This is a genomic window from Paenibacillus koleovorans NBRC 103111 (genome assembly GCF_004000845.1).
GTDB lineage: Bacteria > Bacillota > Bacilli > Paenibacillales > NBRC-103111 > Paenibacillus_AA > Paenibacillus_AA koleovorans.
Map to the genome: position 1 here is coordinate 1 of NZ_BIMA01000038.1, position 53826 is coordinate 53826.

The window sequence follows — 53826 nt, forward strand, 5'->3', positions numbered from 1 at the left end:
TTTAACTTGGCTCTCAATGGCTGTCCTGGAAGGACAAGCTTGTTTTGCGGCGAACACTAATTTAACACATCGACTCCAAGGAGTCAAGCGCTTATTTGGCCCGATCGGTGCGGCCTCTCGCGTACTTGGACAACTCCTTGGGCGACGCCAATCTCGCATACATGCGGAAGATCACTTTGTACCGGGATTCGATCGCCGTCTTCACGTCCTGATCGATCCGTGTATCCTTGAGGTCGAACAGCATCTCGTCCAACTCTTTGCGAAGCACGTAGTCGAGCTCCTTGCACTCTCTTTGATTGAACAGAAAACCGAGCATCCGGCGTTCAAGCCCCCCTTGGCCGGCAGAAATTCTATGGTTCCGACTGCCGCCTTACTGTTATGCACAGAATTTGGCATTTTTATGAATCGGGGGCTTATCTTTTTTATTGCTGCATCAGCCACGGGGTAAACGTACTTTCAATGATAGCCGCCACCAGCAAACTGCCGACAAGCAGGACGCAGAGCGCCGGAGCGATTTTCCAGAACATGCGCATCTCTTCCCGGAACAAAGTCCGTCCTCGGCTGCTGAAAGCACTCAACAACCCTTTGAACATAATCGCTCCTAGACGGATGCCGAATGCGGAAGCGACGATAATGGCCGGAATTTCGATGACACCGTGCGGCAAAATGCCTTTCAATAATAGCCCCAGCTGATCGGCCTCCGCTTGATGGAACGCCAAATACCCGATAATCATCCCATTGATCACCAGGAAGAAAATCGGCACAAACGCGAGCAGCACGCCGGAGAACACAATCAGCAAGCTTTTGAACGCATTATTAAGGAAAATGAACCCGAACAAATACAGCTGCGAATGTGGCTTATTGCTGATCGACTGAGCCAACTCGCGCAGGCCCTCAATCTGCTCCCGCAAGAAGGCGTCGAACTGCTCCGAATACGCATAGCCTAGCACTACCCCTGCGAGGAACACAAGAGCAGCGGCAATCATGTATTTCGGCGTAGCGGCCATATATCGAAACAACAAGCGAAATTGAAACATGCCTGGCCCCCCTGTCCAAATAATGAAGCATGAAGCGAATAGTACGAGCATATACATGCACTAAATCCAGTAAAACAAGCTGTAGCGCAGCACCCCAAATCTGTGCCGCAAGCGGTGAAGGAGGAAATCAGCTACGTGAACTTCTTTTATGTTATGAACGGGCGCAAAATCAAACAGGTGTTTATCATGTGCATCGCCGTCCTATTCGCAGCCGGTATTCTGTATTCGGAGAAAGGCAACATTACCGTTTTCTCGCAGGGCGAGCCCTCCGCCGTCTATAGCGTGGAAACCGAGCAGAAGGTGCTGGCGCTTACGTTCGACATCAGCTGGGGCGACAAGCGCACCGAGCCGATCCTGCAAATTCTGCAACAAAAAGGCGTCAAGAACGCAACGTTCTTCCTCTCTTCGCCTTGGAGTCAGACTCATCCGGAAATCGTGAAAAAAATCGTCGACAGCGGCTATGAAATCGGCAGCCACGGCCACAAGCACGTCAACTACAGCGGCCTGAGCGAAGAGGAAATCCGCAAGCAAATCGAGACGGCCCACACAATCCTGACCGATCTGACGGGCAAATCGCCGACTCTGATCCGGATGCCGAACGGTGACTTCGACAAACGCGTGCTGCGGGTTGCGAACGACCTGAACTACAAGGTCATTCAATGGGACACCGATTCGCTCGACTGGATGAACAAAGGGGTGGACAACATCATCAACCGCGTCGTAACCAAAGCGCACCCCGGCGACATTGTCCTGCTGCATGCCAGCGATTCCGTGAAACAGACGCACGAAGCGTTGCCGACGATTATCGATCAGTTGCGCTCCAAGGGGTATGAGTTCGTCACCGTAGGCCAGTTGCTCCAGCAGACGAACGTAACGCAGAAGGAAGCCGAGAAATCGACGATCGCTCCTCCCACTACTACGACCAAGTAGAAGGGAAACCCGTTGAAAAAAGAGCTAATTCGTTAGCTCTTTTTGCGTTGCGGCCGGTTGAGTAATTTTATGCAGCTGCATAATTTGCCATGCATTGCAAACAATCAGCGGGACCACCATAAAGATGACGTATGAGCGACCGCCTGTATCATCAAGATTAAACGCCGGTACCGCTTCGATAATCGTCACCACGGTCATGAAAAATAAGGTCGGAATGAAGGCGGAGCTATTGGTTTGCTTCATTTTCCAATAAGAAATGGCCAGCCCCACGAGAAGAAGCATAATGGGCAAAATAAGAAAGCCGAGCACCGACTTGTCTTCCCCTTCATACCCCGTATACCGCAAGTAGGCCACATCGAAGAAAGCGATGGCCACGATAAGCGCCTGCAGGATGGTCCAATAAACCATTTTGCGGCGGAAAAAGCTGATGGCGATAAAGCGCAGCGTCAAATAAGCGAAAAAGCCCATCTGGCTGAGCACGCTGATCATGCTGGCGCCGAATACCATGAACACCCACTCGTAAGCGCCCACTTCCACGCCTAGAAATACAAATGAATCGTCAAACGCCTTGATGATCGCGCCGGCAATCATGCCCGCCACCGTACCGATCAACAGCGTGGTCCAAAATAAATAACCCCATTTTCTTAACGTCAAGCCAATCCCCTCCGAACGCTCTTCCCATTGCTGGAACTTCTCCAACTCCTTCTCGATTGTACCAAGCTGTTCAGCAAAAAGCCAATCTTCTCCGAACATAATCCCCCCCTTAAGACGAATACTAAGAAAAATCGATTTTCCGAAGGGAGCCACTGGATTCATGAATGCAAAAAGCATGCGTTGGATAGCTGTTCTCCTCCTTCCTATACTCGCATCGTGCGGCGGCGGATCGTCCCAAGGCGGTTCGCAGAGCGGCGGCGGCAGCTACAAAGAAACGAAGTCGATGGTGCTCGATATCCTGAAGACGGAGGAAGGCAAAAAGGCGATTGCCGAAGCGAACCTCAGCGAACAAAACTCTTCCATGAAGCTGCTCTCGACCGATACCGGTCAACAGGTGCAGCTCGCGGTAAAGGAAATCTTGACGGCCGAGGATACGGATAAGATTGTCCGTCAGCTGATGGTTGAACCGAAGTTCGCGGGCGACTTTGCCAAAGCGATTCAGAAGCAGAATAAACAGCTCCAGAAAGATCTGATGAAGGACCCCGAGTATCAGAAGCAGATGGTGCAAATCATGAATAATCCGGAGTATGAGAAAATCGTGTTGGACGTGTTGAAAACAACGCCATATCGGCAGCAAACGGCTGCGATCATGCAGGAAACGATGCAGAGCCCGCTGTTCAAAGCGCAGATCATGGAGATGCTGCAGAAGGTCGTTAAGGAGCAGACGAATCCTCCGGAGCAGAAAAACGCCAAAGGCGGCGGTGGCAGTGGCGGTAGCGGCGAGCAAGGCGGGAAGGAAGATCAAGGCAAGGAGCAGGACAAGGGGTCGAATAAATAAAGTCGGACAAAATAAAGGACCGTCGCTTGCCTCGCCTCGAGGGTGGCAGCACGGTCCTTGTTCTTCTTCTGAGCGTGGCTTAGCTTAGCCGGTGGATCAGGTGGTCGGCCATCTCCAGATACAGCTTGCCGGTTGCGGAATCGGCTTTGTACACCGATGGCGAGAAGTCCGGCTCGGATGGATGGTTGTCCGGCGCTCCGAGCGGGATTTGACCCAGCAGTACGGTGTGCAGCTCCTCCGCCAGCTTGCCCCCGCCGCCGCGGCCGAACACATATTCCTTGTTTCCGCACTTGCCGCATTCATAGTACGCCATATTCTCGACTACGCCGAGAATTTCGTGATTCGTGTGCACGGCCATGGCCCCGGCTCTCGCCGCCACGAATGCCGCTGTCGCGTGCGGTGTAGTGACGATGATTTCCTTGCTCTGCGGGATCATCTGGTGCACGTCCAGCGCGACATCTCCAGTGCCTGGAGGGAGATCCAACAGCAAGTAATCAAGCCGGCCCCAGTTCACTTCGTTGAAAAAGTTGCGCAGCATCTTGCCTAGCATCGGTCCTCGCCAGATGATCGGGGCATTGTCCTCCACGAAGAAGCCCATGGAGATGACCTTCACGCCGAAGCGCTCGATCGGTACGATCTTCTCGTTCACGACCTCCGGCCGTTCCTCGATCCCCATCATGTCGGGGATGCTGAAGCCGTAGATGTCGGCGTCTACGATGCCGACCTTCTTGCCTTGCCGCGCCAAGGCGACGGCCAGGTTGGCGGTGACGGTGGACTTGCCCACGCCGCCCTTGCCGCTGGCAACGGCGATGAAGACGGTGCCGGATTCCGGGCTCAGGATGCCGACGGAAGGCGCAGCTTGCGGTTGCGCATGATGGGAATGCCCTGCATGCGAATGCGTGTGGCCGTGTCCTTCTCCGGCGGCGCCTTCGGTTCTTTTGGCGATTTCGCCGCGTTCGAAGTCCGAGATCGGACGCACGCGGATATGTACGTCCGCCGCTCCCGCGTTGCGAAGCGCCGCGTTCACTTGCTCTTTCAGCGCCTCGACGGCTGCTTCTTCCTGCTGGGTAGCAATCAGGCTAAGCGATACGCTGTTTTCCTTCACCATCACGTCGCGAATCAGTTGCAGCTGCACGAGCGATTGTTTATATTCCGGATCCTGCACGGCGCTAAGGATGTCTAATACTTGTTCTCTTGCTAACATGGCGACCCCCGTAGGAAAGTATAGAAATTTGGTTTCAATGTCCGTATTATACCATACGTTGGCCCCTCGCCAAATGGTGAGCCTTCACTCCCCGGTCGATGCAGCGAATTTCAGCACCCCGCGGTAGATCGACTCCGCTACTTTGCGCTGATACACATCGTCGGCCATCTGTCTCGCTTCTGCCGGGTTGGATAGAAATCCAACCTCCACCAGCGCCGTAGGGATGGTCAGTTCCTTCAGCAGATATACCGTATTCTCCGATTTCGGCTCGCGGTTCGTGTTGTTCAAGTTCCGCTTCAGCTCCTCCTGAATCGAGGTCGCCAGCTTTTTCCCCGCATCGTTACTCGGCGAATAGAATGTCTGGGCGCCCGACCACTTGGCGGACGGAATGCTGTTGAGATGGATGCTGATGAGCAGATCGGCTTTCTGGTTCTGGATCATTTCGACACGGTTCATCAAATCCTGCGTCTTCCGCTTGCTGTACCCGCGTGTGGACGAATCGGCCAAGTCCCGGTCCTCTTCCCGAGTCATGACGACGACGGCTCCGGACTGCTGCAAATAGTCCCTCAAGTATAGCGCGATCGACAAATTGACTTCTTTCTCAATGACGCCTTCCTTGCTCACCGCACCTCCATCGGGTCCGCCGTGTCCAGCATCAATCGCGATCACCTTGCCTGACAGCGGCATCGTCCAATACGTCCATGTCCGGGTGGCCGGAAGCTCGTATGTGAACAGGAACAGCATCAGCACCACCAGGGCGGCCGACATGACCAGCTTGAGCAGCCCTTGCCGGTTGATCCATACGACGATTCTTGTCCTTGGCCTTTTCATAACAAAAATCCACCCCAGTCCGCTAGATCGTTACTCCAATCTATATGGGACAGGGTGGACAAATATGCGTCCTATATGGGACATGACCGGCAAGCCGGTTCAGCTTGCTTGTGGCTTAGCCTTGCACGCCGCCTGCAACGCCTTCGGACATGCCTTCGATGAGGATTTTGGCTACTTCCGGACGAGTAAACTCAGCCGGCGGGCAGATGCCCTCGCGCAGCATGCCGCGTACTTTCGTGCCGGACAAATGCATGTGATGGTTTTTGTCATGCGGGCATGTTTTGGACGTCGCCATGTTGCCGCATTTCGTGCAGAAGAAGCTATGTTCGAAAAATAAAGGCGTGATCCCAAGCTCTTCCGGCTTGAAATTCTTGAAAATTTCTTGGGCTTCGTACGTGCCATAGTAGTCGCCTACGCCTGCATGGTCGCGGCCGACGATAAAGTGCGTGCAACCGTAGTTTTTGCGCACCATGGCGTGGAAAATCGCTTCGCGTGGTCCAGCATAGCGCATTGCCGCCGGGAACACGCCCAGGAATGTTCTCTGCTTCGGGTAATAGTTCTCGAGCAGCACCAGGTAGCTCTTCATGCGCACATCGGCGGAAATGTCATCCGACTTCGTCTCGCCCACCAGCGGGTTCAGGAACAAGGCGTCGACGATTTCCAGCGCGGTTTTCTGAATATACTCATGCGCCCGGTGCACCGGATTCCGCGTTTGGAAGCCAACTACCGTCTTCCAGCCATTCTGGACAAACCGTTTGCGTGTCTCAGCCGGATCGAAGTAGTACGCTTCGAATTTGGCCGGCTTAGGCCGGTTCAGCACTTGCACCGGTCCGCCCAAATAAAACGGGGACCGCGAGAACAGCTTTTGTACGCCCGGATGCTCTTGATCGTCGGTCTTGAACACTTGCACCGCTTCGCGGCGTTGATCGACCTTGTAGACGCTGCGGACGTCAAGGATGGCGTATACGACGCCGTCTTCGCCGGTTAGCGCTACTTGCTCACCGATCTTGAGCTGCTCGAATACAGCCTCTTCGATCGGGAGGGTAATCGGGATGCTCCAGACGGTGCCGTCGGCGAGACGCATCCGCTCCACGACCGAGTTATAGTCAGGCTCCTCCAGGAATCCTGTCAAAGGGGAGAACGCCCCGATGGCGATCAGGTCCAGGTCGGAGATGGTCCATGTATTGATTGTGATCTTACGCAGTGTCGGTGCGGCATCCAGAAGCTGCTGACGCTTCTCCCCTGCGACCAACCGATTGATCAATGCACCGCCATGCGGTTTAATCGTCTCACTCATCTTCTCTGCTGGCCTCCTTATTTGTGCAATCCGCATTCGGTCTTCTCATTGCCCGACCAACGACCGGCTCGTGGATCTTCGCCCGGCAGCACTTGGCGCGTACACTTCTCGCAGCCTATGCTCGGGTAATAGTTGTCGTGCAGCGCGTTGTACGGTACGTCGTGCTGGCGGATGTAGTTCCATACATCGTCGGTTGTCCAACTGGCCAGCGGATTGAACTTCACGAGGCCGAACTTCGTATCGTATTCGACTTTCTTAGCGTTGGCGCGTGTAGGTGCCTGATCGCGGCGAATGCCGGTAATCCATGCTTCGTATTGACCGAGAATCTCGGTGAGCGGCTCCACCTTGCGGATGTTGCAGCATCCGTTCGCATCGGACTTCCACATCTCTTCCCCATGCTTAGCCGCTTGCTCCTCCAGCGTTAGCTTGGGCAGCACTTGCGTGAAGGGTACGTTATATCGCTCCACCAGCTTGTCGCGGGTTTCATATGTCTCTTGGAAATGCAGGTTGGTGTCGAGATAGAACACAGCCGTTCCCGGGCGCGTCTTGTGCAGCATGTCGATCAGGACGACATCCTCCGCTCCGAAGCTGCAAGCGAATGTTATGTTAGGGAACGTATCGACCGCCCACGCTAGCAGCGCCTCTGGGGAATCGTGCTCGAAACGTTCTGCCGCTTCGCGGATAAGTGCTTCTTTCTCAAATAAATTCATTTGAAATAGTCCTCCTCACGTTTAATTCCGAGTATACAGGTATGCTTTATATGCTTAAGTATAAGTCATTTTGATAGAAAGTCAATCCTATCCTTATATTTATTTCGAACCCTTCCCTAGTGTATGGGCATTTGCGCGGTGCGGTGAATATGCCTTGGTGTGTATTTCATCTATGCCAAAATCCCCTTTTCATCTGTTCGATAAAAAGGGGATAAGAAAAGCCACCGATTGAAAACCGGTGGCTTCGAGCTTGCATATAACAATCCAATCTTAACGCTTGGAGAACTGAGGCGCACGACGGGCAGCCTTCAGGCCGTATTTCTTCCGTTCCTTCATCCGCGGGTCGCGTGTCAGGAAGCCGGCTCTCTTGAGCGGCGGACGGAATTCCGGGTCAACCTTCAGCAGCGCACGGGAGATCCCGTGGCGGATGGCGCCGGCTTGTCCAGTAGTGCCTCCACCGTTAGCAATGACGAGAACGTCGTACTTGCCCAGTGTTTCCGTCAGGTTCAACGGTTGTTTCACGATCAGCTTCAAGGTTTCCAGTCCGAAGTATTCGTCCAGGTTGCGGTCATTAATCACGATCCGGCCTTCGCCTGGTACAAGGCGAACACGTGCAACGGAGTGCTTACGACGGCCGGTTCCGTAGTATTGAACTTGTGCCATGAATCGGTCCTCCCTCTATTATCCGCGAAGTTCCCAAACCTGCGGTTGTTGTGCTGCATGTGGATGCTCAGAACCGGCATACACGTTCAGTTTCGTTCTCAATTGATCGCCGAGTCGATTCTTCGGCAGCATGCCGTAGATCGCCAGCTCAAGCATCCGATCCGGACGCTTGTCGAGCATTTCTTGAGCGGAAGTCACTTTCAGACCGCCTGGGTGCTGGGAGTGACGGTAGTACATTTTCTTCTGCAGCTTCTTGCCGGTCAGAACGATCTTCTCGGCGTTGATTACGACTACGAAATCTCCAGCATCAACATGCGGAGTGAATTCCGGCTTGTGCTTGCCGCGCAAAATCGATGCCACTTCGCTAGCCAGACGTCCGAGCGTTTGGCCGGCTGCATCGACAACATACCATTTGCGTTCTACTTGCTGTGGCTTCGCCATATATGTGGTACGCATTCGCATGATCCTCCTAAATTTAATCCTACCAAGCTATTCATAAAAAACGTCGTCATGTTCATCGTGTTGGTTGGCTTTTTGGAATCAAAACTCGGGGCAGTGGGTGTGCCAGTTTTGAAAAGCCAACTTATATATTACATGAAATCCAGATCGGAAGCAAGGATTATTTCTGCGCTTGGGCGTAGAACACTTCCCATAGCATCAGTCCGTGCGACATGGCCGTCGGGCCGGCTTGGCTCCGATCTCGAGCCTCCAAGATCCGACGCATGTCCTCGCTGCTGCGCTTCCCTTCGCCGATCTGAATCAACGTTCCAACCAGGATCCGTACCATGTGCTGCAGGAAGCCGTTGCCCGTAAAATACAGTTGCAGCCGAGCCTCCTGCTCGTTGTATTCTAAGTACGCCTCATAGAGGATGCGTACGTGAGAAGGCTTCGTCGATTTGGTCGAACAGAACGAGGTGAAGTCATGCTCCCCGATCAAACACTCCATCGCCTTCGCCATAGCCTCCCTATTCAGGGGAGTCGGATGATGGAACTGCAGGTGTCGGTTGAACACATCGTGGTATCGACCGCAGTCTATGGTGTATCGATAGGTTTTGCGTTTCGCGGAACGGCGTGCATGAAAGCTGAGCGGCACTTCTTCCGCTTCCTGAACGACGATGTCGTCCGGCAGCCTGGAGTTCAGAGCCAACGCCCAACGGTGAATCGGGATTTGCGATTCTGTCCGGAAATTGATGGCGTGACAGCGGGCATGAACGCCCGCATCGGTTCGGCCGGTCGATATGATCGACACTGCCTCCCCGGTCAACAACTTCACGGCCTTCTCCAGCTCATCCTGGATCGTGTTGCCCCCCGGCTGAGACTGGAAACCAAAGTAACGCGTACCTTCATAGCTGATCACCATGCGTATGTTTCTCATAGAACTATCGACTCCCACCAAACACTCGCCGGAAGCAGCTCTCCCGGTTTTGCCCTAACAAAAAAAGGGCTTCATCAGAATCAGCAGATTCTGTCCACCCTTTCCCATCCGATCGAATTAAGCGCGGTCCACCAGTTCCAGGTACACCATTGGAGCCGAATCTCCACGGCGAGGTCCCAGCTTCAGGATCCGCGTGTAACCGCCCGAACGCTCGGAGTACCGAGTCGCCAATTCCGAGAACAGCTTCTGGATAGCATCTTGCTCGGAGCCTTCCAGTTGCTCGCGACGAACGAAAGCAGCGGCTTGACGACGAGCATGCAGATCTCCACGCTTAGCGAGCGTAATCAGCTTCTCGGCGATGCCGCGGATTTCCTTTGCCTTCGCTTCTGTAGTCTGAATACGTTCATATAAGAAAAGATCAGTTACCAGGTCACGGAACAATGCTTTACGCGCGCTGGAGTCACGACCTAACTTTTGATAAATGGCCATGTCTTTCCCCTCCTTCTTGTGTTAATTATTCTTCTGTCCGCAGGCCCAGACCCAGTTCTTCGAGCTTTTCTTGCACTTCCTCCAAGGATTTGCGGCCCAAGTTCCGAACCTTCATCATATCCTCTTCGGTCTTCGTAATCAGCTCTTGAACGGTGTTAATGCCTGCACGCTTCAAGCAGTTGTAGGAACGTACGGAAAGATCCAGCTCCTCGATCGTCATCTCGAGTACTTTCTCTTTTTTGTCTTCCTCTTTCTCCACCATGATTTCGGCGTCCTTGGCTTCATCCGTCAATCCCACGAACAGCATCAGATGCTCCGTCAGGATTTTGGCGCCTAGGCTGACCGCCTCTTCAGGTCGGATACTTCCATCGGTCCACACTTCGAGGGTTAGTTTGTCGTAGTTCGTGACTTGACCGACACGGGTGTTCTCAACGCTGTAGTTCACGCGAGTGATTGGAGTGTAGATGGAATCTACCGGAATCACACCGATCGGCTGATCTTCCCTCTTATTCTTATCGGCCTGCACATAGCCTCTGCCGCGGTTTGCATGAATGCGCATATGCAATCTAGCATCCGCAGCCAAGGTGGCGATATGCAAATCCGGATTCAGAATCTCAACATCACTATCGGCGCGAATATCTCCCGCTACGACGTTGCCTCCGCCTTCGGCATCGATTTCAAGCACCTTTTCCTCGTCGGAATGAATCTTTAATGAGAGTCCCTTGAGATTGATGATGACTTCCGTCACATCCTCCATCACTCCGGGGATCGTCGAGAACTCATGAAGCACTCCGTCGATTTGAACGGAATTAACCGCTGCACCCGGCAAGGACGAGAGCAGGATGCGGCGCAAGGAGTTGCCCAACGTTGTACCGTAGCCACGCTCCAACGGCTCTATAATAAACTTCCCATAGGTTCCGTCTTCGTTCAGCTGTACGGTTTCAATTTTTGGCTTTTCGATTTCGATCATGAACTTAACCCTCCTTGAAAAACGTCGTTTCCCTCTGGATATCTGAACACGCAAAAAGTTATAGTATGCCTATCGTTCACATTCATTATTCACATGTTTGGGATATTTATACTATACTTGCTTTTCAATCCGATTAGACACGACGACGTTTCGGTGGACGGCATCCGTTGTGTGGAATTGGCGTTACGTCTTTGATCAGGTTGACTTCGAGACCTGCAGCCTGCAGCGAGCGGATAGCCGCCTCGCGGCCTGCGCCAGGACCTTTAACCATGACTTCAACGCTTTTCATGCCATGTTCCATTGCAGCTTTAGCAGCCGATTCAGCAGCCATTTGCGCAGCAAACGGAGTGCTTTTACGGGAGCCTTTAAAGCCCAAGTTACCGGAGCTAGCCCAAGAAATCGCGTTACCGTGAGGATCGGTGATCGTCACGATGGTGTTGTTGAACGTGGAACGGATATGAGCCACGCCGGAATCAATGTTTTTACGGTCACGACGTTTCGTGCGAACAGCCGCTTTTTTCGGTTTAGCCATGAGAGTTATCCCCCCTTATTATTTTTTCTTATTAGCCACGGTACGACGAGGACCTTTACGCGTACGCGCATTTGTTTTGGTACGTTGACCACGAACCGGCAATCCGCGACGATGGCGGATACCGCGGTAGCAGCCGATTTCTACAAGGCGTTTGATGTTCAGAGCGATTTCACGACGAAGATCGCCTTCCACCTTCACGTTCTTGTCGATCGCTTCACGCAGCTTGCTTACTTCATCTTCCGTCAGATCGCGAACGCGAGTCGCAGCAGAGATGTCAGTAGCCGCCAGAATGTTCTGCGAAGTGGTTTTGCCAATGCCGAAAATATACGTCAGAGCGATTTCTACGCGCTTATCGCGTGGCAAGTCTACACCAGCTATACGAGCCATTGAATGGATGCACCTCCTTATCCTTGTTTTTGCTTATGCTTCGGATTTTCGCAAATAACCATTACCGCGCCTTTGCGACGAATGACTTTGCATTTTTCACAGATCGGTTTGACCGATGGTCTTACCTTCATGGTTTATTACCTCCTAATTCACCCCAAAAAGTGATGTTGCATCTCGGAGCTATCCGACTTATCTTTTCGGGGGCCCCGTTTTACCGACTACTGCTTATTTGAAACGGTAAGTAATCCGCCCTCTGGTCAAATCGTAAGGAGACAACTCCACCGTAACTTTATCACCTGGCAGGATCCGGATGAAGTGCATCCGAATTTTACCCGATACATGCGCCAATACTTTGTGCCCGTTCTCGAGCTCCACCTTGAACATTGCGTTCGGAAGCGGTTCGATTACGGTGCCCTCCACTTCAATTACATCTTCTTTAGCCACCGTCATTCTCCTTTCTGCTGTGCGTCCGATTGCCCAGCTTCAACATACTTGCTCAATGCATAACGAAGCTTTCCGTTTGTTACACGACCGGTTTCGTTCAAGCTGTCAGCAACCTCGCCGCTGATCGTATCCAGCAGTTGGAGGTGAAGGATATTTTTTTTCTTCGGTTGGTCGAATTTGCGTTTGTCTCCGTCTGCAATCCATACGAACCGGCTATCATCCAAGCGAACCACTACGGCATATTGGTCCTGCTCCCGGCCTCGCAACACTTTCACGAGTTGACCGAGCGCGGGATGCTGGGCGGCTCCAGACTTGGTCATAGTCCGTTCCCCTCACATCGGGTTAGTATCTCATACCCTTCGGCAGTGATGGCGATCGTGTGCTCGAAGTGCGCGCACAAGGATCCGTCCAGTGTGACCACGGTCCAGTCATCCTGCAGCGTCTTCACATATCGCTCGCCTACATTCACCATCGGCTCGATCGCAAGCACCATGCCCGGCTTCAGCCGCGGTCCGCGATCCGGCAGCCCGTAATTCGGAATTTGCGGTTCTTCATGCAAGTTTTGACCGATTCCATGCCCGACATACTCGCGAACGATGGAAAAGCCCTCATCTTCGACAACCTTTTGAATCGCATGCGAAATGGTGAACAACCGGGCGTCGGTTTTGGCTTTCGCCAACCCTTCGTAGAGCGACCGTTCCGTCACTTCCAGCAGCCTGCGGGCTGAGTCCGAAACTTGGCCGACCGGATACGTCCAGGCGGAATCGCCGTGGTATCCCCGGAACTTAGCACCGATATCGATGCTGATAATATCTCCTTCGAGCAGCTTCCTGTCCCCGGGGATGCCGTGAACGAGCTCTTCGTTAACAGAAGCGCAGATGCTACCAGGAAAACCGTTATAGCCTTTGAAAGACGGAATGGCGTGTTGACTGCGAATATAGTCTTCGGCGATTTGATCGAGTTCCTTGGTTGTTACGCCTGGTTTGACGGCTTGAGCCATCAGTCGGTGCGTCTCCGCCACGATTCTGCCGGCTTCCCGCATCAGGCTCAGTTCGGCCTCGGACTTGCAAATGATCATTCCGCTTGACCTCGCAGCAGAGAAGAGATGTCGGATGTGACCAGGTCAATATCCTGTTCCCCGTTCACTTCACGCAGCAGCCCTTTGCTCGAGTAGTACTCCAACAGAGGGGCCGTCTTCTTGCTGTACTCGTCGAGACGAGTGCCCACCTTCTCCTCGGTATCGTCCGAACGCTGGTACAAGTCGCCGGAGCACTTGTCGCATACGTTCTCGACCTTCGGAGGGTTGAACATGACATGATACGTAGCTCCGCAAGATTTGCAGATGCGGCGGCCGGTCAATCGGCCGAGCAGCAAATCCCGATCGACCGTCAAGTTGATCACGTGGTTAATTTGCTTCCCCATCGAGGATAGCATGTCATCCAACGCTTCCGCTTGCGAGATCGTTCTCGGGAAGCCATCGAGCAAGAAGCCTTTTTGGCAATCCGGGTGTTGCAGTCTTTCTTTGACGATGCCGTTCGTAATCTCATCCGGTACGAGCAGCCCTTGGTCGACGAAGCTCTTCGCTTGTACGCCCATTTCCGTACCTTGACTCATCGCCAGACGAAACGCGTCGCCTGTCGAGATGTGAGGAATGCCGAACTGCTCGACAATCCGTTCCGCTTGTGTACCTTTACCAGCCCCGGGAGGACCCATAAAAAGAATGTTCACAGTACGCCTCTTCCCCGAGAAGCATGCCTCATCCATACTTCTCTGCATGCTGTATGCATAGAACGATGGTAGACCAACAGGCGATAGGAACCGACGGCTTAAGTGAGGCGACCATCAGCACCTAGCTCCGACTGCTGTGTTATTTATTAATGAACCCTTTGTAATGACGCTTGATCAGTTGGCTCTCGATTTGCTTCATGGTCTCCAGCGCAACCCCGATCACGATCAGCAAGGACGTGCCCCCGATCGTAACGGTTTGCGGCAACCCTGCCGCCTTACTGAAGAATACGGGCAAGATCGAGATGGCAGCCAGGAAGATCGCGCCCGACAGCGTGATGCGCGTCATGACTCTAGTCAAGTACGAAGACGTCATCTTACCCGGACGAATGCCTGGAATATAGCCGCCGTTCTTCTTCATCTGATCGGCCATCTGCACCGGATTGATCTGAACGAACGTGTAGAAATAAGTGAAACCGATGATCATCAGCACGTACAAGACCATCCCGAAAGCAGCGGTATAGGTCAAGTTGTTAATGATCCAGTCCGCTACGACATTCCCGCGCCAGAACTGAGCGATCGTCGGTGGGAACACCAAGAGCGAAAGCGCGAAAATAACCGGAATAACGCCCGCAGCGTTCACTTTAAGCGGGATGTGCGTCGACTGACCGCCGTACATTTTGCGACCGACTACACGCTTCGCATACTGAACTGGAATCTTCCGAACCCCTTGTTGCACGAAGATGACTCCGGCAATAATGGCCAGAACGACGATGAGAATGATCACAACCTTCAAGATGTTCAAGAACAGCGCACCTTCCGCTTCCGCAAACAACCGCAAGTAAATCTGGTTGATGCCGTTCGGGATGGCCGCGACGATACCGGCAAAGATAATCACCGATATTCCGTTGCCAATGCCGTGCTCTGTAATTTGCTCGCCTAACCACATCAAGAAAGCCGTTCCCGCCGTCAATACGATCGCAATCAGTACGTAAGTCGTCACGCCGGGATCGATAACGAGTTGTAAACTGTAAAGTCGGTTAAAGCCGAAAGCCAACCCGAACCCTTGGATCACGCCAAGAACGATCGTGCCGTAACGAGTAATCTGGGCCAGCTTCTTACGTCCAACTTCGCCTTCCTTCGCCCACTGCGTAAACCGAGGAATCACGTCCATCGACAACAATTGTACGATGATCGATGCAGTGATGTACGGCATAATCCCCATAGCGAAAATCGAGAAATTGAACAACGCGCCACCGGAGAAGGTGTTAAGCAAGTTGAACACGCCGCCGCTATTGCTTTGATCGATGCTGGTTAAAACGTCATTATCGATATTGGGCACGGGGATAAAAGCGCCGATCCGGTAAACGATCAAGACCAGAAGCGTAAATATAATTCTTCGTCTCAGATCGTTTACTTTCATGATGTTGGACAATGTCTTAAACATTAAATCACCTCGGTTTTACCGCCGGCAGCTTGAATCTTGTCTACCGCAGATTGAGAGAACTTGTTCGCCTTCACTGTCAGTTGTACAGTAAGCTCGCCATTTCCTAAAACTTTGATGCCGTCTTTAGGATTTTTCACAAGTCCGGACTCAACGAGGAATTCCGGAGTGACTTCAGTTCCCGCTGCGAATTGATTCAGTTCTGTAACATTAACCAAAGCGTACTCGACGCGATTCCGATTAGTAAAGCCACGCTTCGGCAAGCGACGATACAAAGGGTTTTGACCACCCTCGAAGCCTGGACGCACACCGCCGCCGGAGCGAGCGTTTTGCCCTTTATGACCGCGACCGGAAGTTTTCCCGTTACCGCTCCCGATTCCACGACCCACACGATTGCGGGTCTTCTTGGAACCTGGTGCAGGAGTCAGCTCATGTAACTTCATCGATTGCACCTCCTTAATTGATATTCATTGCCGTATTGCTATGTCGATTCGCTCGTTCGAGGCTGATCGATTATACTTCCTTCACTTCAACGAGATGGCTCACTTGGTTGACCATACCGCGGATCGCGGGACTGTCATTGTGAACTACGGTTTGATGCAGCTTGCGCAAACCAAGCGTTCTTACCGTTACCCGTTGCGTTTCCGGACGACCGATCAGACTGCGCTTGAGGGTGATTTGCAATTGAGACATAGTCTTTGCCCTCCTAACCTAAAAGCTCTTGAACGGTTTTGCCGCGAAGTTTCGCAACCTCTTCCGCTTTTTTCAAACGTTGCAATCCTTCCAAAGTCGCGTTCACCATGTTCATGGAGTTGGAGGATCCGAGCGATTTCGTCAAGATATCGCCTACTCCCGCCAGTTCCAGAACCGCACGAACAGGACCGCCGGCGATTACGCCGGTACCCTTGGAAGCCGGTTTCAACAGAACGCGTCCAGCGCCGAATTGGCCCGTTACCAGATGGGGAATCGTTGTTCCTACGATCGGTACATGCACCAGATTCTTCTTCGCATCTTCGACGCCTTTGCGGATGGCGTCCGGTACTTCAGCCGCTTTGCCGATACCAGCGCCAACCCAGCCGTTGCCGTCGCCGACAACAACCAATGCGCTGAAGCTAAAACGACGACCACCTTTAACTACTTTCGCAACGCGGTTGATGTTGACAACTTTCTCTGTCAGCTCTAACGTATTGGGATCTACACGCAAGTCGTTTACCTCCTTATTGAGAAATTTCCTTAGAATTCAAGTCCGCCTTCACGAGCCGCATCGGCCAAAGCCTGAATACGCCCATGATACAGATATCCGCCACGATCGAAAACCACTCTGTCGATGCCGGCCGCTTTCGCACGTTTCGCCACGAGGGCGCCTACTTGCACAGCTGCGTCGACATTGCCGCCGTTCGCCACTTCGCCCAGTTCCTTGTCCACTGTGGACGCGGATACCAGTGTTACACCTTGAATATCGTCAATGATTTGAGCGTAGATGTGCTTGGAGGAACGGAAAACATTCAACCGCGGACGTTGCGTTGTCCCTTTGATTGTTTTACGAACACGCAAGTGTCTCTTCTGACGGGCTTTATTCTTATCACCTTTAGTAATCATCGGTTGTTCACTCCTTCCTTAGGCCAAGAAACGCTGTCGGTTTCTTAGGGGATGTTCCTTACTTCTTCTTACCGGCTTTACCTTCTTTGCGAAGGATGCGCTCGCCTTCGTACTTGATCCCTTTGCCTTTGTAAGGCTCAGGCTCACGAACCGCGCGGATTTTGGCAGCCGTTGCGCCAACGAGCTCTTTGTCGATCCCCTTCACGATAATCTTCGTGTTGGTTGGCACTTCGAACTCGATGCCATTCTCAGGCAAGATCTCAACCGGGTGGGAGTAACCAACGTTCAGAACCAGCTTATCGCCGGTTTTGTTCGCGCGGTAACCGACGCCAACCAGGTCCAGGTTCTTCACGAAACCAGCCGTTACGCCGCTCACCATGTTGTTGATGATGCTTCGGGTCGTACCGTGCAGGGAGCGGTGAAGCTTATTGTCGGATGGACGCTCAACATTCAGGTCCGTTCCTTCAATAACAATTTTCATGTCTTTATGCAATTCGCGGCTAAGCGTACCTTTCGGTCCTTTAACCGTAATGTGTGTATTTTCGAGCTTTACGTCGACGCCGCTCGGAATTGTAATGGTTTTACGACCAATACGGGACATTGTTGCACCTCCATTCTTACAGGCTGTAGATTACCAAACGTAGCAGACAACTTCGCCGCCAGACTTAGTTTGACGGGCATCCTTGTCTGTCATAACACCTTTCGAAGTCGAAATAATCGCGATTCCCAGTCCACCGAGGACTTTAGGAATTTCCAAGCTCTTCGTGTAAACGCGAAGACCTGGTTTGCTGATGCGTTTCAACCCCGTGATGACGCGCTCGTTGTTCGGGCCGTATTTCAAGAAAATACGGATAATCCCTTGCTTGCTGTCATCTACATATTCAGCGTCACGGATGAAGCCCTCTTTCTTCAAGATTTCCGCAATTTCCTTCTTGATCTTGGAAGCGGGAACTTCAACAGTTTCGTGACGAACGATATTAGCGTTGCGAATGCGAGTAAGCATATCTGCAATCGGATCTGACATTACCATTTAAGCGAACCTCCTTCCCGAAGTAGGGTTATTACCAACTTGCCTTCTTCACGCCGGGAATCTGACCTTTGTAAGCCAGTTCACGGAAACAAATTCTGCAAATCTTGAATTTGCGCAACACGGAATGCGGACGACCGCAACGCTCGCAACGAGTATAGGCTTGGACCTTGAACTTCGGCGCGCGCTGTTGCTTGACGATCATCGATGTTTTTGCCACTGAACGTTACACCTCCGGTTTCCTTCTTATTTCACGAACGGCATGCCGAGCTGTGTCAGAAGCTCACGGGATTCTTCATCCGAGCGGGCTGTCGTAACAATGACGATGTCCATACCGCGTACTTTGTCGACCTTGTCGTACTCGATTTCAGGGAAGATCAACTGTTCTTTCAGACCGAGCGTGTAGTTGCCGCGACCGTCGAACGCTTTGTTCGAGATCCCGCGGAAGTCACGCACGCGAGGCAATGCCACGTTGAACAGCTTATCCAGGAAGTAGTACATGCGCTCGCCGCGAAGCGTTACCTTCACGCCGATCGGCATGTTCTCGCGAAGCTTGAAGCCTGCGATGGACTTCTTGGCGCGCGTTACAACCGGCTTTTGACCTGCGATGATCTGCATGTCTTGTACCGCCGTGTCGATGACCTTGGAGTTCCCTACCGCGTCACCTACACCCATGTTGATGACCACTTTCTCAATCTTCGGCACTTGCATAACCGATGTATAGTTAAACTTCTGCATCAGCGCAGGAGTCACTTCGTTCAAGAAACGATCCTTCATTCTTGCTGCCATCTTACTTGGACCTCCTTTCCATACGATTCAATTAATCGATCACTTCACCGGATTTTTTGGCTACGCGAACTTTTTTACCGTTCTCCAGCACTTTGTAACCAATACGAGTCGGCAGGCCGCTCTTCGGATCCAGCAGCATCACGTTGGACACGTGAATCGGAGCCTCTTGAGACAGGATGCCGCCTTGCGGATTTTGCTGAGTAGGCTTCTGGTGCTTCTTCACCAGGTTGACGCCTTCAACCAACACGCGGTTTTGACGAGGGTAAGCAGCGATGATGCGGCCTTTTTTCCCTTTGTCCTTGCCTGTGATGACCATGACGGTATCTTCTTTCTTCACATGCAGCTTGTTGTTGTGCGATTCCAGTCTTTTCTTCAATCTTGGCATTTTCCGTTACACCTCACTTTGCGGGACCGCTACGGGCAAGTCCTAGGGTTAGATAACTTCCGGTGCGAGCGATACAATCTTCATGAAGTCTTTATCGCGAAGCTCACGAGCGACTGGGCCGAAAATCCGGGTGCCGCGCGGGCTCTTGTCGTCTTTCACGATTACCGCTGCATTCTCGTCGAAACGGATGTAGGAACCGTCTTTGCGGCGCGTAGAGCGCTTAGTCCGGACGATAACGGCTTTAACTACATCGCCTTTCTTGACAACGCCACCAGGTGTTGCTTCTTTCACGGAGCAGATAATCAAGTCGCCGATTGCGCCGACGCGACGTCCGGTACCACCGAGAACGCGAATGCACATCAATTGCTTAGCGCCGGAATTGTCGGCCGAAGTCAATCGTGTAAATGGTTGAATCATGGGGATGCCCTCCTTTCGAGATATGTGCCGTTAAGCAGTTAGATAATGACAGCCTTCTCGACGATTTCAACCAATCTCCAATTTTTGTCTTTGGAAAGTGGGCGGGTTTCCATGATCTTCACGACATCGCCGATTTGTGCTTCATTGTTCTCGTCATGTGCTTTGAATTTCTTAGTGTATTTAATGCGCTTATGGTACAGGTCATGCTTCTTGTAAGTCTCAACCGCTACAACGATGGTTTTGTCCATCTTGTCGCTGACGACTTTGCCGACCTGAACTTTACGTTCATTGCGCTGTTCCATAGCGTGCCCTCCTCTCTAGGTTCTTTAGCTGATCCCGAGTTCTCTTTCACGAATAATCGTCTTCGCGCGCGCGATTTCCTTACGCAGCTCGCGAAGCCGGACCGGATTGTCCAGTTGACCGGTAGCCAGTTGAAAACGGAGGTTGAAGAGTTCTTCCTTAAATCCGGAAATTTTGTGCTCTAGCTCAGCAGTGGTTAAGTTGCGAAATTCAGTTGCTTTCATTTGCTTCACCACCCACTTCTTCTCGTTTCACGAACTTCGTCTTGATTGGGAGCTTGTGAGAAGCGAGACGCATAGCTTCACGTGCGATTTCTTCGGTCACCCCGGCCAATTCGAACATGATCTTGCCCGGCTTCACAACCGCTACCCACTTCTCAACGTTACCTTTACCGCTACCCATCCGTACCTCAAGCGGCTTTTGCGTAATCGGCTTGGAAGGGAAAATTTTAATCCATACTTTACCGCCCCGCTTGATGTAACGGGTCATCGCAATACGAGCCGCTTCGATCTGACGGTTCGTCACCCATGCCGGCTCCAAAGCTTGCAGACCGTATTCGCCGAAGGCGATTTCCGCTCCACCCTTTGTATTACCAGTCATGGTGCCGCGATGTTCTTTGCGGTGTTTCACGCGTTTAGGCATCAACATGATTAGTTTCCTCCTTCCTGAACAGCCTTTTTCTTCGCTGTCGGAAGAACTTCGCCACGGTAGATCCAGACTTTAACGCCGATGCGGCCATAAGTCGTATGTGCTTCAGCCGTACCGTAGTCGATATCCGCACGCAGCGTATGAAGAGGCACTGTACCTTCGCTGTAGCCTTCGCTACGAGCGATTTCCGCGCCGCCCAGACGACCGCTTACGCCGGTTTTGATTCCTTTGGCGCCTGCACGCATCGAGCGTTGGATCGATTGCTTCATGGCACGACGGAACGATACGCGGCGCTCCAGCTGTTGAGCGATGCTCTCGGCCACGAGGGTAGCGTTCAATTCCGGGTTTTTGATTTCGGCGATATTGATGTGAACTCTCTTACCGGACAACTTGGCGATGTGGTTGCGGATGACTTCCACTTCTGCGCCGCCCTTGCCGATAACCATACCTGGTTTAGCGGTATGAATCGTTACGTTCACGCGGTTAGCCGCACGCTCGATATCGAAATGAGACACAGCCGAATCTTTCAGCTTGCTCTTCAAGTATTCGCGAATCTTTACGTCTTCCATCAGAAGGGTACCGAATTCCTTGTCGGCATACCACTTGGACTCCCAATCTCTGATGATTCCAATTCTTAAACCAACGGGATTTACTTTTTGACCCACACGTTATCCCTCCTTATTTTTCGGATACCACAAGAGTAATGTGGCTGGTACGTTTGAATATGCTGAACGCACGTCCTTGCGAACGAGGTTGGAATCTCTTCATGGTTGGACCTTGGTTCACGTAAACTTCCGAAATAACCAATTTGTTCGGGTCCAGGGAGAAGTTGTGCTCGGCATTCGCAATCGCGGAGTTGAGCAGCTTCTCGACAACCGGCGACGCCGAACGTGGCGTGTGGCGAAGAATCGCGACCGCATCGCCAACCTTCTTGCCGCGAATCAAGTCGATCACCAGCTGAACCTTACGCGAAGAAATGCGCACATGGCTCACATGAGCTTTAGCTTGTTGCATGGTAGTACCCTCCTCTCAAACATAAGATGTCTCTCGACAAAATGCTTATCTTATCGCTTACCGGTTTTCTTGTCGTCGTCGGTATGTCCTTTGTACGTACGGGTTGGCGCGAATTCGCCCAACTTATGTCCGACCATGTCTTCCGTTACGTATACAGGCACGTGCTTCTTGCCATCATAAACAGCAAATGTGTGACCAACGAATTGAGGGAAAATCGTCGAGCGGCGGGACCAGGTTTTGATAACAACTTTCTTACCGGTTCCGAGGCCCTCTACTTTTTTCATCAAGTGATCGTCAACAAAAGGTCCTTTTTTCAAACTGCGGCCCATCGTTCGTCCTCCTTTCATGCAACCTTACTGAATTCGTACTTACTTCGTGCGGCGACGAATAATATACTTGTCAGAAGCTTTGCTCTTCTTACGGGTTTTGTAACCAAGCGTTGGTTTACCCCATGGGGACATAGGCGATTTGCGTCCGATTGGAGCGCGGCCTTCACCACCGCCGTGAGGGTGATCAACCGGGTTCATGACGACACCGCGAACTACTGGGCGTTTGCCCATCCAGCGCTTGCGGCCCGCTTTACCGATGTTGATGAGCTCGTGGTCTTCGTTGCCTACGGAACCGATCGTCGCGCGGCATACTTTCAGTACGCGGCGAACTTCGCCGGAGGATAGACGGATCGAGACATACTCGGCTTCTTTACCCAGCAATTGAGCTTCCGTACCGGCAGCGCGAACCAATTGTCCGCCTTTGCCTGGCTTCAGCTCGATGTTGTGAATTACAGTACCTACAGGGATGTTCTCAAGTGGCAATGCGTTGCCGATTTTGATGTCGGAACCAACGCCGGACTCGATTACGTCGTTTACCTTCAGCCCTTTTGGAGCAAGAATGTAACGCTTTTCCCCATCAGCATATACGATCAAAGCGATGTTAGCTGTACGGTTCGGGTCATACTCGATTGTAGCAACGCGGCCCGGTATGCCATCTTTCGTCCGTTTGAAGTCGATGATCCGGTATTTGCGCTTATGTCCGCCGCCTTGGTGACGAACGGTGATTTTACCTTGGTTGTTGCGGCCGGCCTTGTTCATGAGCGGTGCCAACAACGATTTCTCCGGAGTGGATGTTGTGATCTCCTCGAAAGTAGAAACCGTCATTTGACGTCTCGATGCGGAAGTCGGCTTGAATGATTTGATAGGCACTTCGATTCCCTCCTTACTTTACGAAATTAAACCGATTCGAAAAACTCTAACGGCTTGCTGTCTGCACTCAAACGTACGATAGCTTTTTTCCATGCTGTGGTGTATCCATTGTAACGGCCATAACGCTTCGGTTTTGCCGGAACGTTCATGGTGTTTACGTTGGATACCTTCACCTTGAAAATATCTTGAATCGCGAGCTTGATTTCGGTCTTGTTCGCGCGACGGTCTACTTCAAACACGTACGTGTTGTTCGACATCAGATCGCTCGTGCGTTCCGTGATAACGGGGCGCTTGATAATATCGCGTGGGTTCTTCATTACGCAAGCACCTCCTCTACCTTCTGAACTGCTTCCTTCGTGATGATGAGTTTGTCATACACGAGCACGTCCAGAACGTTAATACCCTCCGAAGTGATGAACTTCACGCTAGGGATGTTGCGCGCAGACAGAGCTACGTTATCATCATAGTTCGCAGTTACAACCAGAGCTTTCGTGCCCACTTTAAGGTTGTTCAGGATCGCTGCGAATTCTTTGGTTTTCGGTTGGTTCAACGCGAGTTGATCCAGTACGATAATGCTGTTGTCGATCACTTTGGATGACAAAGCGGATTTGATGGCCAAACGGCGAACTTTACGAGGCAGCTTGTACCCGTAATCGCGAGGAGTCGGTCCGAAGACGATCCCGCCGCCTTTCCATTGTGGAGAGCGGATGCTACCTTGACGCGCGCGTCCTGTGCCTTTTTGTTTCCAAGGCTTGCGACCGCCGCCACGGACTTCCGAACGTCCTTTTACTTTATGCGTACCTTGACGCTGAGTCGCTTGTTGGTTGACAACCGCTTCATGCAACACGTGCTTGTTCGGTTCGATGCCGAATACGGAATCGTTCAACTCCACTTCGCCTACTTGAGCGCCACTTACGTTAAACAGGGCTACTTTTGGCATGTTAGTTCCTCCTTTCTTACTTCTTAACTGTCGATTTCACGCTGACATAGCTGTTATTGGCGCCTGGAACGGATCCTTTTACCAAGATCACGTTGCGCTCAGCATCCACTTTAACAACTTGCAGCTTTTGAATGGTGATCGTTTCGCTACCCATATGACCCGGCATGTTCTTGCCTTTCGGCACGCGGTTACCCGTACGGATAACGGCCATGGAACCTACGCCGCGATGATATTTGGAACCGTGAGTAAGCGGACCGCGGGATTGGCCCCAGCGCTTGATCGCGCCTTGGAATCCTTTACCCTTCGAAGTACCTGTCACGTCAACATATTCGCCCTCCGCGAAAATGTCGGCTTTCAGCTCTTGGCCTACTTCGTACTCGCCAACATTAACACCGCGAATTTCTTTAATGTAGCGCTTAGGTGCTGCGTTAGCCTTCTTGGCATGGCCCAGCTCAGGTTTGTTCGCTCTTTGTTCTTTCTTATCTTCATAACCGATCTGGATCGATTCGTAACCGTCGTTGTCCTGGTCCTTCTTCTGCAGTACGACGCAAGGTCCTGCTTGAATTACAGTTACCGGCACGGCTGTTCCGTCAGCGGCGAAGACTTGGGTCATCCCCAGTTTTTTCCCTAAGATACCTTTCATGTTGACACCTCTTTTCCTTTACGCTTCGTTTGATTGTGGCTCTTACAGCTTGATTTCGATATCTACACCAGATGGCAGATCCAGACGCATCAGTGCATCGACCGTTTGCGGTGTAGGATTCACGATGTCGATCAGACGCTTGTGTGTACGCATCTCGAACTGCTCTCTGGAATCCTTGTACTTGTGTACCGCACGCAGAATCGTGATGACTTGCTTCTCAGTCGGAAGCGGGATCGGACCGGATACACCTGCACCGGAACGTTTAGCCGTCTCCACAATTTTCTCTGCGGATTGATCAAGAACTCTGTGATCGTATGCTTTCAAGCGAATACGAATCTTTTGCTTAGCCATATAAGTCCCTCCTTCTATCGCCCAATTTAGTATCGGACATACTCCGTGAAAATTCTCCAAGCACTACCTGGTCCCTCATGGCAAAGGGGCCGGGTGTGTCGGCAACCTCTCACATCATCGCACAGTCACAGACCAACGTTCACTATTATATAAAAAATGAAAATGAAAAGCAAGAAAATATTTAGGTAATTTGCGGAAAAATAACGAGAGCCCTCAACTCTTGAAAAGTCGAGGGCTCTTCGTGTTTCTTCTATTATATATAGAAGCGATTATTTTTGGATCGATGCTACCGCGCCAGCGCCTACAGTACGGCCGCCTTCGCGAATCGCGAAGCGAGTACCTTCTTCGATCGCGATTGGGTTGATCAGCTCAACCGTAACCGTGATGTTGTCGCCAGGCATAACCATCTCAGTACCTTCTGGCAGCGTGATGACGCCAGTTACGTCCGTTGTCCGGAAGTAGAACTGCGGACGGTAACCGCCGAAGAAAGGCTTGTGACGGCCACCTTCTTCTTTAGTCAGGACGTAGATTTGAGCGGTGAAGTTCGTGTGAGGCTTAACCGAACCCGGCTTAGCCAATACTTGTCCACGCTCGATGTCTTTACGGTCAACACCGCGCAGCAGGGCGCCGATGTTGTCGCCGGCTTGAGCGGAGTCAAGCAATTTGCGGAACATTTCTACGCCGGTAACTACGCATTTGCGAGTTGCTTCAGCGATACCCACGATCTCGATTTCGTCGCCGACTTTAACCGTACCACGCTCTACACGACCAGTTGCAACTGTACCGCGGCCTGTGATTGTGAATACGTCCTCGACTGGCATCAAGAAAGGCTTAGCTACGTCGCGCTCAGGAGTCGGGATGAACGTGTCCACTTGCTCGAACAGTTCAACGATCTTTTGAGCCCACTCGCCGTCCGGGTTTTGCAGAGCTTCACGAGCGGAACCGCGGATGATTGGAGTGTCATCGCCTGGGAACTCGTACTCGTTCAGCAGGTCGCGAACTTCCATTTCTACCAGCTCAAGCAACTCTTCGTCTTCCACCATGTCGCATTTGTTCAAGAATACGACGATGTATGGAACGCCTACTTGACGGGACAGCAGGATGTGCTCGCGAGTTTGCGGCATTGGGCCGTCCGCTGCGGATACAACCAGGATCGCGCCGTCCATTTGAGCAGCACCGGTAATCATGTTTTTAACATAGTCGGCGTGCCCTGGGCAGTCAACGTGTGCGTAGTGACGGTTGTTGGTTTCGTACTCAACGTGAGCTGTGGAGATCGTGATCCCGCGCTCGCGCTCTTCCGGAGCCTTGTCGATTTGGTCGAACGCCACTGCAGCGCCACCGTATTTTTTGGAAAGAACGGTTGTGATCGCAGCTGTCAAAGTCGTTTTACCATGGTCGACGTGACCGATCGTACCGATGTTTACGTGCGGTTTGTTACGTTCGAATTTAGCTTTTGCCATGACTTGCTATTCCTCCTTATTATAAGAAAGTTATAATTATGCGCCCTTGTGCTTAGCTGCAATTTCTTCAGCGATGCTTCTAGGCACTTCTTCATAGTGTGACAGCTCCATGGAGTAAACGCCGCGGCCTTGAGTACGGGAACGCAGTGTTGTGGAGTAGCCGAACATCTCAGAGAGAGGCACCTTGGAGCGGATGATTTGTGCGCCTGCACGAGCATCCATACCTTCGATACGACCGCGTCTGGAGTTCAGGTCGCCCATAACGTCGCCCATGTACTCTTCCGGTACGGTAACTTCCACTTTCATGATTGGCTCAAGCAAGCATGGGTTACATTTGTCTTTCGCGGCCTTAAGGGCCATCGAACCGGCAATTTTGAACGCCATTTCACTGGAGTCGACATCATGGTAAGAACCGTCGAAGATGGTCGCTTTGATATCTACGAGCGGGAAGCCGGCCAATACGCCGTTCTTCATGGACTCTTCGATACCCGCTTGTACCGGAGCGATAAACTCTCTCGGTACTACGCCACCGACAACCTTATTCTCAAATACAAATCCAGTCCCTGGCTCGAGCGGTGTAAACTCAACCCAGCAATGACCGTATTGACCGCGGCCGCCGGACTGACGAACGAACTTGCCTTCGACTTTCGCAGCAGATTTGAATGTTTCGCGGTAAGCAACCTGAGGCTTACCTACATTCGTCTCTACCTTGAACTCGCGCAGCATCCGGTCAACGATAATCTCAAGATGAAGCTCGCCCATCCCTTGAATGATCGTTTGACTGGTTTCTTCGTCTGTGTAGTAACGGAAAGTCGGATCTTCTTCAGCCAGCTTCGACAGGGCTACGCCCATCTTGTCTTGGTCGGCTTTGGTCTTAGGCTCAACGGCAATGGAGATAACCGGATCCGGGAAGTTCATCGACTCGAGAACAACCGGGTGCTTCTCATCGCACAGCGTATCGCCTGTGATGGTGTCCTTCAGACCTACGGCAGCAGCAATGTCGCCAGCGTATACTTCGCTGATTTCTTGACGGCTGTTCGCATGCATCTGCAGAATACGGCCGATCCGCTCGCGCTTGCCCTTAGTTGCGTTCAGCACGTACGAACCGGAGCTCAATACACCGGAATACACGCGGAAGAACGTCAGCTTCCCGACATAAGGGTCGGTAGCAATTTTGAAGGCCAGAGCCGCGAAAGGCTCGTTGTCTGCGGATTTCCGTGTGACTTCGGAACCATCTTCGAGCGTACCCTTGATGTCCGGAACGTCGACCGGAGCAGGAAGATAGTCCACTACGGCATCCAGCATCAGCTGAACCCCTTTGTTACGATAGGACGAACCTACGATAACCGGGAAAATCTTTACTTCGGTAACGCCTTTGCGAAGAGCTGCTTTCAATTCCGGAATCAAAATCTCTTCGCCTTCCAGGTATTTCATAGTCAGCTCTTCGTCCAGTTCAGCAACCTTTTCGACCAGCTCATTGCGGAGCTCTTCTACTTGTGCTGTGAACTCGGAAGGAATCTCAACTTGCTCGATGTCTTTGCCGAGGTCGTCCTTGTACATATACGCCACTCGCTCAACGAGGTCGATAATTCCTTTGAAGTCGGACTCAGCGCCGATCGGCAGTTGAATCGCTACCGCGTTGGCACCCAAACGGCTACGCATCTGGCCAATAACGCCCAGGAAGTCTGCACCGATGATGTCCATTTTGTTAACATAGGCGATCCGCGGAACGTGGTAACGGTCCGCTTGTCTCCAGACGGTTTCGGATTGAGGTTCAACGCCTTCCTTCGCGCTGAATACGCCAACCGCTCCGTCGAGTACGCGCAGGGAACGTTCTACTTCGACTGTGAAGTCAACGTGCCCCGGGGTGTCGATAATATTGATGCGGTGACCTTTCCACTGACAGGTGGTAGCAGCGGACGTAATCGTAATTCCGCGCTCTTGCTCTTGCTCCATCCAGTCCATCGTAGCGGCGCCTTCATGCACCTCTCCGATTTTGTGGGTACGACCGGTATAGAACAAGATCCGCTCCGTAGTGGTGGTCTTACCAGCGTCAATATGCGCCATAATCCCGATGTTGCGCGTGTCTTTTAAGGAGAACTCTCTTGGCATAAGGAACGTCTCCTTCCATTAAGAACAAAATTCTACCAACGATAGTGGGCAAACGCTTTGTTCGCTTCCGCCATCTTGTGTGTATCTTCACGCTTCTTCACGGACGCGCCTGTGTTGTTGCTCGCGTCGACGATCTCGGCGGCCAAACGCTCTTCCATGGTCTTCTCACCGCGGAGGCGGGAGTAGTTCACCAACCAACGAAGTCCGAGCGACGTACGGCGTTCTGGCTTCACTTCGATTGGAACTTGGTAGTTCGCACCACCCACACGACGAGCTTTAACTTCAAGCACCGGCATAATGTTCTTGATCGCTGTCTCGAACACTTCCATCGGCTCTTTCCCTGTACGGCTTTGAATCAAGTTGAACGCATCATACAGAATCGTTTGAGCGACACCGCGTTTTCCGTCGATCATGATTCGGTTGATGAGACGGGTAACCAATTTGCTGTTGTAAATCGGATCCGGCAATACATCTCTTTTGGCAACTGCACCTTTACGTGGCATAGTTATCCCCCTTTCTTGTAGAAATCATTCGATATCGGGTACTCATGATTACTTTTTCGCCTTAGGACGCTTCGTACCATACTTGGAACGAGCTTGCTTGCGGTTGTTCACGCCGGAAGTATCCAGCGCGCCACGTACGATATGATAACGTACCCCTGGCAAGTCTTTAACCCGTCCGCCGCGGATCAACACGACGCTGTGCTCTTGAAGATTGTGTCCGATTCCCGGAATGTAAGCCGTAACCTCGACACGGTTCGTCAAACGTACGCGCGCGTATTTGCGAAGCGCGGAGTTCGGTTTCTTCGGAGTCATAGTCCCTACACGAGTGCAGACACCACGCTTCTGAGGAGCGCTCAAGTCGGTCGACTCGCGCTTCAGAGCATTGAACCCTCTTTGAAGTGCTGGGGACTTGGACTTTGTTACTTTCGCTTGACGGCCTTTACGTACCAATTGATTAATCGTTGGCATGTCGCCACCTCCTTCCCATATTCCTTGAACTTGCGTGCGCGGACTTGAATTTCAAGTCCACAGATCCAGGTGGTTCACAAATGAGCAAACGAAATGGCCTTGCCTCGAGCCGTCCGGCAATAAACCGGACCGACCCGAAACAACAACCAGTTTCCATCATTCGTTCACGGCGGCAGCCACCGCCGCGCCGACTTCAATCCCGCATGCTTTTCCAAGCAGCTTCATGGAGTCTACGTAGGTGACCGTGACGCCCATCTTTTTACAAAGATTCACGATTTTCATCGTTATTCTGGGATCTGCATCTTTTGCCACAAACACTTCCGAGGCTTTTCCAAGCTCTACCATCTTCATTGTTTGCTTCGTGCCGATCGAAATTTTCGCAGCCTGCTTCACTTTATCATAAGACATGAAACATATCCTCCAAAGTGTAGGAGTGAAAACTAGGTTTAGGCACACTTTGATATATTAGCACTTCGAAAAATCGGTGTCAAGGAAGGATCGCTAGGCAGATTTTGTTTTTGTGTAAATCCGATCCTACTCCACTGCTACCGTTTCCTTAAGCTCCGACTCTTCTACCGCAGGCTCTTCGTTAGGATCCACTAGGCGAATGTTGCGATACCTCGCCATCCCCGTCCCCGCCGGAATGAGCTTCCCGATGATGACGTTCTCCTTCAGACCGAGCAACTGGTCGACCTTGCCCTTGATTGCAGCATCGGTCAGGACACGAGTGGTCTCCTGGAAGGATGCCGCCGACAAGAACGAATCGGTCTCGAGCGACGCCTTCGTAATCCCGAGCAGCACCGGCTTAGCCACCGCTGGCTCTTTGCCGGAGAACAAAGCCACCTTGTTCGCCTCTTCGTACTCGTGGATATCCACGAATGCGCCTGGTAGAAGCGTGGTGTTGCCGCTGTCGACGATCCGGATTTTGCGAAGCATCTGACGGATCATGACCTCGACGTGCTTGTCGTTGATTTCTACGCCCTGGTTCCGGTAAACGCGCTGAACTTCCTGAAGAATATAGTTCTGCACGCCGCGGATACCCTTGATGCGCAGCATTTCTTTCGGGTCGATCGAACCTTCGGTCAGCTCGTCGCCGGCTTCCACTTGCTGGTTCACCGTCACGCGGATCCGCGATCCGTAAGGAACGGCATACACCTTGGACTCCGCTTCGCCTATCACTTCGATTTCCCGACGGTCTTTCGCCTCGCGAATTTCCTTGATCTTGCCGTCCAACTCGGAGATGATCGCTTGCCCTTTCGGATTCCGCGCTTCGAAGAGCTCCTGAATCCGCGGCAAACCTTGGGTAATGTCGTCTCCGGCTACGCCCCCGGTATGGAACGTACGCATCGTAAGCTGGGTTCCCGGCTCGCCGATCGACTGAGCGGCAATGATGCCGACCGCTTCGCCAATCTCCACATGCGTGCCCGTCGCCAGGTTGCGGCCGTAGCACTTCTTGCACACGCCATGACGCGTGCGGCAGCTCAGAACGGAGCGAATCTGCAGGCGCTCGATGCCGGCCGCGATAATCGCGTCCGCTTTATTCGATTCAATCAGCTCATTCCGTGAGACGATCACTTCGCCGGTCTTAGGATGACGCAAAGTCTCATGCGCATAGCGCCCTTCGATCCGGTCGTACAGATCCTCGATGACTTCCTTGCCGTCTTGGATCTTGGTGACAATGAAGCCCTTGTCGGTACCGCAATCTTCGTCGCGCACGATAACATCCTGCGCCACGTCGACGAGACGGCGAGTCAAGTAACCCGAGTCGGCTGTCCGAAGAGCCGTATCGGCGAGACCTTTCCGCGCGCCGTGCGTGGAGATGAAGTACTCCAAGACCGTCAGCCCTTCGCGGAAGTTCGACTTGATCGGGAGCTCGATAATTCGGCCGGATGGGTTGGCCATCAGACCCCGCATGCCGCCGAGCTGCGTAATTTGCGATTTGTTACCCCGCGCCTTCGACTCCACCATCATGTTGATCGAGTTGAACTTGTCGAGGGACTTCATCAAGATATCCGTAATCTCGTCCTTGGCCTTGCCCCAGATGCTGATAACGCGGTCATAGCGCTCCTCATCCGTAATAAGACCCCGACGGTATTGATTAGTAACGGTTCTGACCTTGTCCTCGGACTCCTTCAGAATGACGTCCTTCTCCCTAGGAACGATAACGTCCGCCACGGCAACGGTAATCCCGGCGCGAGTGGAGTAAGTGAAGCCGTTCTGCTTGATATTGTCGAGGATCACCGAGGTGCGCGTCGTATGGTAGCGACGGAAGCATTCGCCTATGATCGTACCGAGGTATTCCTTGCCTACCGCGCCGCGCGAAGGCGCATTGCGGATGAATTGCTGTATGTCGCCGCCCTTCTCCAGCATGAAGTATTCGTCGGAGATCCCTTGGAACAGATTCGCCTTCGTCGCTTCATTGATGAATGGGAAGTCGGCCGGGAAAATATCGTTGAAGATGATTTTCCCTACGGTTGTAACGAGCAGAGAATTTTGCTGCTCCGGTGTAAAGCTGGTTTTGTTCAAGGCGCGCGCCGGGATCGCTACCTTCGCATGCAGCGACGCGATTCCGCGATGGTAGGCGGAAACGGCCTCATGTACGTTGCGGAACAGCGATCCTGTCCCAACAGCCTCGAGGTTCTCCATAGTCAAATAGAAGCTGCCCAGTACCATGTCCTGAGACGGCGTTACGACAGGCTTGCCGTCCTTCGGGTTCAAGATGTTGCCGGACGCCAGCATCAGGATGCGGGCTTCCGCTTGCGCTTCCGCAGACAACGGCACGTGCACGGCCATCTGGTCGCCGTCGAAGTCGGCGTTGTACGCCGTACAGACAAGCGGATGCAGCTTGATCGCGCGGCCTTCGACCAGAATCGGCTCAAACGCCTGGATGCCGAGACGGTGAAGCGTAGGGGCACGGTTCAATAGAACCGGATGCTCCTTGATCACTTCTTCCAGGACGTCCCACACTTCCGGGCTAACGCGTTCTACCTTGCGCTTCGCGCTCTTAATGTTGTGGGCCAAGCCTTTATTCACAAGCTCTTTCATCACGAAAGGCTTGAACAATTCCAACGCCATTTCCTTCGGCAGACCGCATTGGTACATCTTCAGGCTAGGCCCTACGACAATTACCGAACGGCCGGAATAGTCGACGCGCTTCCCGAGCAAGTTCTGACGGAAGCGGCCTTGTTTCCCCTTGAGCATATGACTGAGAGACTTGAGCGGGCGATTGCCCGGACCGGTTACCGGACGGCCGCGACGGCCGTTGTCGATCAAAGCGTCGACGGCTTCCTGCAGCATCCGTTTCTCGTTCTGTACGATGATGTCCGGTGCGCCCAGGTCAAGCAGACGCTTCAGACGGTTGTTCCGGTTGATTACGCGGCGGTACAGGTCATTCAGGTCGGAGGTCGCGAAGCGGCCGCCGTCCAACTGAACCATCGGACGAAGCTCCGGCGGAATAACCGGCAATACGTCGAGCACCATCCACTCCGGCTCGTTGCCGGAATGACGGAACGCCTCCATCACTTCTAGACGTTTGATCGCGCGGTTGCGGCGTTGGCCTTGAGCCGTACGAAGCTCTTCCTTCAGCGTGTCGACTTCCCGGTCAATATCGATGTCTTGCAGCAGCTTCTTGACGGCCTCGGCACCCATGCCGGCTTGGAACGCATAGCCGTACTTCTCGCGATAGCTGCGGTATTCTTTCTCCGACAGCAATTGCTTTTTCTCCAGCGGCGTGTCGCCTGGATCGGTTACAACGTACGAAGCGAAATAGATGATCTCCTCAAGCGAACGCGGAGACATATCGAGCGCCAAGCCCATCCGGCTCGGAATGCCCTTGAAATACCAAATATGCGAAACCGGAGCCGCCAGCTCAATATGGCCCATCCGTTCACGACGTACTTTGGCGCGGGTTACTTCCACTCCGCATCGGTCGCAGACTACGCCTTTGTAACGAACCCGTTTGTACTTGCCGCAATGGCACTCCCAGTCCTTCGTAGGGCCGAAAATTTTCTCGCAGAACAGACCTTCCTTTTCCGGCTTCAATGTCCGGTAGTTGATCGTTTCCGGTTTCTTAACTTCCCCGCGGGACCACGAACGGATTTTGTCAGGCGAAGCGAGGCCGATCTTCATGTACTCGAAATTGTTTACGTCCAACAAGGAGCAACCCTCCTCCAGATTACTGTAGCAAATCTATCGTGCGACGGAGGCGACGAGACGGACGACGATTACTCGGCGCCAGCCTCGGAGCCTTCCAGATTGAGATTCAACTTGTCCCCAGAGACATCGTCCTCGTCGTCCAGTTCCTTCATTTCGATTTCCCGCTGGTCTCCGGACAAAATCTTCACGTCCATGCCCAAGCTTTGGAGTTCCTTGATCAAAACCTTAAACGACTCCGGAACGCCCGGCTCCGGTACGTTCTCGCCCTTCACGATCGACTCGTAGGTTTTCACCCGACCGACGACGTCATCGGACTTGACCGTGAGTATCTCTTGGAGCGTATAAGCTGCGCCATACGCTTCAAGCGCCCAAACCTCCATCTCTCCGAAGCGCTGACCGCCGAACTGAGCTTTACCACCCAGCGGTTGCTGCGTAACGAGCGAGTAAGGACCTGTGGAACGAGCGTGGATTTTGTCGTCAACCATGTGCGCCAGCTTGATCATGTACATGACGCCGACCGTCACTTCACGTTCAAACGGCTCACCGGAACGTCCATCGTACAGAATCGTCTTGCCGTTACGTTGCATCCCGGCTTCTTCCATCGTGTCGAATACGTCGTTCTCCCGCGCACCGTCGAATACCGGGCTAGCGGTATGAATGCCGAGCAGCTTGGCAGCCATGCCCAAGTGAACCTCGAGCACCTGACCGATGTTCATCCGGGACGGTACCCCTAGCGGGTTCAAAACGACTTCGACCGGTGTGCCGTCCGGCAAGAACGGCATATCTTCTTCTGGCAGGATGCGGGCGATAACCCCTTTGTTCCCGTGTCGGCCGGCCATCTTGTCGCCTTCAGAAATCTTACGCTTCTGCGCAATGTACACGCGAACGAGCTGGTTCACGCCCGGCGGCAGCTCGTCGCCGTTCTCGCGAGTGAACACCTTCACATCGACGACAATCCCGTCGGTACCATGCGGTACACGTAGCGAGGTATCGCGCACTTCGCGAGCCTTCTCTCCGAAGATCGCATGCAAGAGACGCTCTTCCGCGGTCAACTCCGTTACGCCCTTCGGCGTAACCTTGCCGACAAGAATGTCGCCGGCTCCGATCTCCGCACCGACGCGAATGATACCGCGCTCATCAAGATTGCGCAGCGCATCCTCGCCGACGTTCGGGATATCGCGAGTGATCTCTTCAGGTCCCAGCTTCGTATCGCGGGCCTCGGATTCGTACTCTTCAATATGAATAGACGTATATACGTCTTCTTTTACCAATCTCTCGCTTAGGAGAATCGCATCCTCGTAGTTGTATCCTTCCCATGTCATGAAAGCGACGACAACGTTGCGGCCGAGCGCCAACTCGCCTTGCTCGGTGGACGGGCCGTCGGCGAGAATATCGCCAGGCTTCACCGCTTCGCCGTACTTGACGAGAGGACGCTGGTTGATGCAAGTGCCTTGGTTAGAACGGATGAACTTGTGCAGCTTGTGCTTGATCAGGTCGCCCTTGACCATCTTGCCGTCGACCAGCTCTTGGCGGCGCAACCATATTTCATTAGCGGACACGCGCTCAATTACGCCGTGATGTTTGCTTACGACACAGACACCCGAGTCCTTGGCACTCTTATGCTCCATTCCCGTACCTACGAGCGGAGACTTCGGAATGAGCAACGGTACCGCTTGGCGCTGCATGTTCGAACCCATGAGCGCGCGGTTGGAGTCATCGTTCTCGAGGAACGGAATCAACGCGGTCGCGACGGAAACAACTTGCTTCGGAGAGACGTCCATATAGTCGACGCGTTCACGAGGCATAATCAGGTTGTCGTCCTTGAAGCGAACAATAGCGGCCTCGTCGGCGAGTGTACCGATATCGGAGAGCCTGGCGTTCGCTTGCGCGATAACATAATTGTCCTCTTCATCGGCAGTCAGATAAGCGATCTGCTCGGTTACGATGCCGGTCTTCGGATCAACCCATCGATAAGGCGCTTCGATAAAACCATATTCATTGATCCGGGCAAAGCTCGACAACGAGTTAATCAACCCGATGTTCGGACCCTCCGGGGTCTCAATCGGACACATCCGACCATAGTGGGAGTGATGCACGTCGCGGACTTCGAAGCCTGCGCGCTCGCGCGTCAAACCGCCCGGACCGAGAGCGGACAGACGGCGCTTGTGCGTCAATTCGGCAAGCGGGTTCGTCTGGTCCATGAACTGCGACAGCTGGGAGCTGCCGAAAAACTCTTTGATCGATGCGATAACCGGACGAATGTTAATCAGCGCTTGCGGCGTAATCACATTGGCATCTTGAATCGACATTCGTTCGCGTACGACGCGCTCCATCCGGGACAGGCCGATTCGGAACTGGTTCTGCAGCAATTCCCCGACAGAACGCAATCTCCGGTTACCCAGGTGATCGATGTCGTCGGTACTGCCGATCCCGTGCAGCAGATTGATGAAATAGTTGATAGACGAGATAATATCAGCCGATGTAATATTCTTCACGGACTTATCGATCGATCCGTTCGAAATCACCTTCACGACTTTTCCTTCTTCAATCGGCGAGTAAACGCGAATCGCTTGAAGCGGTATGCGGTCCGCATCCAGCACTCCGTTGCTCACGCCATATTCGGCGAGGCCTACGTTCTCTTCAAGATGCGGCAGCAGTTCGTCAAGAATACGACGGTCGATCATTTGGCCAACCTCGGCCAATATTTCTCCAGTCGCCGCGTTCGCAAGCGTCTCGGCCAGGCGCTGGTTGAACAGACGATTCTTGATATGAAGCTTCTTATTAATCTTGTAACGGCCGACATTCGCCAAGTCATAGCGCTTCGGATCGAAGAACCGGGCGATCAGCAAGCTTTTGGCGTTGTCCAGCGTAGGCGGCTCGCCCGGACGCAGACGCTCGTAGATCTCAATCAGCGCCTTCTCGGTTGAGTCGGTGTTGTCCTTATCTAGCGTATTGCGGATATATTCATCATCGCCAAGCAAGTCTATAATCTCGGCATCCGTTCCGAATCCAAGCGCACGCAGCAAAACAGTGACCGGGATCTTCCGGGTGCGGTCGATCCGGACATAAATAATGTCCTTCGCATCGGTCTCCAGCTCCAGCCACGCCCCACGGTTCGGGATCACAGTGGCCGTATAACTTTTCTTGCCGTTCTTGTCGACTTTTGTGCTAAAATAAACGCTAGGGGAACGAACCAGCTGACTGACGATAACACGTTCCGCACCGTTGATAATAAAGGTACCAGTATCCGTCATAAGCGGGAAATCACCCATAAACACTTCCTGCTCTTTCACTTCGCCCGTCTCTTTATTGATCAAACGAACTTTGACTCTTAATGGGGCCGCATAAGTCACGTCGCGTTCCTTGGACTCATCGACCGAATACTTGGGCTCGCCCAGGCTGTAGTCGATGAACTCCAGCACCAAATTACCTGTGAAATCCTGGATCGGAGAGATATCCTGGAACATCTCGCGCAACCCTTCGTCCAAGAACCATTGGTAGGACTTCTGTTGGATCTCAATCAGGTTCGGTACTTCCAGCACCTCATTAATACGCGCATAAGTTCGGCGATTGCGCCGACCGTATTGAACAGTATGACCCGCCAACTTTCATTCACCCCTCACATTGACTCGAAAATCCTTGAAACAAAAAGAAGAAAAGCCTCGGTTGATCGCCGTACGGCGTTGCAGTGAGACCTTTTTCAATCGAGAAGTATTCTCTCAACATGGCAGAGCTTGCCAGTGTTCATACCATGTAGATTTTCCCAAAATGTAAACATTATACGTCATCGTGCAAAATTTTATGCACAAACGGCCGTAAAAAAATGTCTTGACATTTTAGTGAATTAAAGACAAATAGCCTATCTTAATACTGACATTTTATAATGATACCACAACCAGAAAGTGTAGTCAAATGATTTTCAAAACCATTTTCATAGGAATCCACTCCCTACCGAATAGCTTTGAATATTTTATAGCCCTTGTCCTTATCCACTTCCTCCACTCGATCGAACAACGTCTCGAGCTTGTCCCAAGCCGATGGAGCCCCCTGTTTTTTCTGGATGACGATCCACAACTCGCCGCCCGGCACCAGATGCGCTCGCGCTTGCTCGAAGATGCCGTGCACCACTTGCTTGCCCGCCCGAATCGGAGGGTTCGATAAAATTTTCGTAAACGTCCGTCCCGCCAACGCCGAAAACGTGTCGCTCTGCAGAACCTCCGCATTCTCGATCCGATTCGCCTTCCGGTTCAGCTCCGCCAGCTGCACAGCCCGCTCGTTGATGTCCACCAGCACCGCGGACCCATGCTTCGCCAGCCAGGCTGCCGTCAACCCGATCGGCCCATAGCCGCAACCTACGTCCAGCACCCGGTCAGCCGCTTCGATCTGCATCGTCTCGATTAATAATCGGCTGCCGAAATCGAGCCCTCGCTTTGAGAACACACCTGCATCCGTCTCAAATGCAAACCGCTTGCCCCTCAGCTCTTCCTCCATCCTCCCCCGGTCACTTGCCACTGCAGGCTTCGCCGAGTAGTAATGGTCGGCCATCGCGCATCGCTCCTTCTTCACTACTCCTAACAGCTGGATATGAACAAACCCCCTTCTGAAACCAGTTCGGTCTCAAAAGGGGATTCGTCAGTTACGTTGCACTCGATTCGCAAGAAACGAGATTACTTCACTTCTACTCCTGCGCCTGCATCTTCCAGCTTCGCTTTCAGAGCAGCTGCGTCTTCTTTGGATATGCGCTCTTTGATTGGCTTAGGTGCACCGTCAACCAGATCCTTAGCTTCTTTCAGACCCAGACCCGTAACTTCGCGGACAACCTTGATCACGTTGATCTTGGAAGCGCCTGCGCTAGTCAAGATTACGTCGAATTCGGTTTGCTCTTCTACTTCTGCTACTGCGCCGCCAGCTACTACAGCTACAGGAGCTGCTGCCGTTACGCCGAACTCTTCCTCGATTGCTTTTACGAGGTCGTTCAGTTCCAAGATTGTCATACCTTTGATCGCTTCAAGAATTTGCGCTGTGCTCATTTGATAACCCTCCATTTAGGAATAGTATTGTGGTTCGGTCTATGCCGAGTAAAAGTCTTGCTTCTGTAAAACGAAATTACGCTTGCGCGCCGCCTTCTTGCTTCTCTGCCACAGCCTTAACTGCAAGAGCGAAGTTGCGGATAGGCGCTTGGAGCACGCTGAGCAACATCGACAGCATGCCATCGCGGGACGGCAGTTCAGCCAATGCTTTAATTTGGGAAGCGTCGACGACTTTACCTTCGACAACGCCAGCCTTCACTTGCAGCTTGTCGTTCTTCTTGGCGAATTCGGCGATGATCTTCGCGCCGGCCACGATGTCCTTGCTGAATGCAATTGCAGTCGGTCCGGTCAAAGCGGTATCCAGCTCCGTCAATTCAGCAACAGCGGTCGCCCGACGAGCGATCGTGTTCTTGATGACATGGAGCTCAACGCCCGCATCACGGAGCCTCTTCCGCAAGTCGGTCACTTGAGCCACGTTCAGGCCGCGGTAATCCGCAACGATCGTGCAGCTGTGCTCGCGAAGCTTCGCTGTTACTACTTCGACGGCTTCTTGTTTCTCTTGCAGTACTTTCGCGTTTGCCATGTTCACACCTCCTAAGATCCACTTCAAAAGCATTGTGGTTGCACCCGTCGATCGGATGTTGATCCGCACTTGATGAAAAAAACCTCCGTCATAGACAGACGGAGGCATGATCACGTTACATGTATCACAACACCTCGGTAGGAAATTAAGCCGGTCGGCACCTACTGTCTACGGTTCGCATATTCGTTTGTTAACCTTCCCTAGCTTAGCACGGGCGTACCCGAAAAGCAAAGCCAATTACCGGAAGGATTGCAGATTGACCTTCACGCTCGGACCCATGGTCGAGGAGACGGCGATGTTGCGCAGATATACGCCCTTCGCTGCAGCAGGCTTGGCTCGGTTCAGAGCATCGACCAGCGCTTTGAAGTTCTCGCCCAGCTTCTCGGCGTCGAAGGAAACTTTACCGATCGGAGCATGAATTTGTCCGGCTTTGTCCAGACGGAATTCGATCTTACCGGCTTTGATTTCATTCACGGCCTTCGTCACGTCGAAAGTCACAGTGCCTGCTTTCGGGTTCGGCATCAAACCTTTACCCCCGAGCAGACGACCCAATTTACCTACTTCGCTCATCATGTCCGGAGTAGCTACGCAGACGTCAAAATCAAACCAACCTTGTTGGATTTTGTTGATCATGTCTGTATCGCCAACATAGTCCGCGCCGGCAGCTTCGGCTTCTTTTGCCTTGTCGCCTTTTGCGAATACGAGGACGCGCTTGCTCTTCCCTGTTCCGTTTGGAAGCACGACCACACCGCGAACGGCTTGGTCTTGTTTTCTTGGGTCAACACCCAAGCGAACAGCGACTTCCACGGTTTCGTCAAACTTAGCAGGAGCTGTCTTCTTCACGAGCTCCATAGCATCGGCCGGCTCGTAGAATGTTTCTGCGCTAACCAGCTTGGCTACTTCTTGCCATTTCTTTCCGTGCTTTGCCATGTTCCATCCTCCTTTGTGGTATTAGCGGAATATCCTCCCACTGTGCGGCGCTCGAGGCCGCGGCCTTGCCTGTGTCGAATCCGATTAGTCTTCGATCACGATGCCCATGCTGCGGGCCGTACCTTCCACCATACGCATTGCAGCTTCGACAGATGCAGCATTAAGGTCAGGCATTTTTTGCTCGGCGATCTCGCGTACCTTGGCACGCTTAAGCGTAGCGACTTTCTTCTTGTTCGGTTCGCCGGAGCCTTTAGGTACGCTAGCAGCGACACGCAGCAATACAGCGGCTGGAGGCGTCTTCGTCTCGAAAGTGAACGAACGGTCCTCGAACACGGTGATCACGACCGGGATGATGAGACCGGCTTGATCGGCTGTACGCGCATTGAACTCCTTACAGAAAGCCATAATGTTAACCCCTGCTTGACCCAGAGCCGGACCAATCGGAGGAGCCGGATTCGCTTTGCCTGCGGCAACTTGCAGCTTCACCATTTTAATAACCTTTTTTGCCATGTGACACACCTCCTTGCACATAATGTGGTAAGACGGGATGTTTCCCTCCCACTTGCGCGAGCCCTATTCTGCACTGAATAAGGCCGCTTAGAAACCTAGGGTAAGTTGCCGATCCGCGAACGAAAAAGCAATTATATTTTCTCCACTTGAGTGTATTCCAACTCCAGCGGGGTTTCTCGGCCGAACATGTTCACATGAACCTTCAGCTTCGCCTTGTCCATCAAGATATCTTCCACCGTACCGACGAAGTTGGCAAACGGACCTACCTTCACGCGCACCGTTTCTTTCAGGTTAAAGTCGATCTTCGGCTTCGGTTCTTCCATTCCCATATGCTTGAGAATGTTGTCGACTTCCTCCGGAAGCAGCGCGGTAGGTTTCGAGCCTGAGCCCGTCGAGCCTACAAAGCCGGTCACGCCCGGCGTATTGCGCACGACATACCAAGAGTCGTCGGTTTGAATCATCTCAACGAGCACATAGCCCGGATACACCTTGCGCATCACGGTCTTGCGCTTGCCGTCCTTGTTCACAATCTCTTCTTCCATCGGCACGAGGACGCGGAAGATCTTGTCGGTCATGTTCATCGACTCGACGCGTTTCTCGAGATTGGCTTTTACTTTGTTCTCATACCCGGAATAGGTATGTACGACGTACCAACGTTTTTCCATCACTGTCACCTAAGTTCCCTATTCATTGAAAAAGCGTAACAAAATGGTCAGTAAGTAGTCGATTCCCCAAAAGTAAAGGGTAACGAACGTGACGGTCACGATCACGACGATCGTGTAAGTAATCAGTTCTTTGCGAGTCGGCCATTTGACCTTCTTCAACTCCGACCAGCTGTCGGTAAAGAAAGAGAACATGGAACCGAATCCTTGTTTGACTCTTGCTAAATAGGCCACGTCTACACCTCCAAAAACTGGAGCCCGAGTCCCAAATTCGGGAACACCAAAAACCCCCGAAAGCGTAGGGCTACCTGAACTACTTTATCACAGTCTATCTGGCGTGTCAATCAACGAGAGAGTTCCCCGTCGCCCGCTCTATCCGTTCCGACTGTTTCGCTTGCTGACCTGCATCTAGTGTAGCCAGCATTGAAAGCGGATAAACGTGCCGTACGTTACCAGCAATCTCCCAAAATGAAAGGAGCCCTCATTCTTCCGATCCAACTAGAAGAAGGAGCGCTCCTATACGTCTCGAATTTCCAAATACCTCTCCAGCTTGCGCTTCACGCGCTGCAGCGCATTATCGATCGATTTCACGTGGCGGTCCAAATCTACTGCGATCTCCTGATAGGATCGTCCGTCCAGATAGAGCATTAGCACCTTGCGCTCCAAGTCGCTGAGAATCTCGCCCATCTTGTCCTCGAGGCCGCTGAACTCTTCTTGGTTGATGATCAATTCCTCGGGGTCTGTCATGCGGGAGCCGCAAATCACGTCGAGCAGCGTTCGATCCGAATCTTCATCGTAAATGGGCTTGTCCAGGGAAACGTAAGAATTGAGCGGGATGTGCTTCTGTCGGGTAGCGGTCTTGATCGCGGTAATAATCTGGCGGGTAATGCACAGTTCGGCGAACGCCTTGAAGGTGGACAGCTTGTCCTCCTTGAAGTCGCGAATGGATTTATAAAGCCCGATCATGCCTTCCTGCACAATGTCTTCGCGGTCGGCACCGATGAGGAAGTACGAACGCGCCTTGGCCCGCACGAAATTTTTGTACTTGTTGATCAGGTATTCCAACGCCTCGCTGCTGCCGTCGCGGACCGATTCGACGATTTCTTCATCCATCTTGTTGTCGAAGTCGCGCATTCTCAACTCTTTGAGGTCTATACTCACCGCAATCCCTCCGGCCTGCTTGCCGCTAAAGCGCATCCATTTAGCTTGACAAAGAATAGCCTAAGTATACATGAAGGAATCGAAAACCGTCAACGGGGACCGTCGCCGCGGCGCCATCTTTCGAGCAGATTTCTCTGCTCGCCGCTTAGCTTGCTGTCGAAGCTGTTGCGGATGCGACCGGAAGCCTGCTCCTCCATCCGGAGCCGCATCTCCTTCTCCGACTGCCGCACGCCGTGCAGCAGCTCGCGAGCCGGAAGCCGCAGCGCGCCTTGGCCGAACGTAACGCTCTGCTCCACGAAATCCGAGGTGGCGACATATACTTGCGTCCGGCGGCTGCTCAGCTCGCCCACGAATCGCTCGATGACCGTGTCGGCCGTTTCTTTTTCCTTCGTGAAGTGAATTTCAAGCTGGTGCTGCATGTATTTCCCTCCGATGCCGGGCACCTGATACGCATCGAAGACGACGATAACGCGCCGGCCCGAGTAGGATTGGTAATTCGCGAGCATGCCGATCAGTTTGTCCCGCGCCTCCTCGAGTCCGATGTCCTTCAGCTTCTGCAGCTCGGGCCAGGCGCCGATGATGTTGTACCCGTCCACGATCAGAATCTGCTTCATCCCAAGGCGCCCCGCCTTCTCAGGAAACCGGATGCGAGCGCTGGCGCACGACTTCGTACATGAGGACGGAGGCGGCGACAGAGGCGTTCAGCGAGTTGATCTGGCCGTACATCGGCAAGGTGACGAGGAAATCGCATTTCTCCTTGATCAGCCGCCCGATGCCTTTGCCTTCATTGCCGATCACGATCGCGAGCGGCATGCGGAAGTCGGCCTGATATACACTCTGCTGGCCGTCAACATCGGTGCCGGCCACCCAAATGCCGGCTTCCTTCAACTGCTCGATCGTCTGGGCGATGTTCGTGACGCGCGCCACCGGCACGTACTCGATTGCGCCGGCGGAAGTCTTGGATACCGTCGCCGTCAGGCCAACCGAGCGGCGCTTCGGAATGATCACCCCGTGGACACCCGCGCAATCCGCGGTGCGGAGAATGGACCCCAGGTTATGCGGGTCCTCGATCTCGTCCAGGATGAGCAGGAACGGCGGGGTGCCGCTCTCTTGCGCGCGGGCGATCAAGACCTCCAGCTCCATGTATTCGTAAGCGGTCACTTGCGCGACGACGCCTTGGTGCGGGATATTCTGCGCCAGCTGGTCCAGCTTGCGCTTGTCGGCAACCTGCACCACGACGCCTTGTTTCTTGGCTTCCGCAAGAATCGGCGAGAGCTGCTGCTTCTGCGCTTGCTCGGCCACGTACAGCTTGTGAATCGTCCGTCCCGAACGCAACGCCTCCTGCACGGAGTGCCGGCCGGCAATATATTCTTCTTCCATCGTTTATACGCTCCTTCTATTTCGATTCCGAGATGGTGTCGAGCGCCAGATCCATCAGTTGCCGCAGCCTTGCATGCTCCTCTTTGTAATAGAGGAAGCCTATGAGGCATTCGAACGCCGTGCTGTGGCGGTACTCGAGCACATCCGCGTTTCTCGGCACGGAGCCGGACTTGGCGTTGCGCCCCCGCTTGACGACATCCGTCTCTTCCTCGGTCAGCAGCGGCATCCAAGCTTCGAGCGCCCTGGCCTGCGCCTTGTTCGACACGTATTTGACCGACTCCCGGTGCAGGTGATGCGGCCGGTGATTCGGCTGGGAGATAACATACTGTCTCACATAAGATTCATAGACAGCGTCCCCCATATAAGCCAGCACAAGCGGGCTGAGCTGCTGCACCGGCTTGGACGGGGGAAAAGCAAATAAGGTATTCTTCACTAGCGATCGATCCCCGTTCATTTGCGCCGCCAGCGGATCCCCTGCGGCGTATCCTCCAGGAAGATACCCTGGGCGGTCAGCAGGTCCCGGATCTCGTCGGCCCGCGCCCAGTTTTTACTCTTGCGCGCTTCAGTCCGTTCCACGATCAGGCGCTCAATGTCGGCATCCAGCAGCCCGTCTTCCGATTCCGCCGTTAGTACGCCCAGGATTCCATCCAGCTCGGAGAACGCGGCCAGCAGCAGTTGCACGGTCGCAGCCGTGGACTCTTGGCGGGCCAAGTATTGGTTGGCGGTACTGGTCAGCTCGAACATGGCGGTGATCGCATCCGGCGTATTGAAGTCGTCGTTCATTTTATCCTGGAAAAATTGACGAATCGACGCCACCGTACCCGCTACGGCGTTGTCCGGATCTTCGCCAACGGCTCCCTCTCCCACTTCAAGGCCGCCCAATCGATGCTTCAAGTTCGCCACGCAGTTATTAAGGCGATCCAGGCTGTTCGCCGCCTGCTCGATCCCTTCATCCGTGAAGTTGAGCGGATTGCGATAGTGCGTCGACAGCATGAAGAAACGAACCGTTTGCGGCTTGATCTGCTTGACCAGCTCCTTCACATTGATGCCGTTGCCAAGCGACTTCGACATCTTCTGATCGTTGATGTGAATGTAGCCGTTGTGCATCCAATACTTGGCCAGCGGCTTGCCGGTCGCGCATTCGGACTGCGCCACCTCGCATTCGTGATGCGGGAACTGAAGGTCCTGGCCGCCGCCGTGAATGTCCAGCGTCTCGCCCAGATACTTGCGCGCCATCGCCGAGCATTCGATATGCCAGCCCGGACGGCCTTCGCCCCAAGGGCTCGACCAGTGAATCTCGCCCGGCTTCGCCGCCTTCCAGAGCACGAAGTCTTGCGGATTCTCCTTGCGCTCGTCGACCTCGACGCGGATGCCGAATTGCAGCTCCTCCAGATTCTGATGCGACAGCTTGCCGTATTCCGCAAACTTGGACGTCCGGAAGTAAACGTCGCCGCCGCTCTCGTACGCATAGCCGCCGCCGACCAGCTCCTCGATAAGCGCGATAATCTCAGGGATGTTCTCCGTTACCCGCGGATGGGTCGTAGCACGTTTGATACCAAGCGACTCGATATCCTCGTAGTAGGCGGCGATGAACTTCTCCGCAATCTCCGGCACCGTCAGCCCCGTCTGCTCCGACTTGCGGATCAGCTTGTCGTCGACGTCCGTGAAATTGACGACATAGTTCACTTCGTACCCGGACCAGCCCAGGTAGCGGCGAACGACGTCGAAGAAAATGACCGGGCGGGCGTTGCCGATATGAATATAGTCGTATACCGTCGGCCCGCACACATACATGTTCACCTTGCCGGGCTGAATCGGCTCGAACGTCTCCTTGGTTCTCGTAAGCGTATTGTACAGCTTCAAACTACTCATTCCTTCTGCCCCCATCCACCAACTGGCGCTCCCCGCGCCGTTCTTGCAGTTGCGCCTGTTGTTGTTGCTCGCGCAGCTGATCTTGCAGCCCTTCCACCTGTGCGGTCAGCTCGGCGATCTGCTTCTCCATCTGCTGGAAGACGTCGATCAGCGGATCCGGCAGCTTGTCGTGGTCGAGCCGATTCACGCTGATGCCGTCCCGTTTCACGACACGCGCCTTGAAGCCGACCACCGTGCTGTTGGGCGGGACTTCCTGCAGCACGATCGCGTTGGCCCCTATTTTCGAATTATCGCCCACCGTGAACGAACCTAATACTTTGGCCCCCGAAGAAATGACCACATTGCTGCCGATCGTCGGATGGCGTTTGCCTTTCTCCTTGCCGGTGCCGCCAAGCGTAACGCCCTGATACAGCACGACATCGTCGCCGATCTCGCAGGTCTCCCCGATAACGACGCCCATCCCGTGGTCGATAAACAGACGGTTGCCGATCCTCGCTCCGGGATGGATCTCAATGCCGGTGAAGAACCGGCTGATCTGCGAGATCATGCGGGCCACCGTGAACCAGCGCCGCCGGTAGAAACGGTGCGAGATTCGGTGCGCCCATATGGCGTGCAGCCCGGAATACGTAAAGATAACCTCGAATAAGCTTCTGGCGGCGGGGTCGTTGTCAAAGACGGCCCCGATATCCGATTTCATCCGTTGCAGCATGCTGCTCCCCCTCTTGAACCCCTGTTTCTATACAACAAAAACGCCCCTGCAGCCTAAGCTGCAGAGACGTCTGATCGCGGTCCCACTCTGCTTGAAAGTCCGATCGGCTCCCGCCGGCACAGTCTCCACGGACTGTCCTGCAACTGCTGTGAGCGAATCGGGGTCTTTCCCCTCTCGGCTGGTAACGGGGACAACCCGGCAGCGCCTAAGTCCTTCCAGATGAAAGGGGGTCAGCGTTGCAGCTCCCAGGCGCATTTCCGAGGCAGCGGGAATGGACAACTCACAGCCACCCTCCTGTAAGGAATGAGCGGTTATCCTCTCTGCGAATCCCGACGGCTACGTACTCTCCTGATCCGTGCTATTGGCGCTCGTACGCCGTCCGACGACGACATACTTAAATTACTGTATAGTATACCGCATCGCCATCGACTATGACAACAAGCGGTTGAGACGGTCGACTATTTTTGTTTTGCCGAGCAGATGGATCGTCTGATTCAAGTCCCGCCCGTGCGTCTGACCGGTCAGCGCGACGCGGATCGGCATGAACAGCGCCTTGCCTTTGGCTCCCGTGTCCTTCTGCACCTGCTTCAGCGACTGCTGAATCGTCTCGACGCTTAGCTCCGCATCGCTCAGAGGCCCTACCAGCTTCAAGAAAGCGCTAAGCACCGTCGGTACGGTCTCTTCGCGCAGCACCGCTTCGGCTTCTTCGTCAAAGACGACCGTCTCGGTGAAGAACATCTCGGACAGCTCGACGATCTCGGATGCGCAGTTCATCTGCTCCTGGTACAGTCCGACGAGCGAAGTCACCCACCCCTGAGCGGCTGCATCGAGCTCCGCAGGCACTCTCCCTGCCCGCTGCAGATGAGGAACCGCCAAAGCCGTTATCCGACCTAGATCGGCTTTCTTTACGTAGTGGTTGTTCATCCACTTGAGCTTGTCGGTGTCGAAGACCGCCGGGCTCTTGGAGACGCGGGACAGATCGAATTGCTCGATGATCGCTTCCTTCGTGAAAATCTCCTCTTCGCCGCCCGGCGACCAACCCAGCAGCGCGATGAAGTTCAGCACCGCCTCCGGCAAATATCCGAGCTCCTCGTACTGCTGGATGAACTGAATGATCGACTCGTCGCGTTTGCTCATCTTCTTCCGATCCTGATTGAGGATGATCGACAGATGCGCGAACTCCGGCGGCGTCAGCCCCAGCGCTTGATAAAGCAATATTTGGCGCGGTGTGTTGGACAGGTGCTCTTCGCCTCGAATAACCAACGAGATATCCATTAAATGATCGTCCAAGATGACCGCAAAGTTATAAGTCGGCACTCCGTCCGGTCTCGCGATAATAAAATCGCCGATTCCATCCGATTCGAACTCGACTTCCTCGCGAACGCGATCCGTGAACCGGATCATCGCACCGGCCGGCACCTTGAATCGAGTGGACGGTTTGCGGCCTTCCGCCTCGAACTTCGCCCGCTCCTCCGCCGTCAGATGGCGGCATCGCCCCGAATAGCGCGGCATCTCGCCGGCCGCTTCCTGCTTGGCCCGCTCCTGCTCCAGATCGTCCTCCGAGCAGTAGCACGGATAAGCATTGCCGTCGGCCAGCAATCGATCTACGAATGGCTGGTACAACCCAAGCCGCTCCATCTGGCGATAAGGCGCATAAGGACCGCCGATGTCGACGCTTTCGTCCCAATCCACACCCAGCCACTTCAATCCGTCCAGTTGATTGTCGATCGCTTTCTCCACATGGCGGGATTGGTCCGTGTCCTCGAAGCGGATAATAAACTGGCCCCCGCTCTTGCGGGCCATAAGATAATTGAAAAGTGCGGTTCTGGCTCCGCCTATGTGCAGATGTCCCGTCGGACTGGGCGCATAGCGGACGCGTACGGCTCTGGTCATGCTCTTACCCCTCTCACGCTTCCAAGAAAATATTAGTTGCTATCATAGCACATCGCGAACCAAACAGACAACCGACTGCGCGGCAATTCCTTCTCCGCGTCCGGTGAACCCGAGCTGCTCCGTCGTCGTCGCCTTCACGTTCACCTGCTCCACCTCGGCGCCTAGCGCCTTGGCGATAATCGCCGCCATCTGCGGAATGTACGGCGCCATCTTCGGTCGCTGCGCGATAATCGTCGAATCGATGTTGCCAAGCTTGTAGCCCCGCTCCCGCACCAGCTCCCACACCCGCTCCAGCAGCTTCAGGCTGTCGGCATCCTTGAACGCCGCATCCGTATCGGGAAAATGTTTGCCGATATCGCCTAACCCCAGCGCACCCAGAATGGCGTCGCTGATCGCATGCAGCAGCACGTCCGCGTCGGAATGCCCGAGCAGCCCTTTTTCATATGGAATGTCCACTCCGCCGATGATGCACTTGCGGCCCTCGACGAGCTGATGCACGTCAAACCCTTGTCCCACTCGAATCATGCCAATCCCTCTCCCCCATAACGAGCTGCTATCGTCTCCGCCCAGAGCAAATCCTCCGGCGTCGTGATTTTGATATTCGTATAAGCGCCCTCGGCAATCCGCACCTCGACTCCGAGACGCTCCACGAGCATGGCGTCGTCCGTCCCGACGAAGCCGTCCCGCACCGCCTGCTCATGCGCCTCCCGCAGCAAATCAAGACGAAAAGCTTGCGGGGTCTGAATCGCCCACAAGCTTCGACGGTCCGGCGTCGATCGGATCACTCCGTTCGCGTCCGCTACCTTGATCGTATCTTTCACCGGTACAGCCAGGACGGCCGCCCCGCTAAGTTTCGCTTCTTCCAGACAAGCCCTCACACGGGCTTCGCCGATGAAAGGCCTCACGCCGTCGTGCACCGCCACCCACTCAACCAAAGCCGGCAGCGCCTGCAGCCCCCGGTAAACGGAAGCTTGACGCTCCGAGCCGCCGCTCGTCACCGCATGCACCTTGGTCAAGCCGTACTGCTCCGCATAAGCTTCGCACCGCGCCACATCGTCCGCTCCAACGACCAGAACCACTGAGCCCACAACGTCCATCGCCTGAAACCGCTCGAGCGTGTGGATCAGAATCGGCTTGCCTGCCAGCTGCAAATATTGTTTGCTTTCCGATGTACCCATGCGGGTCCCCGTACCGGCCGCGACGACGATTGCGCCGACATTGCTCATTGGAAGTCCACTCCTGCCGATAAAACGTTTCCGCCCCCTCCGACCAACACAGCCCGTACGGAAGCTTATCTTATCATAAACGTTTTACTGCGCTTTTTCCAATAGTTTCGGCTTTGCAAAAATCATCCGGCCCGCCGACGTCTGCAGCACGCTGGTCACGAGCACCTCGAGCGTAGCGCCAATATATTCGCGACCGCCTTCCACGACGATCATCGTTCCGTCATCCAGATAGGCTACCCCTTGGCCATGCTCCTTGCCGTCCTTGATCACTTGCACGAGAATTTCTTCGCCCGGCAGAACGACCGGCTTGACCGCATTCGCGAGATCATTGATGTTCAACACCGACACGCCTTGCAGCTCGCACACTTTATTCAAGTTGAAATCGTTCGTGATCACTTTGCCCTGCAGCACTTTCGCCAGTCGCACCAGCTTGCTGTCCACCTCGGAAATTTCCTCGAAATCGCCTTCATAGATCAGCACCTTCACGTCGAGCTCCTTCTGAATCTTGTTCAGGATGTCGAGCCCCCGGCGCCCCCGGTTCCGCTTGAGCAAGTCCGACGAATCGGCGATATGCTGCAGCTCCTCGAGCACGAATTCCGGAATGACGAGAATGCCTTCGATGAAACCGGTCTTGCAAATGTCTGCGATCCGGCCGTCGATGATGACGCTCGTGTCGAGAATTTTGTGGATATCCGCGGAAGCGCCCGACCGTTTGCCTTTCTCCGACTTTCCGGCACTGGCGAATAGATCGAGCAAATCATCCTTGCGTGCAAACCCGAGCCGATATCCGGCAAAGCCGAGTGCAATCGTCAAGCCGAACGCCAACAAGCTGCCTAGCGCCCCCGCCTTCGTCAACACCGGGAACAGCAGCGCCGAGATGACCAGACCCGTGATCAGTCCAATCGTGCCCATGAACAGTTGATCGGAAGGAACGCTTGAGACTCGCTCCCCCCAGCCTTGCATCCGAGTCGAGCTCAGGCGAATAAACCGACCGGTCGCCCAATAGAACAAAACCGCCGTCAGCACCGTGCACCAAATCGCTTGTCCCGCAATGCCATCGACCTCGCCGAATCGGTTTGCCATGAATAAGAACAATTGCCCAATCCCTTCATTCCATTGGTACCCCATCCATCCGCCGAAAATCGCCATAAACCCTTTTGCGTAACGTGCTATCATACCTGCCATCACCTCCATAACGGACAGTCCCCTTCCCCCATCTTGTTGAAAATGGCTCTGCATCAGCGGTCGGGCTTGTCTCTTCTTGTTACAATTATGGTCCAAATTTCTGGCTACTAATCTTCCCCTACTAACTTTTTTGGAAATTGAATAATGATCCCAATTCTCTTATAATAAAACAAATGAGTTCAAACACGAGGTGAATGGAATGAGCGACTTAACCTTGAAAGCGTTTCAAGAGCAAGTGTCCGACCTGCTGCTCCGTCACCGAAGCCTGCTGGATGTGCTGTCCAAGACGCAGCAATCGAGCGCTTCTATCAATCGCAGTGTCATCAAGGCCATCACCGAATGCGGTTGCATCAACCTGCAAGCGCAGAAGCAGCCTTACCCCTCCGAATGGACGCTGGAAGAAGCCAAGTCGATGGCCCAGTCGCATGTGAACGGCCAACTCTGCGAGAATTGCGTCGATGCAATCTCCGTGCAGCTCGGGAAAGATTTGTTCTACTTGGCCGCCCTCTGCAACCTGCTTGGACTTGGTATGGACGACATCCTCGAGAAAGAATCGCAAAAATGCAGCACGCTCGGTATTTTCAATTTGTCGTAGCCCACCGACGGCCGCACCGCTTCGCCTTTCAATAGCATCATGCTCCCATGGCCGTCCGTTGTCGGACGGTTTTTAGTTTGGGCCGGAAGCAGAAAAAGCACTTATTCTCCAAAGGAAAATAAATGCTTTCTATTCTCGACGGATTGCTATTTAATTTACCCTGCACTAACCATGTTTCTTCGTCGGGTTCGCCGGCTCGTCGAGAATCGGCTTCCGTTTGCGTCGGCGGGAGATGATCCTAACGTTTTTTTTTAGGCCGTTCAACCCGTAAAGCGCATAGAGCACAAGCGGAATAAACAGAAGCTTCGTTAGAATGCCCGTGTACATCACGGCCAGCACCACCGCCGCCACGACGATGATTGGCGTTACCCAGAGAGCGGCCTTAGGGAGGCCAACTTTCTTGAAGTTGGGGTACTTCACCGTACTGATCATCAGGAACGAAAGTACCAAGCTCGAAACGAGCAGGACGCCCGTCGGGATCTCGTTATGGAACAAGGCTAACGTGCTGAGCACGCTACCTGCCGCAGGAATCGGGAGTCCGATAAAGTAGCCTGGCACCGTATTGGTTATGACATTGAATCGGGCCAATCGAAGCGCGCCGCAGATCGGGAAAACCGCGGTCACGATCCAAGCGAGCGCAGCCATATTCAGCTCTTGGAATGCAACGACATACATAATGAACGCCGGAGCGACACCGAAGGAAATGACGTCCGACAACGAATCCAGCTCCTTGCCGAACTCGCTCTGGGCATTGAGCGCGCGGGCTACGCGGCCGTCCAGCCCATCGAGCAGCATCGCTACGATGACCATAATAGCGGCAAGCTCTGCGTTCGTATTATCCGGACCCGAATTAAAAGCCAGAATAATCGCCACGATCCCCAAGAACAAGTTACCGACGGTAAACATGCTGGGAATGGAATTTTTGATCATGAGGTCCACCTCTAACTGTACTATGCCCCAAAACGAATGAATCCATCAAGCACATCGACTGCTGGCATGCGCGTCAAATCCTGGCTCATTCGAATCTATCTTATGATTGTATGCGTTTTAAATATGCCTGTCAATGAACAATTGCTCTTGGATCCGTTTCATCCCTTCCTTAATTGCCCGAGCCCGGACTTCTCCGATCCCGTCGACCTCGTCCAATTCCTCGATCGTCGCCATCAGCATATGCGGCAGATGGGCGAACCGCTCGACCAGATTGTGAATGATCGTCGCCGGCAGTCGCGGCAGCTTGCTCAGCATGCGATAGCCGCGCGGGGAGACCGGCTCCTCGAGCATGGAATTGGAGTACGGATAGCCAAGCAGCTTGATCAAGTGCTGATGGTCGAGCAGCTCGTCGGCGTTCATCTTGCGCAGCCCGGCCAAGGCGTCCTTCACCTTCTCATCGTTCGGCTCCTTGCAATAGTCCTTCACCAACAGCAGCGCTTCATACTCCGTATTCGCCACCAGCTCCTCCAGCTGCATGCGAATGAGCCGACCCTCTACGCCCAGCTCTGTAATGTACCGCCGGATCTCCAGCTTGACGCGCAGTACCATCTCCATTCGCTGGATCGCCCCCGCCACCTCTTGCAGCGTGACGAGCTCTTCGAATTCGGAAGCGCCCAGATTCGTGAGGGACTGGTCCATAACCGACTTGTACTTCTCCAACGTCTGCATCGCTTGGTTCGCCTTCGCGAGAATGACGCCGATGTCTTTCAGCGCATAACGCAGATTGCCCTGGTAGACGGTGATGACGTTCCGCCGCTGCGAGATGGATACGACCAGCTTGCCGGTCTGCTTGGCCACTCGCTCCGCGGTACGGTGCCGGATGCCCGTCTCGATCGAGCTGATGGACGAATCCGGGATGAGCTGCGTGTTCGCATAGAGGATGCGCTTCATGTCCTCGCTCAGAATAATGGCGCCGTCCATCTTGGCTAGCTCGTACAGATAGTTCGGCGAGAAATCGCAATTGATCGAGAACCCGCCGTCGACGAGCTCCATTACTTCCGGGCTGTACCCTACGACGAGCAGTGCGCCCGTCTTCGCCCGCAGCACATTCTCGAGCCCTTCGCGGAATTGTGTTCCGGGGGCGACGAGCGTCAAGATTTGATTCATTTTATCTTTTGAAGCTTCTTCTTTCACTGCTTACCCTCACTTCCGGAAGTTCATTATTCGAGCGCCGCCTTGAGCGCCTGGGCCACCGTATCCACGCCGATAATCTCGATGCCGTCCGGCGGCGTCCAGCCTTTCATGCTCTTGGCCGGCACGATGGCGCGTCTGAAGCCGAGCTTGTGCGCTTCCCGCACGCGGGCGTCGATGCGGGAGACGCTCCGCACTTCGCCCGTCAAGCCTACTTCGCCGATGACAATATCGTAAGGATGCACCGGCCGGTCCTTGAAGCTGGAGGCGATCGCGACCGCAGCTGCAAGATCGACGGCCGGTTCATCCAGCTTGACGCCGCCCGCTACGTTCAAGTAGGCGTCCTGATTCTGGAGGAATAGGCCGATCCGCTTCTCCAATACGGCTATGATCAGCGTCAGCCGGTTATGGTCGATGCCCGTGGCCGAC

Annotated in this window: 71 protein-coding genes and 1 other annotated feature (1 of these 72 only partly in view); of the genes, 3 read left to right on the top strand and 68 right to left on the bottom strand. The window is 53.6% G+C overall.

The window, feature by feature from the left end:
• Positions 1-91: 91 nt before the first annotated feature.
• Both PKO02S_RS14385 and PKO02S_RS14390 read right to left on the bottom strand, forming a co-directional pair.
• On the bottom strand, positions 92-316 hold the full coding sequence (locus PKO02S_RS14385) for a hypothetical protein (protein ID WP_127583941.1): 225 nt from the start codon (positions 314-316) through the stop codon (positions 92-94).
• A gap of 106 nt (positions 317-422) precedes the next feature.
• Positions 423-1037 carry a stage II sporulation protein M gene (locus PKO02S_RS14390; protein WP_164821462.1) on the bottom strand — a complete coding sequence of 205 codons (615 nt, stop codon included), beginning with the start codon at positions 1035-1037 and terminating at the stop codon, positions 423-425.
• Positions 1038-1172: 135 nt separating this feature from the next.
• Between PKO02S_RS14390 and pdaB the strand changes: the two genes are divergently transcribed.
• The gene (gene pdaB, locus PKO02S_RS14395; protein ID WP_127583946.1) at positions 1173-1967 is read left to right on the top strand and encodes a polysaccharide deacetylase family sporulation protein PdaB; all 795 of its coding nucleotides are present in this window, start codon (positions 1173-1175) and stop codon (positions 1965-1967) included.
• A gap of 24 nt (positions 1968-1991) precedes the next feature.
• Here pdaB and PKO02S_RS14400 read toward each other — a convergent pair whose 3' ends face one another.
• Positions 1992-2720 carry a KinB-signaling pathway activation protein gene (locus tag PKO02S_RS14400; protein ID WP_246067024.1) on the bottom strand — a complete coding sequence of 243 codons (729 nt, stop codon included), beginning with the start codon at positions 2718-2720 and terminating at the stop codon, positions 1992-1994.
• Between the two features lie 61 nt (positions 2721-2781).
• Between PKO02S_RS14400 and gerD the strand changes: the two genes are divergently transcribed.
• Positions 2782-3459: a spore germination lipoprotein GerD gene (gerD, locus tag PKO02S_RS14405; RefSeq protein ID WP_127583948.1), complete on the top strand. Its 678-nt coding sequence runs from the start codon at positions 2782-2784 to the stop codon at positions 3457-3459.
• Between the two features lie 79 nt (positions 3460-3538).
• Here gerD and salA read toward each other — a convergent pair whose 3' ends face one another.
• The 62 genes from salA to PKO02S_RS14715 all read right to left on the bottom strand — a co-directional run bounded on the left by salA (position 3539) and on the right by PKO02S_RS14715 (position 50672).
• On the bottom strand, positions 3539-4663 hold the full coding sequence (gene salA / locus PKO02S_RS14410) for an iron-sulfur carrier protein/transcriptional regulator SalA (protein WP_127583950.1): 1125 nt from the start codon (positions 4661-4663) through the stop codon (positions 3539-3541).
• Between the two features lie 84 nt (positions 4664-4747).
• Positions 4748-5494, bottom strand: coding sequence for an N-acetylmuramoyl-L-alanine amidase CwlD (gene cwlD, locus PKO02S_RS14415; protein ID WP_127583952.1), 747 nt, complete (start codon positions 5492-5494; stop codon positions 4748-4750).
• A gap of 115 nt (positions 5495-5609) precedes the next feature.
• Positions 5610-6791 carry a sulfate adenylyltransferase gene (gene sat / locus PKO02S_RS14420; RefSeq protein ID WP_127583954.1) on the bottom strand — a complete coding sequence of 394 codons (1182 nt, stop codon included), beginning with the start codon at positions 6789-6791 and terminating at the stop codon, positions 5610-5612.
• A gap of 17 nt (positions 6792-6808) precedes the next feature.
• Positions 6809-7501: a phosphoadenylyl-sulfate reductase gene (locus tag PKO02S_RS14425; RefSeq protein ID WP_127583956.1), complete on the bottom strand. Its 693-nt coding sequence runs from the start codon at positions 7499-7501 to the stop codon at positions 6809-6811.
• Between the two features lie 270 nt (positions 7502-7771).
• Positions 7772-8164 carry a 30S ribosomal protein S9 gene (gene rpsI, locus PKO02S_RS14430; RefSeq protein ID WP_127583958.1) on the bottom strand — a complete coding sequence of 131 codons (393 nt, stop codon included), beginning with the start codon at positions 8162-8164 and terminating at the stop codon, positions 7772-7774.
• Between the two features lie 18 nt (positions 8165-8182).
• Positions 8183-8620 carry a 50S ribosomal protein L13 gene (gene rplM / locus PKO02S_RS14435; protein WP_127583960.1) on the bottom strand — a complete coding sequence of 146 codons (438 nt, stop codon included), beginning with the start codon at positions 8618-8620 and terminating at the stop codon, positions 8183-8185.
• A 163-nt stretch (positions 8621-8783) separates the two neighbouring features.
• Positions 8784-9539: a tRNA pseudouridine(38-40) synthase TruA gene (truA, locus tag PKO02S_RS14440; protein WP_127583962.1), complete on the bottom strand. Its 756-nt coding sequence runs from the start codon at positions 9537-9539 to the stop codon at positions 8784-8786.
• A 117-nt stretch (positions 9540-9656) separates the two neighbouring features.
• Positions 9657-10028: a 50S ribosomal protein L17 gene (rplQ, locus tag PKO02S_RS14445; protein WP_127583964.1), complete on the bottom strand. Its 372-nt coding sequence runs from the start codon at positions 10026-10028 to the stop codon at positions 9657-9659.
• Positions 10029-10053: 25 nt separating this feature from the next.
• The gene (locus PKO02S_RS14450) at positions 10054-10998 is read right to left on the bottom strand and encodes a DNA-directed RNA polymerase subunit alpha (protein ID WP_127583966.1); all 945 of its coding nucleotides are present in this window, start codon (positions 10996-10998) and stop codon (positions 10054-10056) included.
• A gap of 133 nt (positions 10999-11131) precedes the next feature.
• Positions 11132-11530, bottom strand: a complete 399-nt coding sequence (gene rpsK, locus PKO02S_RS14455; protein ID WP_127583968.1) for a 30S ribosomal protein S11 — start codon at positions 11528-11530, stop codon at positions 11132-11134.
• A gap of 18 nt (positions 11531-11548) precedes the next feature.
• Positions 11549-11917, bottom strand: coding sequence for a 30S ribosomal protein S13 (gene rpsM / locus PKO02S_RS14460; RefSeq protein WP_127583970.1), 369 nt, complete (start codon positions 11915-11917; stop codon positions 11549-11551).
• A gap of 17 nt (positions 11918-11934) precedes the next feature.
• Complete coding sequence (rpmJ, locus tag PKO02S_RS14465; protein ID WP_022738894.1) at positions 11935-12048, bottom strand: 50S ribosomal protein L36; 114 nt, start codon at positions 12046-12048, stop codon at positions 11935-11937.
• A 94-nt stretch (positions 12049-12142) separates the two neighbouring features.
• Positions 12143-12361, bottom strand: coding sequence for a translation initiation factor IF-1 (gene infA / locus PKO02S_RS14470; protein ID WP_127583972.1), 219 nt, complete (start codon positions 12359-12361; stop codon positions 12143-12145).
• 2 nt (positions 12362-12363) lie between these two features.
• Positions 12364-12681: a KOW domain-containing RNA-binding protein gene (locus PKO02S_RS14475; RefSeq protein ID WP_127583974.1), complete on the bottom strand. Its 318-nt coding sequence runs from the start codon at positions 12679-12681 to the stop codon at positions 12364-12366.
• Positions 12678-13439 carry a type I methionyl aminopeptidase gene (gene map / locus PKO02S_RS14480; protein ID WP_127583976.1) on the bottom strand — a complete coding sequence of 254 codons (762 nt, stop codon included), beginning with the start codon at positions 13437-13439 and terminating at the stop codon, positions 12678-12680. Before map ends, PKO02S_RS14475 begins: the two co-directional genes overlap by 4 nt.
• Positions 13436-14089, bottom strand: coding sequence for an adenylate kinase (locus PKO02S_RS14485; protein ID WP_127583978.1), 654 nt, complete (start codon positions 14087-14089; stop codon positions 13436-13438). The genes map and PKO02S_RS14485 overlap by 4 nt, the downstream gene beginning before the upstream one ends.
• A 139-nt stretch (positions 14090-14228) precedes the next feature.
• Positions 14229-15533, bottom strand: coding sequence for a preprotein translocase subunit SecY (gene secY / locus PKO02S_RS14490; protein WP_127583981.1), 1305 nt, complete (start codon positions 15531-15533; stop codon positions 14229-14231).
• On the bottom strand, positions 15533-15973 hold the full coding sequence (gene rplO, locus PKO02S_RS14495; protein WP_127583983.1) for a 50S ribosomal protein L15: 441 nt from the start codon (positions 15971-15973) through the stop codon (positions 15533-15535). Before rplO ends, secY begins: the two co-directional genes overlap by 1 nt.
• Positions 15974-16043: 70 nt before the next feature.
• Entirely contained in the window at positions 16044-16223 is a 180-nt protein-coding gene (gene rpmD / locus PKO02S_RS14500) for a 50S ribosomal protein L30 (RefSeq protein WP_127583985.1), read from the bottom strand.
• 13 nt (positions 16224-16236) lie between these two features.
• Positions 16237-16734 (bottom strand): 30S ribosomal protein S5, encoded by a 498-nt coding sequence (rpsE, locus tag PKO02S_RS14505; RefSeq protein ID WP_127583987.1) that lies wholly within the window; start codon positions 16732-16734, stop codon positions 16237-16239.
• 29 nt (positions 16735-16763) lie between these two features.
• Positions 16764-17129, bottom strand: a complete 366-nt coding sequence (gene rplR, locus PKO02S_RS14510) for a 50S ribosomal protein L18 (protein WP_127583989.1) — start codon at positions 17127-17129, stop codon at positions 16764-16766.
• A 58-nt stretch (positions 17130-17187) separates the two neighbouring features.
• The gene (gene rplF / locus PKO02S_RS14515; RefSeq protein ID WP_127583991.1) at positions 17188-17730 is read right to left on the bottom strand and encodes a 50S ribosomal protein L6; all 543 of its coding nucleotides are present in this window, start codon (positions 17728-17730) and stop codon (positions 17188-17190) included.
• A 30-nt stretch (positions 17731-17760) separates the two neighbouring features.
• A complete protein-coding gene (gene rpsH / locus PKO02S_RS14520; protein WP_127583993.1) occupies positions 17761-18159 on the bottom strand; it encodes a 30S ribosomal protein S8 in 399 nt (132 codons plus the stop codon).
• A gap of 31 nt (positions 18160-18190) precedes the next feature.
• On the bottom strand, positions 18191-18376 hold the full coding sequence (locus tag PKO02S_RS14525; protein ID WP_127583995.1) for a type Z 30S ribosomal protein S14: 186 nt from the start codon (positions 18374-18376) through the stop codon (positions 18191-18193).
• 26 nt (positions 18377-18402) lie between these two features.
• Positions 18403-18945, bottom strand: a complete 543-nt coding sequence (gene rplE, locus PKO02S_RS14530) for a 50S ribosomal protein L5 (RefSeq protein ID WP_127583998.1) — start codon at positions 18943-18945, stop codon at positions 18403-18405.
• Positions 18946-18976: 31 nt separating this feature from the next.
• A complete protein-coding gene (rplX, locus tag PKO02S_RS14535) occupies positions 18977-19330 on the bottom strand; it encodes a 50S ribosomal protein L24 (RefSeq protein ID WP_218033931.1) in 354 nt (117 codons plus the stop codon).
• A gap of 48 nt (positions 19331-19378) precedes the next feature.
• Positions 19379-19747 (bottom strand): 50S ribosomal protein L14, encoded by a 369-nt coding sequence (rplN, locus tag PKO02S_RS14540; RefSeq protein ID WP_127584000.1) that lies wholly within the window; start codon positions 19745-19747, stop codon positions 19379-19381.
• Between the two features lie 38 nt (positions 19748-19785).
• Complete coding sequence (gene rpsQ, locus PKO02S_RS14545) at positions 19786-20049, bottom strand: 30S ribosomal protein S17 (protein WP_127584002.1); 264 nt, start codon at positions 20047-20049, stop codon at positions 19786-19788.
• Between the two features lie 24 nt (positions 20050-20073).
• Positions 20074-20271, bottom strand: coding sequence for a 50S ribosomal protein L29 (gene rpmC, locus PKO02S_RS14550; RefSeq protein ID WP_127584004.1), 198 nt, complete (start codon positions 20269-20271; stop codon positions 20074-20076).
• Positions 20258-20695: a 50S ribosomal protein L16 gene (rplP, locus tag PKO02S_RS14555; RefSeq protein ID WP_127584006.1), complete on the bottom strand. Its 438-nt coding sequence runs from the start codon at positions 20693-20695 to the stop codon at positions 20258-20260. The genes rpmC and rplP overlap by 14 nt, the downstream gene beginning before the upstream one ends.
• Before the next feature lie 2 nt (positions 20696-20697).
• Complete coding sequence (gene rpsC, locus PKO02S_RS14560; protein WP_127584008.1) at positions 20698-21360, bottom strand: 30S ribosomal protein S3; 663 nt, start codon at positions 21358-21360, stop codon at positions 20698-20700.
• A gap of 13 nt (positions 21361-21373) precedes the next feature.
• The gene (gene rplV, locus PKO02S_RS14565; RefSeq protein ID WP_127584011.1) at positions 21374-21709 is read right to left on the bottom strand and encodes a 50S ribosomal protein L22; all 336 of its coding nucleotides are present in this window, start codon (positions 21707-21709) and stop codon (positions 21374-21376) included.
• A 50-nt stretch (positions 21710-21759) separates the two neighbouring features.
• The gene (gene rpsS, locus PKO02S_RS14570) at positions 21760-22038 is read right to left on the bottom strand and encodes a 30S ribosomal protein S19 (protein WP_127584013.1); all 279 of its coding nucleotides are present in this window, start codon (positions 22036-22038) and stop codon (positions 21760-21762) included.
• A gap of 39 nt (positions 22039-22077) precedes the next feature.
• A complete protein-coding gene (rplB, locus tag PKO02S_RS14575; protein WP_127584015.1) occupies positions 22078-22908 on the bottom strand; it encodes a 50S ribosomal protein L2 in 831 nt (276 codons plus the stop codon).
• A 26-nt stretch (positions 22909-22934) separates the two neighbouring features.
• Entirely contained in the window at positions 22935-23225 is a 291-nt protein-coding gene (gene rplW, locus PKO02S_RS14580; protein WP_127584017.1) for a 50S ribosomal protein L23, read from the bottom strand.
• A complete protein-coding gene (gene rplD / locus PKO02S_RS14585; RefSeq protein ID WP_127584019.1) occupies positions 23225-23848 on the bottom strand; it encodes a 50S ribosomal protein L4 in 624 nt (207 codons plus the stop codon). Before rplD ends, rplW begins: the two co-directional genes overlap by 1 nt.
• Before the next feature lie 16 nt (positions 23849-23864).
• The gene (rplC, locus tag PKO02S_RS14590; RefSeq protein ID WP_127584021.1) at positions 23865-24491 is read right to left on the bottom strand and encodes a 50S ribosomal protein L3; all 627 of its coding nucleotides are present in this window, start codon (positions 24489-24491) and stop codon (positions 23865-23867) included.
• Positions 24492-24533: 42 nt separating this feature from the next.
• Positions 24534-24842: a 30S ribosomal protein S10 gene (gene rpsJ / locus PKO02S_RS14595; RefSeq protein ID WP_009589214.1), complete on the bottom strand. Its 309-nt coding sequence runs from the start codon at positions 24840-24842 to the stop codon at positions 24534-24536.
• A 269-nt stretch (positions 24843-25111) separates the two neighbouring features.
• Positions 25112-26302 (bottom strand): elongation factor Tu, encoded by a 1191-nt coding sequence (tuf, locus tag PKO02S_RS14600; protein WP_127584023.1) that lies wholly within the window; start codon positions 26300-26302, stop codon positions 25112-25114.
• Between the two features lie 36 nt (positions 26303-26338).
• A complete protein-coding gene (fusA, locus tag PKO02S_RS14605; RefSeq protein ID WP_127584025.1) occupies positions 26339-28414 on the bottom strand; it encodes an elongation factor G in 2076 nt (691 codons plus the stop codon).
• 32 nt (positions 28415-28446) lie between these two features.
• Positions 28447-28917, bottom strand: a complete 471-nt coding sequence (gene rpsG / locus PKO02S_RS14610) for a 30S ribosomal protein S7 (RefSeq protein WP_127584027.1) — start codon at positions 28915-28917, stop codon at positions 28447-28449.
• A 48-nt stretch (positions 28918-28965) separates the two neighbouring features.
• Positions 28966-29385: a 30S ribosomal protein S12 gene (rpsL, locus tag PKO02S_RS14615; RefSeq protein WP_127584029.1), complete on the bottom strand. Its 420-nt coding sequence runs from the start codon at positions 29383-29385 to the stop codon at positions 28966-28968.
• A gap of 156 nt (positions 29386-29541) precedes the next feature.
• Positions 29542-29793: a 50S ribosomal protein L7ae-like protein gene (locus PKO02S_RS14620; protein ID WP_127584031.1), complete on the bottom strand. Its 252-nt coding sequence runs from the start codon at positions 29791-29793 to the stop codon at positions 29542-29544.
• Between the two features lie 126 nt (positions 29794-29919).
• Positions 29920-33540 (bottom strand): DNA-directed RNA polymerase subunit beta', encoded by a 3621-nt coding sequence (rpoC, locus tag PKO02S_RS14625; RefSeq protein WP_127584033.1) that lies wholly within the window; start codon positions 33538-33540, stop codon positions 29920-29922.
• 68 nt (positions 33541-33608) lie between these two features.
• Positions 33609-37145 (bottom strand): DNA-directed RNA polymerase subunit beta, encoded by a 3537-nt coding sequence (rpoB, locus tag PKO02S_RS14630; RefSeq protein ID WP_127584035.1) that lies wholly within the window; start codon positions 37143-37145, stop codon positions 33609-33611.
• A 343-nt stretch (positions 37146-37488) separates the two neighbouring features.
• The gene (locus PKO02S_RS14635; RefSeq protein ID WP_127584037.1) at positions 37489-38085 is read right to left on the bottom strand and encodes a class I SAM-dependent methyltransferase; all 597 of its coding nucleotides are present in this window, start codon (positions 38083-38085) and stop codon (positions 37489-37491) included.
• Positions 38086-38207: 122 nt separating this feature from the next.
• Positions 38208-38570 carry a 50S ribosomal protein L7/L12 gene (rplL, locus tag PKO02S_RS14640; protein ID WP_127584039.1) on the bottom strand — a complete coding sequence of 121 codons (363 nt, stop codon included), beginning with the start codon at positions 38568-38570 and terminating at the stop codon, positions 38208-38210.
• A gap of 76 nt (positions 38571-38646) precedes the next feature.
• Positions 38647-39153, bottom strand: coding sequence for a 50S ribosomal protein L10 (gene rplJ / locus PKO02S_RS14645; RefSeq protein ID WP_127584041.1), 507 nt, complete (start codon positions 39151-39153; stop codon positions 38647-38649).
• Positions 39154-39220: 67 nt separating this feature from the next.
• Positions 39221-39345 (bottom strand) — a sequence feature (ribosomal protein L10 leader region).
• Positions 39346-39390: 45 nt separating this feature from the next.
• Positions 39391-40083 carry a 50S ribosomal protein L1 gene (rplA, locus tag PKO02S_RS14650; protein WP_127584043.1) on the bottom strand — a complete coding sequence of 231 codons (693 nt, stop codon included), beginning with the start codon at positions 40081-40083 and terminating at the stop codon, positions 39391-39393.
• 84 nt (positions 40084-40167) lie between these two features.
• Positions 40168-40593: a 50S ribosomal protein L11 gene (rplK, locus tag PKO02S_RS14655; RefSeq protein ID WP_127584045.1), complete on the bottom strand. Its 426-nt coding sequence runs from the start codon at positions 40591-40593 to the stop codon at positions 40168-40170.
• 131 nt (positions 40594-40724) lie between these two features.
• The gene (gene nusG / locus PKO02S_RS14660; RefSeq protein ID WP_127584047.1) at positions 40725-41258 is read right to left on the bottom strand and encodes a transcription termination/antitermination protein NusG; all 534 of its coding nucleotides are present in this window, start codon (positions 41256-41258) and stop codon (positions 40725-40727) included.
• Positions 41259-41276: 18 nt separating this feature from the next.
• Entirely contained in the window at positions 41277-41489 is a 213-nt protein-coding gene (gene secE / locus PKO02S_RS14665; RefSeq protein WP_127584049.1) for a preprotein translocase subunit SecE, read from the bottom strand.
• A gap of 282 nt (positions 41490-41771) precedes the next feature.
• Complete coding sequence (gene sigH / locus PKO02S_RS14670; protein WP_127584051.1) at positions 41772-42416, bottom strand: RNA polymerase sporulation sigma factor SigH; 645 nt, start codon at positions 42414-42416, stop codon at positions 41772-41774.
• 89 nt (positions 42417-42505) lie between these two features.
• Complete coding sequence (locus tag PKO02S_RS14675; RefSeq protein ID WP_127584053.1) at positions 42506-43030, bottom strand: NYN domain-containing protein; 525 nt, start codon at positions 43028-43030, stop codon at positions 42506-42508.
• Between the two features lie 19 nt (positions 43031-43049).
• Positions 43050-43796, bottom strand: a complete 747-nt coding sequence (gene rlmB, locus PKO02S_RS14680; protein WP_127584055.1) for a 23S rRNA (guanosine(2251)-2'-O)-methyltransferase RlmB — start codon at positions 43794-43796, stop codon at positions 43050-43052.
• A gap of 16 nt (positions 43797-43812) precedes the next feature.
• Complete coding sequence (locus PKO02S_RS14685; RefSeq protein WP_127584057.1) at positions 43813-44250, bottom strand: Mini-ribonuclease 3; 438 nt, start codon at positions 44248-44250, stop codon at positions 43813-43815.
• Complete coding sequence (gene cysS, locus PKO02S_RS14690; RefSeq protein WP_127584059.1) at positions 44247-45668, bottom strand: cysteine--tRNA ligase; 1422 nt, start codon at positions 45666-45668, stop codon at positions 44247-44249. Before cysS ends, PKO02S_RS14685 begins: the two co-directional genes overlap by 4 nt.
• Positions 45661-46377, bottom strand: a complete 717-nt coding sequence (gene epsC / locus PKO02S_RS14695) for a serine O-acetyltransferase EpsC (protein ID WP_127584061.1) — start codon at positions 46375-46377, stop codon at positions 45661-45663. The genes cysS and epsC overlap by 8 nt, the downstream gene beginning before the upstream one ends.
• Positions 46378-46806: 429 nt before the next feature.
• Positions 46807-48270, bottom strand: a complete 1464-nt coding sequence (gene gltX, locus PKO02S_RS14700) for a glutamate--tRNA ligase (protein ID WP_127584063.1) — start codon at positions 48268-48270, stop codon at positions 46807-46809.
• A gap of 42 nt (positions 48271-48312) precedes the next feature.
• Positions 48313-48795 (bottom strand): 2-C-methyl-D-erythritol 2,4-cyclodiphosphate synthase, encoded by a 483-nt coding sequence (gene ispF, locus PKO02S_RS14705; RefSeq protein ID WP_127584065.1) that lies wholly within the window; start codon positions 48793-48795, stop codon positions 48313-48315.
• A complete protein-coding gene (ispD, locus tag PKO02S_RS14710; RefSeq protein ID WP_127584067.1) occupies positions 48792-49496 on the bottom strand; it encodes a 2-C-methyl-D-erythritol 4-phosphate cytidylyltransferase in 705 nt (234 codons plus the stop codon). Before ispD ends, ispF begins: the two co-directional genes overlap by 4 nt.
• 84 nt (positions 49497-49580) lie before the next feature.
• Positions 49581-50672, bottom strand: coding sequence for a PIN/TRAM domain-containing protein (locus tag PKO02S_RS14715; protein ID WP_127584070.1), 1092 nt, complete (start codon positions 50670-50672; stop codon positions 49581-49583).
• 208 nt (positions 50673-50880) lie between these two features.
• Here PKO02S_RS14715 and PKO02S_RS14720 point away from each other — a divergent pair, with 208 nt between their 5' ends.
• A complete protein-coding gene (locus tag PKO02S_RS14720) occupies positions 50881-51276 on the top strand; it encodes a nucleoside triphosphate pyrophosphohydrolase family protein (protein WP_127584072.1) in 396 nt (131 codons plus the stop codon).
• Positions 51277-51441: 165 nt separating this feature from the next.
• On the opposite strand, the gene pssA is transcribed toward PKO02S_RS14720, so the two are convergent.
• The 3 genes from pssA to radA all read right to left on the bottom strand — a co-directional run.
• A complete protein-coding gene (gene pssA / locus PKO02S_RS14725) occupies positions 51442-52206 on the bottom strand; it encodes a CDP-diacylglycerol--serine O-phosphatidyltransferase (protein ID WP_127584074.1) in 765 nt (254 codons plus the stop codon).
• Between the two features lie 117 nt (positions 52207-52323).
• The gene (gene disA, locus PKO02S_RS14730; protein ID WP_127584076.1) at positions 52324-53400 is read right to left on the bottom strand and encodes a DNA integrity scanning diadenylate cyclase DisA; all 1077 of its coding nucleotides are present in this window, start codon (positions 53398-53400) and stop codon (positions 52324-52326) included.
• 26 nt (positions 53401-53426) lie between these two features.
• Positions 53427-53826 carry the end of a DNA repair protein RadA gene (gene radA / locus PKO02S_RS14735; protein WP_127584078.1) on the bottom strand. It continues 968 nt past the right edge of the window, so only the last 400 of its 1368 coding nucleotides appear in the window; its start codon lies off the right edge, out of view — the gene reads right to left on this strand; its stop codon occupies positions 53427-53429.

What these genes read in the sequence shown, in the direction of transcription:
- cysS (WP_127584059.1), bottom strand. Translation starts at nt 45,668, where the DNA reads ATGAGTAGTTTGAAGCTGTACAATACGCTTACGAGAACCAAGGAGACG.
- rpsH (WP_127583993.1), bottom strand. Translation starts at nt 18,159, where the DNA reads ATGGTAATGTCAGATCCGATTGCAGATATGCTTACTCGCATTCGCAAC.
- rlmB (WP_127584055.1), bottom strand. Translation starts at nt 43,796, where the DNA reads ATGGAAGAAGAATATATTGCCGGCCGGCACTCCGTGCAGGAGGCGTTG.
- rplR (WP_127583989.1), bottom strand. Translation starts at nt 17,129, where the DNA reads ATGATTACTAAAGGTGATAAGAATAAAGCCCGTCAGAAGAGACACTTG.
- rplJ (WP_127584041.1), bottom strand. Translation starts at nt 39,153, where the DNA reads ATGGCAAACGCGAAAGTACTGCAAGAGAAACAAGAAGCCGTCGAAGTA.
- rplV (WP_127584011.1), bottom strand. Translation starts at nt 21,709, where the DNA reads ATGCAACAAGCTAAAGCTCATGTGAGCCATGTGCGCATTTCTTCGCGT.
- PKO02S_RS14620 (WP_127584031.1), bottom strand. Translation starts at nt 29,793, where the DNA reads ATGTCTTATGATAAAGTGAAGCAGGCTGCGAAAATTTCGATCGGCACG.
- rplC (WP_127584021.1), bottom strand. Translation starts at nt 24,491, where the DNA reads ATGAAAGGTATCTTAGGGAAAAAACTGGGGATGACCCAAGTCTTCGCC.
- rplQ (WP_127583964.1), bottom strand. Translation starts at nt 10,028, where the DNA reads ATGGCCATTTATCAAAAGTTAGGTCGTGACTCCAGCGCGCGTAAAGCA.
- pssA (WP_127584074.1), bottom strand. Translation starts at nt 52,206, where the DNA reads ATGATCAAAAATTCCATTCCCAGCATGTTTACCGTCGGTAACTTGTTC.
- rpmJ (WP_022738894.1), bottom strand. Translation starts at nt 12,048, where the DNA reads ATGAAGGTAAGACCATCGGTCAAACCGATCTGTGAAAAATGCAAAGTC.
- epsC (WP_127584061.1), bottom strand. Translation starts at nt 46,377, where the DNA reads ATGCTGCAACGGATGAAATCGGATATCGGGGCCGTCTTTGACAACGAC.
- PKO02S_RS14475 (WP_127583974.1), bottom strand. Translation starts at nt 12,681, where the DNA reads ATGACCAAGTCTGGAGCCGCCCAGCATCCCGCGCTCGGTCAACTCGTG.
- PKO02S_RS14400 (WP_246067024.1), bottom strand. Translation starts at nt 2,720, where the DNA reads ATGTTCGGAGAAGATTGGCTTTTTGCTGAACAGCTTGGTACAATCGAG.
- gltX (WP_127584063.1), bottom strand. Translation starts at nt 48,270, where the DNA reads ATGACCAGAGCCGTACGCGTCCGCTATGCGCCCAGTCCGACGGGACAT.
- rplM (WP_127583960.1), bottom strand. Translation starts at nt 8,620, where the DNA reads ATGCGTACCACATATATGGCGAAGCCACAGCAAGTAGAACGCAAATGG.
- ispD (WP_127584067.1), bottom strand. Translation starts at nt 49,496, where the DNA reads ATGAGCAATGTCGGCGCAATCGTCGTCGCGGCCGGTACGGGGACCCGC.
- rplE (WP_127583998.1), bottom strand. Translation starts at nt 18,945, where the DNA reads ATGGCAGCAAGAATGAAGGATCGTTTCTTGAACGAAGTGACTCCTGCG.
- rplP (WP_127584006.1), bottom strand. Translation starts at nt 20,695, where the DNA reads ATGTTGATGCCTAAACGCGTGAAACACCGCAAAGAACATCGCGGCACC.
- PKO02S_RS14450 (WP_127583966.1), bottom strand. Translation starts at nt 10,998, where the DNA reads ATGATCGAAATCGAAAAGCCAAAAATTGAAACCGTACAGCTGAACGAA.
- PKO02S_RS14635 (WP_127584037.1), bottom strand. Translation starts at nt 38,085, where the DNA reads ATGGCCGACCATTACTACTCGGCGAAGCCTGCAGTGGCAAGTGACCGG.
- PKO02S_RS14390 (WP_164821462.1), bottom strand. Translation starts at nt 1,037, where the DNA reads ATGTTTCAATTTCGCTTGTTGTTTCGATATATGGCCGCTACGCCGAAA.
- rplW (WP_127584017.1), bottom strand. Translation starts at nt 23,225, where the DNA reads ATGAAGAACCCACGCGATATTATCAAGCGCCCCGTTATCACGGAACGC.
- PKO02S_RS14385 (WP_127583941.1), bottom strand. Translation starts at nt 316, where the DNA reads ATGCTCGGTTTTCTGTTCAATCAAAGAGAGTGCAAGGAGCTCGACTAC.
- rplN (WP_127584000.1), bottom strand. Translation starts at nt 19,747, where the DNA reads ATGATTCAACCATTTACACGATTGACTTCGGCCGACAATTCCGGCGCT.
- rpsL (WP_127584029.1), bottom strand. Translation starts at nt 29,385, where the DNA reads ATGCCAACGATTAATCAATTGGTACGTAAAGGCCGTCAAGCGAAAGTA.
- rplA (WP_127584043.1), bottom strand. Translation starts at nt 40,083, where the DNA reads ATGGCAAAGCACGGAAAGAAATGGCAAGAAGTAGCCAAGCTGGTTAGC.
- rplF (WP_127583991.1), bottom strand. Translation starts at nt 17,730, where the DNA reads ATGTCCCGTATTGGTCGTAAAACCATTACAATTCCGAGCGGCGTCGAC.
- PKO02S_RS14675 (WP_127584053.1), bottom strand. Translation starts at nt 43,030, where the DNA reads ATGAAGCAGATTCTGATCGTGGACGGGTACAACATCATCGGCGCCTGG.
- sat (WP_127583954.1), bottom strand. Translation starts at nt 6,791, where the DNA reads ATGAGTGAGACGATTAAACCGCATGGCGGTGCATTGATCAATCGGTTG.
- PKO02S_RS14720 (WP_127584072.1), top strand. Translation starts at nt 50,881, where the DNA reads ATGAGCGACTTAACCTTGAAAGCGTTTCAAGAGCAAGTGTCCGACCTG.
- fusA (WP_127584025.1), bottom strand. Translation starts at nt 28,414, where the DNA reads ATGCCAAGAGAGTTCTCCTTAAAAGACACGCGCAACATCGGGATTATG.
- map (WP_127583976.1), bottom strand. Translation starts at nt 13,439, where the DNA reads ATGATCATTTGCAAGTCCGAGGCCGAACTGAGCCTGATGCGGGAAGCC.
- tuf (WP_127584023.1), bottom strand. Translation starts at nt 26,302, where the DNA reads ATGGCAAAAGCTAAATTCGAACGTAACAAACCGCACGTAAACATCGGT.
- PKO02S_RS14685 (WP_127584057.1), bottom strand. Translation starts at nt 44,250, where the DNA reads ATGAACGGGGATCGATCGCTAGTGAAGAATACCTTATTTGCTTTTCCC.
- secY (WP_127583981.1), bottom strand. Translation starts at nt 15,533, where the DNA reads ATGTTTAAGACATTGTCCAACATCATGAAAGTAAACGATCTGAGACGA.
- rplD (WP_127584019.1), bottom strand. Translation starts at nt 23,848, where the DNA reads ATGCCAAAAGTAGCCCTGTTTAACGTAAGTGGCGCTCAAGTAGGCGAA.
- cwlD (WP_127583952.1), bottom strand. Translation starts at nt 5,494, where the DNA reads ATGAAAAGGCCAAGGACAAGAATCGTCGTATGGATCAACCGGCAAGGG.
- PKO02S_RS14425 (WP_127583956.1), bottom strand. Translation starts at nt 7,501, where the DNA reads ATGAATTTATTTGAGAAAGAAGCACTTATCCGCGAAGCGGCAGAACGT.
- rpsI (WP_127583958.1), bottom strand. Translation starts at nt 8,164, where the DNA reads ATGGCACAAGTTCAATACTACGGAACCGGCCGTCGTAAGCACTCCGTT.
- rpsG (WP_127584027.1), bottom strand. Translation starts at nt 28,917, where the DNA reads ATGCCACGTAAAGGTGCAGTTGCCAAAAGAGATGTATTGCCGGATCCG.
- gerD (WP_127583948.1), top strand. Translation starts at nt 2,782, where the DNA reads ATGAATGCAAAAAGCATGCGTTGGATAGCTGTTCTCCTCCTTCCTATA.
- rpsQ (WP_127584002.1), bottom strand. Translation starts at nt 20,049, where the DNA reads ATGGAACAGCGCAATGAACGTAAAGTTCAGGTCGGCAAAGTCGTCAGC.
- rpmC (WP_127584004.1), bottom strand. Translation starts at nt 20,271, where the DNA reads ATGAAAGCAACTGAATTTCGCAACTTAACCACTGCTGAGCTAGAGCAC.
- PKO02S_RS14715 (WP_127584070.1), bottom strand. Translation starts at nt 50,672, where the DNA reads ATGATAGCACGTTACGCAAAAGGGTTTATGGCGATTTTCGGCGGATGG.
- nusG (WP_127584047.1), bottom strand. Translation starts at nt 41,258, where the DNA reads ATGGAAAAACGTTGGTACGTCGTACATACCTATTCCGGGTATGAGAAC.
- rpsM (WP_127583970.1), bottom strand. Translation starts at nt 11,917, where the DNA reads ATGGCTCGTATAGCTGGTGTAGACTTGCCACGCGATAAGCGCGTAGAA.
- rplL (WP_127584039.1), bottom strand. Translation starts at nt 38,570, where the DNA reads ATGAGCACAGCGCAAATTCTTGAAGCGATCAAAGGTATGACAATCTTG.
- rplX (WP_218033931.1), bottom strand. Translation starts at nt 19,330, where the DNA reads ATGCCAAGATTGAAGAAAAGACTGGAATCGCACAACAACAAGCTGCAT.
- truA (WP_127583962.1), bottom strand. Translation starts at nt 9,539, where the DNA reads ATGAGAAACATACGCATGGTGATCAGCTATGAAGGTACGCGTTACTTT.
- ispF (WP_127584065.1), bottom strand. Translation starts at nt 48,795, where the DNA reads ATGATTCGAGTGGGACAAGGGTTTGACGTGCATCAGCTCGTCGAGGGC.
- rpsK (WP_127583968.1), bottom strand. Translation starts at nt 11,530, where the DNA reads ATGGCTAAACCGAAAAAAGCGGCTGTTCGCACGAAACGTCGTGACCGT.
- rplK (WP_127584045.1), bottom strand. Translation starts at nt 40,593, where the DNA reads ATGGCAAAAAAGGTTATTAAAATGGTGAAGCTGCAAGTTGCCGCAGGC.
- rpsS (WP_127584013.1), bottom strand. Translation starts at nt 22,038, where the DNA reads ATGGGCCGCAGTTTGAAAAAAGGACCTTTTGTTGACGATCACTTGATG.
- rpmD (WP_127583985.1), bottom strand. Translation starts at nt 16,223, where the DNA reads ATGTCTCAATTGCAAATCACCCTCAAGCGCAGTCTGATCGGTCGTCCG.
- salA (WP_127583950.1), bottom strand. Translation starts at nt 4,663, where the DNA reads ATGTTAGCAAGAGAACAAGTATTAGACATCCTTAGCGCCGTGCAGGAT.
- rpsJ (WP_009589214.1), bottom strand. Translation starts at nt 24,842, where the DNA reads ATGGCTAAGCAAAAGATTCGTATTCGCTTGAAAGCATACGATCACAGA.
- rplO (WP_127583983.1), bottom strand. Translation starts at nt 15,973, where the DNA reads ATGAAGTTACATGAGCTGACTCCTGCACCAGGTTCCAAGAAGACCCGC.